This window comes from Streptomyces sp. HPF1205, assembly GCF_020400825.1.
Taxonomy (GTDB): domain Bacteria; phylum Actinomycetota; class Actinomycetes; order Streptomycetales; family Streptomycetaceae; genus Actinacidiphila.
In genome coordinates this window covers 57,672-113,918 of the sequence record NZ_JAINVH010000008.1, presented here as the reverse complement: position 1 = coordinate 113,918, position 56,247 = coordinate 57,672, and the positions used below count along the sequence as shown (strand labels likewise).

Annotated in this window: 53 protein-coding genes (1 of these 53 cut by a window edge); 14 read left to right on the top strand and 39 right to left on the bottom strand. The window is 74.7% G+C overall.

Annotated features, from left to right (window positions below; genetic code table 11):
- A protein-coding gene (locus tag K7G61_RS11680; protein ID WP_225846678.1) for an RNA helicase crosses the window boundary here: on the top strand, positions 1-1,689 show its 3' portion. It extends 825 nt beyond the left edge of the window; only the last 1,689 of its 2,514 coding nucleotides appear in the window; its start codon lies beyond the left edge, outside the window; the stop codon is at positions 1,687-1,689.
- Between the two features lie 25 nt (positions 1,690-1,714).
- Positions 1,715-2,581: an acyl-CoA thioesterase II gene (locus tag K7G61_RS11675; RefSeq protein WP_225846802.1), complete on the top strand. Its 867-nt coding sequence runs from the start codon at positions 1,715-1,717 to the stop codon at positions 2,579-2,581.
- Here the strand turns inward: K7G61_RS11675 and K7G61_RS11670 are convergent.
- The gene (locus K7G61_RS11670) at positions 2,468-3,598 is read right to left on the bottom strand and encodes a DUF6397 family protein (protein ID WP_225846677.1); all 1,131 of its coding nucleotides are present in this window, start codon (positions 3,596-3,598) and stop codon (positions 2,468-2,470) included. The two genes, K7G61_RS11675 and K7G61_RS11670, sit on opposite strands and share 114 nt — an antisense overlap.
- A gap of 292 nt (positions 3,599-3,890) precedes the next feature.
- Here K7G61_RS11670 and K7G61_RS11665 point away from each other — a divergent pair, with 292 nt between their 5' ends.
- A complete protein-coding gene (locus K7G61_RS11665) occupies positions 3,891-4,499 on the top strand; it encodes a class I SAM-dependent methyltransferase (RefSeq protein WP_225846676.1) in 609 nt (202 codons plus the stop codon).
- A gap of 187 nt (positions 4,500-4,686) precedes the next feature.
- Entirely contained in the window at positions 4,687-5,550 is an 864-nt protein-coding gene (locus tag K7G61_RS11660; RefSeq protein WP_225846801.1) for a hypothetical protein, read from the top strand.
- A gap of 70 nt (positions 5,551-5,620) precedes the next feature.
- Here K7G61_RS11660 and K7G61_RS11655 read toward each other — a convergent pair whose 3' ends face one another.
- The 7 genes from K7G61_RS11655 to K7G61_RS11625 all read right to left on the bottom strand — a co-directional run bounded on the left by K7G61_RS11655 (position 5,621) and on the right by K7G61_RS11625 (position 13,145).
- Positions 5,621-7,009, bottom strand: coding sequence for an FAD-dependent oxidoreductase (locus K7G61_RS11655; protein ID WP_225846675.1), 1,389 nt, complete (start codon positions 7,007-7,009; stop codon positions 5,621-5,623).
- Between the two features lie 144 nt (positions 7,010-7,153).
- Positions 7,154-7,732, bottom strand: coding sequence for an NADAR family protein (locus K7G61_RS11650; protein WP_225846674.1), 579 nt, complete (start codon positions 7,730-7,732; stop codon positions 7,154-7,156).
- A 6-nt stretch (positions 7,733-7,738) separates the two neighbouring features.
- Entirely contained in the window at positions 7,739-8,284 is a 546-nt protein-coding gene (locus K7G61_RS11645) for an MOSC domain-containing protein (RefSeq protein ID WP_225846673.1), read from the bottom strand.
- Between the two features lie 64 nt (positions 8,285-8,348).
- Entirely contained in the window at positions 8,349-8,531 is a 183-nt protein-coding gene (locus K7G61_RS11640; protein WP_225846672.1) for a hypothetical protein, read from the bottom strand.
- Between the two features lie 98 nt (positions 8,532-8,629).
- The gene (locus K7G61_RS11635) at positions 8,630-10,996 is read right to left on the bottom strand and encodes a Tex family protein (RefSeq protein WP_225846671.1); all 2,367 of its coding nucleotides are present in this window, start codon (positions 10,994-10,996) and stop codon (positions 8,630-8,632) included.
- 106 nt (positions 10,997-11,102) lie between these two features.
- Positions 11,103-11,618 carry a GNAT family N-acetyltransferase gene (locus K7G61_RS11630; protein WP_308190626.1) on the bottom strand — a complete coding sequence of 172 codons (516 nt, stop codon included), beginning with the start codon at positions 11,616-11,618 and terminating at the stop codon, positions 11,103-11,105.
- A gap of 81 nt (positions 11,619-11,699) precedes the next feature.
- The gene (locus K7G61_RS11625) at positions 11,700-13,145 is read right to left on the bottom strand and encodes a M1 family metallopeptidase (RefSeq protein ID WP_225846670.1); all 1,446 of its coding nucleotides are present in this window, start codon (positions 13,143-13,145) and stop codon (positions 11,700-11,702) included.
- A 28-nt stretch (positions 13,146-13,173) separates the two neighbouring features.
- Between K7G61_RS11625 and K7G61_RS11620 the strand changes: the two genes are divergently transcribed.
- Positions 13,174-13,938: a MerR family transcriptional regulator gene (locus tag K7G61_RS11620; RefSeq protein WP_374204117.1), complete on the top strand. Its 765-nt coding sequence runs from the start codon at positions 13,174-13,176 to the stop codon at positions 13,936-13,938.
- Positions 13,939-14,120: 182 nt separating this feature from the next.
- On the opposite strand, the gene K7G61_RS11615 is transcribed toward K7G61_RS11620, so the two are convergent.
- From K7G61_RS11615 to K7G61_RS11595, 5 genes are all read right to left on the bottom strand, one after another.
- Positions 14,121-16,325 carry a 3-hydroxyacyl-CoA dehydrogenase NAD-binding domain-containing protein gene (locus tag K7G61_RS11615; protein WP_225846668.1) on the bottom strand — a complete coding sequence of 735 codons (2,205 nt, stop codon included), beginning with the start codon at positions 16,323-16,325 and terminating at the stop codon, positions 14,121-14,123.
- A gap of 40 nt (positions 16,326-16,365) precedes the next feature.
- A complete protein-coding gene (locus tag K7G61_RS11610; RefSeq protein WP_225846667.1) occupies positions 16,366-17,580 on the bottom strand; it encodes an acetyl-CoA C-acetyltransferase in 1,215 nt (404 codons plus the stop codon).
- 157 nt (positions 17,581-17,737) lie between these two features.
- Positions 17,738-18,847, bottom strand: coding sequence for a CaiB/BaiF CoA-transferase family protein (locus K7G61_RS11605; RefSeq protein ID WP_225846799.1), 1,110 nt, complete (start codon positions 18,845-18,847; stop codon positions 17,738-17,740).
- A gap of 294 nt (positions 18,848-19,141) precedes the next feature.
- Complete coding sequence (locus K7G61_RS11600; protein WP_225846666.1) at positions 19,142-20,674, bottom strand: APC family permease; 1,533 nt, start codon at positions 20,672-20,674, stop codon at positions 19,142-19,144.
- Positions 20,675-20,720: 46 nt separating this feature from the next.
- Entirely contained in the window at positions 20,721-21,677 is a 957-nt protein-coding gene (locus K7G61_RS11595) for a hypothetical protein (protein ID WP_225846665.1), read from the bottom strand.
- Between the two features lie 248 nt (positions 21,678-21,925).
- Here K7G61_RS11595 and K7G61_RS11590 point away from each other — a divergent pair, with 248 nt between their 5' ends.
- Positions 21,926-23,299: a hypothetical protein gene (locus tag K7G61_RS11590; protein WP_225846664.1), complete on the top strand. Its 1,374-nt coding sequence runs from the start codon at positions 21,926-21,928 to the stop codon at positions 23,297-23,299.
- 90 nt (positions 23,300-23,389) lie between these two features.
- On the opposite strand, the gene K7G61_RS11585 is transcribed toward K7G61_RS11590, so the two are convergent.
- The 4 genes from K7G61_RS11585 to K7G61_RS11570 form a co-directional block, all read right to left on the bottom strand.
- Positions 23,390-23,833 (bottom strand): nitroreductase family deazaflavin-dependent oxidoreductase, encoded by a 444-nt coding sequence (locus tag K7G61_RS11585; RefSeq protein ID WP_225846663.1) that lies wholly within the window; start codon positions 23,831-23,833, stop codon positions 23,390-23,392.
- 86 nt (positions 23,834-23,919) lie between these two features.
- The gene (locus tag K7G61_RS11580) at positions 23,920-24,471 is read right to left on the bottom strand and encodes a hypothetical protein (RefSeq protein WP_225846662.1); all 552 of its coding nucleotides are present in this window, start codon (positions 24,469-24,471) and stop codon (positions 23,920-23,922) included.
- Complete coding sequence (gene htpX, locus K7G61_RS11575) at positions 24,471-25,373, bottom strand: zinc metalloprotease HtpX (RefSeq protein ID WP_225846661.1); 903 nt, start codon at positions 25,371-25,373, stop codon at positions 24,471-24,473. The genes K7G61_RS11580 and htpX overlap by 1 nt, the downstream gene beginning before the upstream one ends.
- 369 nt (positions 25,374-25,742) lie before the next feature.
- Entirely contained in the window at positions 25,743-26,906 is a 1,164-nt protein-coding gene (locus tag K7G61_RS11570) for a citrate synthase/methylcitrate synthase (RefSeq protein WP_225846660.1), read from the bottom strand.
- A 119-nt stretch (positions 26,907-27,025) separates the two neighbouring features.
- Between K7G61_RS11570 and K7G61_RS11565 the strand changes: the two genes are divergently transcribed.
- Complete coding sequence (locus K7G61_RS11565) at positions 27,026-28,345, top strand: citrate/2-methylcitrate synthase (protein ID WP_225846659.1); 1,320 nt, start codon at positions 27,026-27,028, stop codon at positions 28,343-28,345.
- 63 nt (positions 28,346-28,408) lie between these two features.
- Here K7G61_RS11565 and K7G61_RS11560 read toward each other — a convergent pair whose 3' ends face one another.
- A complete protein-coding gene (locus K7G61_RS11560) occupies positions 28,409-28,654 on the bottom strand; it encodes a hypothetical protein (RefSeq protein WP_225846658.1) in 246 nt (81 codons plus the stop codon).
- Positions 28,655-28,837: 183 nt separating this feature from the next.
- Between K7G61_RS11560 and trxA the strand changes: the two genes are divergently transcribed.
- Positions 28,838-29,209 (top strand): thioredoxin, encoded by a 372-nt coding sequence (gene trxA / locus K7G61_RS11555; RefSeq protein ID WP_225846657.1) that lies wholly within the window; start codon positions 28,838-28,840, stop codon positions 29,207-29,209.
- A 238-nt stretch (positions 29,210-29,447) separates the two neighbouring features.
- A complete protein-coding gene (locus tag K7G61_RS11550) occupies positions 29,448-31,139 on the top strand; it encodes a bifunctional 3'-5' exonuclease/DNA polymerase (protein WP_225846656.1) in 1,692 nt (563 codons plus the stop codon).
- A gap of 126 nt (positions 31,140-31,265) precedes the next feature.
- Here K7G61_RS11550 and K7G61_RS11545 read toward each other — a convergent pair whose 3' ends face one another.
- From K7G61_RS11545 to K7G61_RS11505, 9 genes are all read right to left on the bottom strand, one after another.
- The gene (locus tag K7G61_RS11545) at positions 31,266-31,481 is read right to left on the bottom strand and encodes a hypothetical protein (protein ID WP_225846655.1); all 216 of its coding nucleotides are present in this window, start codon (positions 31,479-31,481) and stop codon (positions 31,266-31,268) included.
- Positions 31,478-31,912 carry a hypothetical protein gene (locus K7G61_RS11540; protein WP_225846654.1) on the bottom strand — a complete coding sequence of 145 codons (435 nt, stop codon included), beginning with the start codon at positions 31,910-31,912 and terminating at the stop codon, positions 31,478-31,480. Before K7G61_RS11540 ends, K7G61_RS11545 begins: the two co-directional genes overlap by 4 nt.
- Positions 31,913-32,382: 470 nt before the next feature.
- Positions 32,383-33,867, bottom strand: coding sequence for a sensor histidine kinase KdpD (locus K7G61_RS11535; RefSeq protein ID WP_225846653.1), 1,485 nt, complete (start codon positions 33,865-33,867; stop codon positions 32,383-32,385).
- Between the two features lie 250 nt (positions 33,868-34,117).
- Entirely contained in the window at positions 34,118-34,330 is a 213-nt protein-coding gene (locus K7G61_RS11530) for a hypothetical protein (RefSeq protein WP_225846652.1), read from the bottom strand.
- Positions 34,331-34,672: 342 nt separating this feature from the next.
- Complete coding sequence (locus K7G61_RS11525) at positions 34,673-35,398, bottom strand: response regulator transcription factor (protein ID WP_225846651.1); 726 nt, start codon at positions 35,396-35,398, stop codon at positions 34,673-34,675.
- A gap of 106 nt (positions 35,399-35,504) precedes the next feature.
- Positions 35,505-36,485 carry a lysylphosphatidylglycerol synthase domain-containing protein gene (locus K7G61_RS11520; protein ID WP_225846650.1) on the bottom strand — a complete coding sequence of 327 codons (981 nt, stop codon included), beginning with the start codon at positions 36,483-36,485 and terminating at the stop codon, positions 35,505-35,507.
- Between the two features lie 666 nt (positions 36,486-37,151).
- Positions 37,152-38,168 carry a LacI family DNA-binding transcriptional regulator gene (locus K7G61_RS11515; RefSeq protein WP_225846649.1) on the bottom strand — a complete coding sequence of 339 codons (1,017 nt, stop codon included), beginning with the start codon at positions 38,166-38,168 and terminating at the stop codon, positions 37,152-37,154.
- A gap of 180 nt (positions 38,169-38,348) precedes the next feature.
- The gene (locus K7G61_RS11510) at positions 38,349-39,089 is read right to left on the bottom strand and encodes a trans-aconitate 2-methyltransferase (protein ID WP_225846648.1); all 741 of its coding nucleotides are present in this window, start codon (positions 39,087-39,089) and stop codon (positions 38,349-38,351) included.
- 135 nt (positions 39,090-39,224) lie between these two features.
- On the bottom strand, positions 39,225-40,337 hold the full coding sequence (locus K7G61_RS11505; RefSeq protein WP_225846647.1) for an enoyl-CoA hydratase/isomerase family protein: 1,113 nt from the start codon (positions 40,335-40,337) through the stop codon (positions 39,225-39,227).
- A gap of 175 nt (positions 40,338-40,512) precedes the next feature.
- Here K7G61_RS11505 and K7G61_RS11500 point away from each other — a divergent pair, with 175 nt between their 5' ends.
- Complete coding sequence (locus K7G61_RS11500; RefSeq protein ID WP_225846646.1) at positions 40,513-41,994, top strand: glycine hydroxymethyltransferase; 1,482 nt, start codon at positions 40,513-40,515, stop codon at positions 41,992-41,994.
- 127 nt (positions 41,995-42,121) lie between these two features.
- Here K7G61_RS11500 and K7G61_RS11495 read toward each other — a convergent pair whose 3' ends face one another.
- Entirely contained in the window at positions 42,122-42,337 is a 216-nt protein-coding gene (locus K7G61_RS11495; RefSeq protein ID WP_263984256.1) for a DUF4190 domain-containing protein, read from the bottom strand.
- Positions 42,338-42,497: 160 nt separating this feature from the next.
- Positions 42,498-42,650 carry a hypothetical protein gene (locus K7G61_RS11490; protein ID WP_225846644.1) on the bottom strand — a complete coding sequence of 51 codons (153 nt, stop codon included), beginning with the start codon at positions 42,648-42,650 and terminating at the stop codon, positions 42,498-42,500.
- A gap of 102 nt (positions 42,651-42,752) precedes the next feature.
- On the opposite strand from K7G61_RS11490, the gene K7G61_RS11485 reads away from it, so the two are divergent.
- The 4 genes from K7G61_RS11485 (at position 42,753) to K7G61_RS11470 (ending at position 45,951) form a co-directional block, all read left to right on the top strand.
- Positions 42,753-43,388 (top strand): TetR family transcriptional regulator, encoded by a 636-nt coding sequence (locus tag K7G61_RS11485; protein ID WP_225846643.1) that lies wholly within the window; start codon positions 42,753-42,755, stop codon positions 43,386-43,388.
- 256 nt (positions 43,389-43,644) lie between these two features.
- Positions 43,645-44,814 (top strand): AraC family transcriptional regulator ligand-binding domain-containing protein, encoded by a 1,170-nt coding sequence (locus tag K7G61_RS11480; protein ID WP_225846642.1) that lies wholly within the window; start codon positions 43,645-43,647, stop codon positions 44,812-44,814.
- Complete coding sequence (locus K7G61_RS11475) at positions 44,811-44,969, top strand: hypothetical protein (protein WP_225846641.1); 159 nt, start codon at positions 44,811-44,813, stop codon at positions 44,967-44,969. The genes K7G61_RS11480 and K7G61_RS11475 overlap by 4 nt, the downstream gene beginning before the upstream one ends.
- A 172-nt stretch (positions 44,970-45,141) precedes the next feature.
- Positions 45,142-45,951 carry a DUF6227 family protein gene (locus K7G61_RS11470; RefSeq protein WP_225846640.1) on the top strand — a complete coding sequence of 270 codons (810 nt, stop codon included), beginning with the start codon at positions 45,142-45,144 and terminating at the stop codon, positions 45,949-45,951.
- Between the two features lie 30 nt (positions 45,952-45,981).
- On the opposite strand, the gene K7G61_RS11465 is transcribed toward K7G61_RS11470, so the two are convergent.
- The 10 genes from K7G61_RS11465 to K7G61_RS11420 form a co-directional block, all read right to left on the bottom strand.
- Entirely contained in the window at positions 45,982-46,920 is a 939-nt protein-coding gene (locus K7G61_RS11465; protein WP_225846639.1) for a carbohydrate kinase family protein, read from the bottom strand.
- A complete protein-coding gene (locus K7G61_RS11460) occupies positions 46,917-47,675 on the bottom strand; it encodes a hypothetical protein (protein ID WP_225846638.1) in 759 nt (252 codons plus the stop codon). The genes K7G61_RS11465 and K7G61_RS11460 overlap by 4 nt, the downstream gene beginning before the upstream one ends.
- A gap of 38 nt (positions 47,676-47,713) precedes the next feature.
- Complete coding sequence (locus tag K7G61_RS11455) at positions 47,714-48,058, bottom strand: hypothetical protein (RefSeq protein WP_225846637.1); 345 nt, start codon at positions 48,056-48,058, stop codon at positions 47,714-47,716.
- Position 48,059: 1 nt separating this feature from the next.
- The gene (locus tag K7G61_RS11450) at positions 48,060-48,707 is read right to left on the bottom strand and encodes an RNA polymerase sigma factor (protein ID WP_374204119.1); all 648 of its coding nucleotides are present in this window, start codon (positions 48,705-48,707) and stop codon (positions 48,060-48,062) included.
- A gap of 369 nt (positions 48,708-49,076) precedes the next feature.
- Positions 49,077-50,276 (bottom strand): glycoside hydrolase family 6 protein, encoded by a 1,200-nt coding sequence (locus K7G61_RS11445; RefSeq protein WP_225846635.1) that lies wholly within the window; start codon positions 50,274-50,276, stop codon positions 49,077-49,079.
- A gap of 572 nt (positions 50,277-50,848) precedes the next feature.
- Positions 50,849-51,568, bottom strand: a complete 720-nt coding sequence (locus K7G61_RS11440) for a 4'-phosphopantetheinyl transferase superfamily protein (protein WP_225846634.1) — start codon at positions 51,566-51,568, stop codon at positions 50,849-50,851.
- Positions 51,565-52,428 (bottom strand): metallophosphoesterase, encoded by an 864-nt coding sequence (locus K7G61_RS11435; RefSeq protein ID WP_225846633.1) that lies wholly within the window; start codon positions 52,426-52,428, stop codon positions 51,565-51,567. The genes K7G61_RS11440 and K7G61_RS11435 overlap by 4 nt, the downstream gene beginning before the upstream one ends.
- Positions 52,429-52,614: 186 nt before the next feature.
- A complete protein-coding gene (locus tag K7G61_RS11430; RefSeq protein WP_225846632.1) occupies positions 52,615-53,802 on the bottom strand; it encodes an acetyl-CoA C-acyltransferase in 1,188 nt (395 codons plus the stop codon).
- Positions 53,803-54,046: 244 nt separating this feature from the next.
- Positions 54,047-54,457 carry an RNA-binding S4 domain-containing protein gene (locus tag K7G61_RS11425; RefSeq protein ID WP_225846631.1) on the bottom strand — a complete coding sequence of 137 codons (411 nt, stop codon included), beginning with the start codon at positions 54,455-54,457 and terminating at the stop codon, positions 54,047-54,049.
- A 46-nt stretch (positions 54,458-54,503) separates the two neighbouring features.
- Positions 54,504-55,775: a phosphodiester glycosidase family protein gene (locus K7G61_RS11420; protein ID WP_225846630.1), complete on the bottom strand. Its 1,272-nt coding sequence runs from the start codon at positions 55,773-55,775 to the stop codon at positions 54,504-54,506.
- Positions 55,776-56,247 lie beyond the last annotated feature (472 nt).

Below are 56,247 nucleotides of genomic sequence, written 5' to 3'. Positions count from 1 at the left end.
GGCCGCAACCTGTCCCGCTTCGTGCGGCACGGCATCGGAGTGCACCACGCCGGGATGCTCCCCAAGTACCGGCGGCTGGTGGAGAAGCTCGCCCAGGCCGGACTGCTCAAGGTCATCTGCGGGACCGACACCTTGGGCGTGGGGGTCAACGTACCCATCCGCACGGTGCTGTTCACCGCGTTGACCAAGTACGACGGGCAGCGGGTGCGGGTGCTGCGGGCCCGCGAGTTCCACCAGATCGCCGGCCGCGCGGGCCGGGCCGGGTTCGACACCGCGGGCCTGGTGGTGGCCCAGGCGCCCGAGCACGTCATCGAGAACGAGAAGGCCCTGGCCAAGGCGGGCGACGACCCGAAGAAGCGCCGCAAGGTGGTCCGCAAGAAGGCGCCCGAGGGTTTCGTCAGCTGGTCCCAGAACACCTTCGAGAAGCTGATCGCCTCCGAGCCGGAGCCGCTGACCTCCCGCTTCCGGGTCACGCACGCGATGCTGCTGTCGGTCATCGCCCGTCCGGGGAACGCCTTCGACGCCATGCGGCGGCTGCTGGAGGACAACCACGAGGACCGGCGGTCCCAGTTGCGGCACATCCGCCGGGCCATCGCCATCTACCGTTCGCTGCTGTCCGGCGGCGTGGTGGAGCGGCTCGACGAGCCGGACGCCGAGGGCAGGATCGTCCGGCTCACCGTCGACCTCCAGCAGGACTTCGCACTCAACCAGCCGCTGTCCACTTTCGCCCTGGCCTCCTTCGAACTCCTCGACCCCGACTCCCCTTCCTACGCCCTCGACATGGTGTCGGTGGTGGAATCCACCCTGGACGACCCGCGCCAGATCCTCGCCGCCCAGGAGAACAAGGCGCGCGGGGAGGCGGTGGCGGCGATGAAGGCCGAGGGCGTCGAGTACGAGGAGCGCATGGAGCGGCTCCAGGACGTGACCTACGCCAAGCCGCTGGAGGAACTGCTGCTGCACGCCTACGGCCTCTACCGCAGGAGCCACCCGTGGGTCGGCGACCATCCGCTGTCGCCGAAGTCGATCGTGCGCGACATGTACGAGCGGGCGATGACCTTCTCCGAGTTCGTCTCCTTCTACGAGCTCGCCCGCACCGAGGGCATCGTGCTGCGCTACCTCGCGAGCGCCTACAAGGCCCTGGAACACACCGTGCCGGACGACCTGAAGTCCGAGGACCTGCAGGACCTCATCGCGTGGCTCGGCGAACTCGTGCGGCAGGTGGACTCCAGCCTGCTCGACGAATGGGAGCAGCTGGCCAACCCCGAGGAGGAGAGCGCCGAGGAGGCCGCCGAGCGGGCCGACCAGGTCAAGCCCGTCACGGCCAACTCCCGCGCCTTCCGTGTGCTGGTGCGCAACGCCATGTTCCGCCGCGTCGAACTGGCCGCGCTGGAGAAGTACGACCAGCTCGGTGAGCTCGACGCCGACGCCGGCTGGGACGCGGACAGGTGGGCGGACGCGATGGACGCCTACTGGGAGGAGTACGACGACCTGGGCACCGGCCCTGACGCGCGCGGCCCGAAGCTGCTGCTCATCGAGGAGGTGCCGCAGCACGGCCTGTGGCGGGTCCGGCAGACCTTCGCCGATCCGGAGGGCGACCACGGCTGGGGCATCTCGGCCGAGGTCGACCTGGCCGCCTCCGACGAGGAGGCCCGCGCGGTCATCCGGCTCACCGACGTGGGCGAGCTGTGACATGGGCGAGGACAAGGGCGAGTCGCTGAGCAATCCCGCCGAGCGTCTGGTGGACCTGCTGGATCTGGAGCGGATCGAGGAGGACATCTTCCGCGGGCGCAGCCCCGACGAGCGGCTGCAGCGGGTCTTCGGCGGCCAGGTGGCCGGGCAGGCACTGGTCGCCGCGGGCCGCACCACGGACGGCACTCGGCCGGTGCACTCCCTGCACGCGTACTTCCTGCGGCCGGGCCGGCCGGGCGTGCCCATCGTGTACCAGGTCGAGCGGGTCCGCGACGGCCGTTCCTTCACCACCCGGCGGGTGGTGGCCATCCAGCAGGGTCGGACGATCTTCAACTTGACTGCCTCCTTCCATCGGTCGGAGCCCGGTTTCGAGCACCAGTTGCCCATGCCCGGGGTGCCGGAGCCGGAGAGTCTGCCGCGGCTGGCCGACGAACTCCGGGCGCACCTCGGAGTGCTGCCGGAGGCCCTTGAGCGGATGGCCCGCCGGCAGCCGTTCGACATCCGGTACGTGGAGCGGCTGCGCTGGACGCCCGGGGAGATCGAGGGCGCGGAGCCGCGCAGCGCGGTGTGGATGCGCGCGACGGGCGATCTGGGCGACGACCCGCTCGTGCACACCTGCGCCCTGACGTACGCGAGCGACATGATGCTGCTCGACGCGGTCCGGGTGCCGGTCGAACCCTTGTGGGGCCCCCGGGGGTTCGACATGGCCTCGCTGGACCACGCCATGTGGTTCCACCGGCCGTTCCGCACCGACGAATGGTTCCTCTACCAGCAGGAGTCACCCATCGCGACCGGCGCCCGAGGGTTGGCGCGCGGCCAGATCTTCGACCGCAGCGGGCGTCTTCTGGTGTCCGTGATGCAGGAGGGGCTGTTCCGCAGGATCGGCGGCTGATCGCCTGCCCCGCAGCAGTCCGAGCAGCCCCCGCCGCCCGCCCGCCGCGGCCCGCGGTGGGCAAGCAACGGGCGCCGGGCGCGCCGCACACGCGGGCGGAGCCTGCCCCGAAAGGCCGGCGGCGCCGACCCGAGGGCCCGGTACCGGCACCGGCAGGGGAACGGGCACGGGAGGGGATGGCTGGACGGTCTCCGGCGCCACCAGGTGGAGGACCGGCCGGCTCTCCCGGGCCCGGCCCAGCGCGTCCGCCAGGGCGGCAAGCGCCGTGGCGATCTCCTCCGGGTGGTCGGCGGTGGTGAGCCGCCTGACCAGTTCCGGTGCGGCGAATCCCACCCGGCCGGGTGGCAGGGCCTCGCGCAGCCGACGCAGCCTGCCGCGTTCGTACGGGTCGGGTACCGCCTCGTGGACCCTTTCCGGCCCCAGGAGGGCGGCCCAGACCGCGGCTTCGTCCCAGGCGTCGTAGGCGTCGCGGACCAGTTGGGCGACCCGCCGGTCCCGCCAGCCGCGCCCCCTGAGGTCCTCGCCCCCTTCGACGGCCTCCCGCAGGGCGCCCGGCAGCGGCCCGGTCATCAGCGCGGGGTTGGCCTCGGCGAACTCCCGCAGCTCCCTGGCCGGGTACATCCACACCAGCGCCCGGTACCGGTTGACGTACCAGCGGACCGGGCGGACGAAGCCCGTCCTGGCCAGCTTGGTGAAGCGGTCGCGACCGACCCCCATCGCCTTGGCGCCTTCGCCGCTGCTCACCAACTGGATCCGGGCGAGCAGCGCTTGCCGGCCGCCGTCCGCCGCGCGCAGCCGCTCCAGCTCCCGGGCACGTACCTTCCACAGTCCGCTGCCGCAGGCGACCGTCGGCACTTCGCCGACCTGGACGGCGAGGTGGAAATCCTCTTCGTCCAGACCGAGTTCGTCGCGCGCTCTGCCGAGCGTCACCAACTCGCCGTCCGCACTGCCGTGGTCGAGCGCCTGTCCCGCGCCCGGTGTCCACAGGGCCTGCCGGCTCTCCTTCGTCGTTTTCACTGTCCTCGACTCCCCCACACTCGTTCGATCACTGACAGTCATGAATCTAGCGCTTGGAGTGATGACGCCGCCGCGAGCCTGTGGATAACTCCGTCGGGACCGTGGGGATCCGCACCGAAGACCGGACCCCGCGGCGGTGGGGGGCGCGGCGGACCGGGGCGGAGGACGCCGGCCGGGCGAGGAGGAGGGGTCCGGCCTCGGCGCGGCGCGTGCATGACGACGCCCCGGCCAGGCAGATGACTGCCCCGGTGGTGTCGTACCGGTCCGGCCGGTGGGCATGCCACCATGACCCATGGCCGGTGACGGGCACGAACGATGGCAGGTCAGGGAGTTCTTCGCGGCCAAGGCGGCCGGATGGGAGGACCGGTATCCCGGCGACGATCCCGCCTACGCGGCGGCCGTCGCCGAACTGGCACCGCCACCCGGCGGCCGGGCGCTCGACGCGGGGTGCGGTACGGCGCGGGCCCTGCCGTTGCTGCGGGCGGCGGTCGGTCCGGACGGGACGGTGGTCGGCGTCGACCTGACCCCCGAGATGCTGCGCGAGGCGGTCAGGCTGGGCCGCGACCCCGCGGGCGCCCTGGTCGAGGCGGACAGCGGGCGGCTGCCGCTGCGCGACGGCGCGTTCGACGCCGTGTTCGCCGCCGGTTTGGTGCACCATCTGCCCGACCCCCTGGCGGGGCTGCGGGAGTTGGCCAGGGTGACCGTGCCCGGCGGGCGGCTGGCGCTGTTCCAGCCCGTCGGCCGGGCCGCCCTCGCCGCTCGCAGGGGCCATGAGCTGCGGCCCGACGACATCAGGGCCCGGCCGCGGATCGCTCGCGCGCTGGACCGGGCCGGCTGGGAACCGGCGCTGCTGGACGACGGCGAGGAGCGCTACCTCGTCCTCGCCGTCAGGAGGCGCTGAAGCGGCCTCGGCACGCCGACCCGGCGGTGCGGCATCGGATCACCTTGCGGATTTATGGATTCCGCACCCTCTCGACGCGACGGTTACCGGCTGGTTAAGGTGCGCGGACGACACAAGAGGGAGGCGACGGGTGGCCGCGGGCGAGATTCCCGATGACGACGACGCGCTGTTCGTGCTGACGGCGGCGATGCTGACGCCGGCCCAGTTCCCCGGTGTGCTGGGCGACGACTATCCGGCGGCGTGCGAGCAGCTCGGCCTGGAACCGCTGGAGGCCGGCTACGGGCTGGTGTTCGGCCAGGACGGCACCGGCGCCCGGTGGACGGTCGCCACCACGGACGCGGCCATGGTGGCGTGTGCCCTCGCCGCCTGGGACTGCGGCCTGGAGTACGACCTGTCGCCCGACGAGAGCAGCATGGCGGCCTCGCTGCCCGGATGGCCGCTGCCGGTGGCCGTCGCCGTTCCCGGCATCCCCGACCCGTACGACCCCGACGAGGAGACCGGCGGCCGCGCTCCCCTGTCACCGCCGGACACCTCGGCGTGGGGGCCGCCGCAGCGTCGGCTGGGTGCCGACGAGATAGCCGTGCACTGGTGGGAGTGGCGCGACCAGTTCCCCGGCGCCGGTACCGTCGCCGAGGACGCCGAGGACGCCGAGCCGCGGACGGCGAGCGCTGCCGAGGCGCAGACGGCGGACGGTCCCGGTTCCGGCACCGCGGCCGGTCCTGAGGACGCCGCCGAGACCGCCCGCCCCAGTGGCGGGCCGGCGGCACCGGCCGTCTCGCACCCAGGGGTGCGCCGCGTCCTGGCCGCGGCCGAGGAGTACGTCCGCAACCCCCCGCCACCGGGCCGGGTGCGGACCGCCCATGGCGCCGTGCGCGCGGACGGCCCGGGCTGGAGCCTGGTCGGCCGGACCGACGACATGGCGTTCGTCCTGCTCGACGACGCCCCGGGGGACGTCCTGCCGGTGGGCCGCGGCCCCGCCCTGCCGCCGCTGCTCGAAGCGCTCGGCAAGCTGGCCGCGGCCCCGCAGCCCGCGGCCGCCCCTCCGGTCTGACAGCGGCCCGGCGCCCCCACGGGCCCCCACCCGCGTCCCGGGCCGAGCCGCCGTGACGTGCCCGCCGCGTCTAAGGCGCCTGCTCCCGGGCGAGGTCCTTCGCCACCGCCTCCGCCGCTTTGCGTGCCGCGATCAGCACGGGATCCCAGACGGGGGAGAACGGCGGTGCGTAGCCGAGGTCGAGATCGACCATGCGGTCCACGGTCAATCCGGCGGTGAGCGCGACGGCGCCGATGTCGACGCGCTTGGCCGCGCCCTCGCGGCCGACGATCTGCAGTCCCAGCAGGCGTCCGGTGCCGCGCTCGGCGAGGACCTTGACGGTCATGGCAGCGGCGTCCGGGTAGTAGCCCGCCCTGCTGGTCGACTCGATGACGGCGCTGACGTACTGCAAGCCCGCCGCCCGGGCCTGGGACTCCTTGAGGCCGGTCCTGGCGATCTCCACGTCGCACACCTTGCTGACGGCGGTCCCCACCACCCCCGGGAACGTCGCGTACCCGCCGCCGATGTTCGTGCCGATGATCCGGCCGTGCTTGTTGGCGTGGGTGCCCAGCGGGATGTGCTGGAGGGTCCCGGAGACGAGGTTCCACACCTCGACGCAGTCGCCGCCGGCCCAGATCCGTTCGGTGCCGCGCACCCGCATCGACCTGTCGGTCAGCAGCCCGCCGTACGCGCCCGTCGGGAGCCCCGCGGCGGCGGCGAGCTCGGTGCCCGGCCGGACGCCGAGCCCGAGCACCACGAGATCGGCCGGGTAGGTGGCGTCGTCGGTGGAGACCGCCCGTACCCGGCCGTCGCCGCCGAGCAGCACTTCGCGCACGGCGGCGCCCGAGGCGACCTTCACGCCGAGCCCTTCCAGGGCCTTGCGGACCAGTCGTCCCATGTCCGGGTCGAGGGTGCTCATGGGCTCGTCGTCGCGGTCCACCAGCGTCACGTCGAGCCCGTGCAGCAGCATGGCCTCGGCCATCTCCACGCCGATGTAGCCGCCGCCGACGACCACGGCCCGCCGTACGCCGCCGCGGTCCAGGCCGCGCAGCACCGCCTCGCCGTCGTCGAGGGTCTGCACGCCGTACACACCGGGCGCGCCGATGCCGGGGATCGGCGGGCGGACCGGTACGGCGCCGGTGGCGAGCACCAGGTGGTCGTACGAGGTCCACGCCTCGTGCCCCTCGGCGTCACGGGCGAGTACCCGGCCCGCCGCCGGGTCCACGGCGGTCACCTCAGTGCCGAGCCTTACGTCGATGCCCCGCGCCCGGTGCTCGTCGGCCGTGCGGGCGATGAGCGCGTCGGGCCCGCTGGTGGCGCCGCCGACCCAGTACGGAATGCCGCAGGCGGAGTAGGAGGTGTGGCGGCCGCGCTCGAAGGCGACGATCTCGAGGTCGTCGGCGTTCCTGCGCCGCCTCGCCTGGGACGCCGCCGACATGCCCGCGGCGTCACCGCCGATGACCACCAGACGTTCCGCCATGCCGTGCGCCCTTCCCGAGTCCGGCGGGGCCGTGCGTGCCCCAGGAACCAGCCTAAGGTCGCCGGTCCCCCGTCAGCCGCACGCCCTTGAGGGCCGCGCCGGGGCGCTCGAAGGGGACGGTGCCCCTGAGCGGCCCGGCGCCCGTCATGCGGCGGCCAGCCGGCTCCTGGCCTCCATCAGGGCGAAGCCCAGCAGGTTGAGGCCGCGCCACGCCGCGGGGTCGTCGGCGCCGGGGTCGCCGGCGGCCAGGCCGATGCCCCAGACCCGGTCGACGGGACTGGCCTCCACCAGGACACGGCCGCCGGTGCCCAGCAGGAAGCGCCGAAGGTCCGGGTGCCGGCCGAACTTGTGGACAGCGCCCTCGGTGACGATCTCGAACCGGGCGCGCGCCCAGATGTCCTCGTCGAACCCGCGCACGGTGCGGCCGGCGGACTTGGCATCACCGGGGTGGACCGCGGCGAGCACCCGCCGCTCGGCCTCCTGGTCGCCGAACAGGCGGGCCTTGCCGGCCATCATCCAGTGCTCTGCGGTGGCGTAGCGGATGCCGTCCACCGAGAAGGGGGCCGGCCACCACTGGCTCAGGCAGCCCGGGCCGACGCCGCCGTCGCGCCGGGGCCGGTGGCCCCAGAAGTGCAGGTACCTCACCCGCGCGCCGCCCTCGGCGGACACGAGCAGGTCCGCCACGCTGCGCGCCGCGGACGGCGCCGGCCCGGTCTCGGTCATGGCAGGTCAGACCCTGTCCAGCGGGCGGTGCGGCGGGGCCGGGAGCTCGGCGAGGACGGCATCGCCCGGGCGCACCTCCCCGCCCTCCAGGACGATGCCCATGATGCCGCCCTTGCGGACGATGTCCCCCGCCTCGTCACGGCCCACGACGTGCTTGAGCAGACCCGTGCGGAACCTGTCGATCTGCAGGCAGGGGTTGCGAAGCCCGGTGATCTCCACGAGTGCTTCCGCGCCGAGGCGCAACCGGGTGCCCACGGGCAGGCCCAGCAGGTCCAGGCCGCGGGTCGTGACGTTTTCCCCCAGGTCGCCGGGGGCCACCTCGTATCCAACCGTGCGCAGCTCGTCGAAGAGCTCGGCGTGCATGAGGTGGACCTGGCGCAGATTGGGCTGCGTGGGGTCCTGCGCGACACGGGAGAGGTGCTGGACCGTGACGCCCAAGTGGGCGTCGCCCTCGACGCCCAGGCCGGCGAGCAGCCTGATCCCGTCCTGATTGATCTTGCTGAACCGGTGTGTGGCGTCGCGGCTCACAGCGACGACCGTACCGCCGTTCATGAAGGCAGTTCCCTTCGATCGGATGCCCTGACCGCACCGGCACCCTATCCGGGGCCCCGCCTGCTCAGCGACCTATTTGCCGCCGGCTCACGCGGCGCAGCCTGCGCCGCTGCGAGGGGTCGAGCGCGAGGTAGGCGGCGACCGGGATGCCGACGATGATCAGGAAGAAGACCCACAGGGGGATCCAGTGCAGCAGGATCAGGCCCGCCACCACGCCGCCGATGGCGATCTTCGTTCGATTCGACATGCCCCGCCTCCGTCCAGGGCGGCCAGCGCCGCGCCCTCACCGTTCACTACCCAGTGGAACGCGCCGCGGACCACCCCGGTTCCCTCCCGGCGGCGCGGCTACCTGCCTCCCGTCAGCCCCGCGCGGCGCAGCGCGTCGGCCATCGCCCCGCCCGGGGCGGACTGGGCGGGTGCGCCGCCGCGGCGACCCCCGCCCTGGCCGCGGGCGCCGCCCTGCCGAGGCGGGCCGCCACGTCGCTCGCCGCCGGATCCGGCGCTCCCGCGCCGGTCGCCCCGCGGGGCGGCCACCTCGTCGTCCAGGCGCAGGGTCAGGGAGATCCGCTTGCGCGGCAGGTCCACGTCGAGAACCTTGACCCGGACGATGTCGCCGGGCTTGACCACCTCGCGGGGGTCCGAGACGTACGAGGTGGACAGGGCGGAGACGTGCACCAGGCCGTCCTGGTGCACGCCGACGTCCACGAAGGCGCCGAAGGCCGCCACATTGGTGACGACGCCCTCCAGCAGCATCCCGGGCCGCAGATCTTTCATCTCCTCGACGCCTTCCTTGAAGGTCGCGGTCTTGAAGGCGGGGCGCGGGTCGCGGCCGGGCTTGTCCAGCTCGGCGAGGATGTCGGTGACCGTGGGCAGGCCGAAGGAGTCGCTGACGAAGTCCTGCGGCCTCAGGCTGCGCAGCACAGCGGTGTTGCCGATCAGCTCCGCGACGCCGGTGCCGGCCTTCTGGCTGATCGCGCGCACGACCGGGTACGCCTCGGGGTGCACGCTGGAGGCGTCCAGGGGGTCGTCGCCGCCCTGGATGCGCAGGAAGCCGGCGCACTGCTCGTACGCTTTCGGGCCGAGGCGGGCGACGTCCTTGAGGTCCTTGCGGGTCCGGAAGGGGCCGTTGGCGTCGCGGTGGGCGACGATGTTGCCGGCGAGCCCCTCGGTGATGCCGGAGACGCGGCGCAGCAGCGGCACGGAAGCGGTGTTGACGTCGACGCCCACGCCGTTCACGCAGTCCTCGACCACGGCGTCCAGTGAGCGGGACAGCTTCGCCTCGGACAGGTCGTGCTGGTACTGGCCCACACCGATGGAGCGCGGATCGATCTTGACCAGTTCGGCCAGCGGGTCCTGCAGCCGGCGCGCGATGGAGACGGCGCCACGCAGGGACACGTCGAGGTCGGGGAGCTCGGCCGCCGCATAGGCGGAGGCCGAGTAGACCGAGGCGCCGGCCTCGGAGACGACCGCCTTGGTGAGCTTCAGCTCCGGGTTCAGCCGGATGAGGTCGGCGGCGAGTTTGTCCGTCTCACGGGACGCGGTGCCGTTCCCGATCGCGATCAGGTCGACGTGGTGGGCGCGGGCGAGGCGGGCGAGGGTGGCCAGGGACTCGTCCCAGCGGTTGCGGGGGACGTGCGGGTAGATCGTCTCGGTGGCCACCACCTTGCCGGTGCCGTCGACGACGGCGACTTTGACGCCGGTGCGCAGCCCCGGGTCGAGCCCCATGGTGGCGCGGGTCCCCGCGGGCGCGGCGAGCAGCAGGTCGCGCAGGTTGGCCGCGAACACCCGGACCGCCTCGTCCTCGGCCTCCTGGCGCAACTGCACCCTCAGGTCGATGCCGAGCCGTACCAGGAACCGGGTGCGCCACGCCCAGCGCACGGTGTCGGCCAGCCATTTGTCGGCCGGGCGTCCGCGGTCGGCGATGCCGAAGCGCTGCGCGATGCGGCGCTCGAAGCCGCTGGGGCCGTCGCCGGGCTCCTCGGGTTCCAGCGTGAGGTCGAGGACCTCCTCCTTCTCCCCGCGCAGCATGGCCAGCACCCGGTGCGAGGGCAGCTTGGTGAAGGGCTCGGCGAAGTCGAAGTAGTCGGCGAACTTGGCGCCCGCTTCCTCCTTGCCCTCGCGCACCTTCGACACGAGCCGGCCGCTCTTCCACATCCGGGCGCGCAGCTCGCCGACCAGGTCGGCGTCCTCCGAGAACCGCTCGGTGAGGATGGCGCGGGCGCCTTCCAGGGCGGCGGCCGCGTCCTCGACGCCCTTGTCGGCCGCGACATAGGCGGCGGCCTCGGTCTGCGGGTCCCGTCCCGGATCGGCGAGCAGGGCGTCGGCCAGCGGCTCCAGCCCGGCCTCGCGCGCGACCTGCGCCTTGGTGCGCCGCTTGGGCTTGTACGGGAGGTAGATGTCCTCCAGCCGCGCCTTGGAGTCGGCCGCCATGATGCGCTCGCGAAGCGCGTCGTCGAGCTTGCCCTGCGACTCGATGGACTCCAGGACGGCCCCGCGCCGCTCGTCCAGCTCGCGCAGGTAGCGCAGCCGCTCCTCCAGGGTGCGGAGCTGACCGTCGTCCAGGGTGCCGGTGGCCTCCTTGCGGTAGCGCGCGATGAAGGGCACGGTCGCGCCGCCGTCGAGCAGCTCCACGGCCGCCCGCACCTGTCCCTCGCGTACGCCGAGCTCCCCGGCGATCCTGGCCTCGACCGATTGCACGACCGGTGTCGTCACGATGCTGAACCCGCTTCCTTCGCTGGACTCCTGAACGCATTATCCAGGTGGGTCCGGCGCGTTCCGGCCAGGCGTGGCCCCGTACGTGCGTCCGGTGCGGCGAGGCTCATGGCGCCGGGCGGACCAGTTTCTTCTCGAACCAGTGGTCGGCGTACTTGCTGTCGTTGTAGGCCGGGATCTCGGTGTAGCCGTGTTTGGCGTACAGGGCGCGGGCCTCGACCAGGTCCTTGCGGGTGTCCAGGCGGATGGCCGCGGCGCCGAAGGTGTCGCGGGCGAGCCGTTCGGCCGCCGCGATGAGCAGTCCGGCGGCGCCCTGGCCGCGGGCCTCGGGCGCCACGTACATCCTGGTCAGCTCGACGGTGGAGGCGTCGAGGACGCGGACGCCCGCGCAGCCGGCCGGTTCTCCGGCTCGGCGGGCGACCAGGAACTGCCCGGTGGGCGGCGTCAGGTCGTCGCTGGGCTCCTCGGCGAGGACGGCCGAGACCTCCGCCTCGTCGGTCGGGCGCCCGTGGTACCGGACTATCAGCTCGCTGTAGTAGCGGCGCAGCAGTGCCGCGGACTCGGGTGCGGAGACGGGGTGCGGCAGCGCGGTCCACACGCCGGGCATCGGTGTCGTCGTCACGGCGTCATCCTTGCAGCCGGTCGCGGCGCCCTCCTCCGGTTTTCCGGCGCGCTTCACCCGCCGCATAGGTGCTGCGGCAGGTCACAGGTGGGCCGGTTTGGCCTTGCCGTACAGCCACGTGCGCAGGAGCGGGGTCAGATCGTGCGTGGTCAGCCGCTGGGCGAACGCGGTGAAGTCCGCGGTGTCCGCGGTGCCGCCCGCATGGGCCGCGGGCCAGGTGCGCAACAAGGTGGAGAAGGCGCGGTCGCCCATGGCGCGGCGCAGTTCGTACAGGACCAGGGCGCCGCGGGAGTACACAGGCGCGGCGAACAGTTCGGCCGCCGAGGGCGGCGCGGCCGGCGGGAAGGCCCACGTGGCCTCGGCGGCGAAGGCGTCGGCGGCGCTGCGGTCGACGGAGGTGCCGCCCTCGTGCTGCGTCCACAGCCACTCGGCGTAGGTGGCGAAGCCCTCGTTGAGCCAGATGTCCTGCCAGGAGGCGGGGGTGACCCAGTCCCCGAACCACTGGTGGGACAGCTCGTGCACAAGGGTGTCGAGCTGTACGGCGGGCGGACCGGAGTCGCCGGGGAAGGACGGCCGGTTCTGCGTCTCCAGGGCGTAGCCGCCCAGGCCGCGCGGCAGGTGGTCCACGACGACGCCCGAGGAGGCGAACGGGTAGGGCCCGAAAAGCGTGCTCTCCCAGTCGAGGATCTCCGGCAGCCGCTTGACGGCGGCCGCTGTCCGCGGGTCGTCGGAGCGCGGATCCACGGCCTCGTACAGCGGCACTCCGCTCCTCGTGCGGCCTCGGGTGACGTCGTAGTGCCCGATGCCGACCGTCGCCAGGTAGGTGGCCATGGGGGCGGTGACGCGCCAGTGGAAGGCGGTACGGCCGCCGGCGGTGGTGGTGCCGGCCAGTTCGCCGTTGGAGACCACGGACAGTCCGGCGGGCACGGACACCGTGATGTCGTACGCGGCCTTGTCCGAGGGGTGGTCGTTGCCCGGGAACCACGCCATGGAACCGACCGGCTCGCCCAGCGCCAGGGCGCCGTCGTCGGTACGGAACCAGCCCTCGTGGGAACCGTCCGCGTCCGTGAGCAGCTGGGGTACGCCCGCGTACGTCACGGTGGCCTGGAAGCGGTCGCCGCGGGTGAGCTGCCGGGCCGGCTGCACCGTCAGCTCCGTGCCGAACCTGCGGAACTTGGCCGGTCTGCCGTCCACCGTGACCGCCCCGACCGTCAGGCCGGACAGGTCCAGGTCGAACCGGCTCACGGACTGCGTGGCGGTGGCGCTGACCACGGCGGTGCCGCTGAGCCGGCCGCCGACGGGGTCGTAGGACAGGTCGAGACCGTAGTGGGACACGTCGTAGCCGCCGTTGCCCGCCTCGGGCAGCAGCCGGTCCCCCACGCCGGGCGCGCCGTCGGGGGCGCCCGAGGCGACCGCGCCGCCGCTGGAGCACGACAGGCAGCAGGCGAGCAGCAGCACCGGCATGGCCGCCCGGGCCAGCGCGGGCACGGACAGCGGCAGCGGCGAGCGGGGCGGACGAAGGCGCACCAGGTCAGCGTAGAGGCAGCCGGCCGCGATGCCCGGCCGGACCTTCTCACAGCGCTGGTGGCACAGCGATACTGTTGCGGTGCCCCAGACCGGTCTCACCATCGACGAGCTGGCCGCCCGCGCCGGGGTGACGGTACGCACCGTCCGCTTCTACAGCGCCCGCGGCCTGCTGCCGCCGCCCGCCATCGGCCCGCGCCGGATCGGCCGGTACGGACCCGAGCACCTGTCCCGGCTCTCCCTGATCGGCGAGTTGCAGCACCAGGGGCTCACCCTGGCCGCGATCGAGCGCTATCTGCAGCAGCTCCCCGACGACATCAGCGCGCACGACCTCGCGATCCACCGCGCCCTGGTGGCGTCCTGGCTGCCGGAGGGAGTGGAGGACATCGACCGGGAGAAGCTGGAGCGCAGGGCGGGCCGCCCGCTGACGGACGCCGACATCGACCGGCTGGCCGCGGCGGACGTCCTTGAGCGCACCGCCGACCCGGACGCCTTCCGGGTGGATCCCGGCACCCTCCACCTCGGGATCCGGCTGCTGGACATGCCGATCCCGGTGGACGCCCTCCTGGCGGCCCGTGAGGTGATGCTGGAGCACGCCAGAGCCGCCGCGCGGGAGATCAGCCGCATCTTCTTGGACGAGGTGTGGGAGCCGGACCGCCCGGCGCAGATGCGCGCGCTGTCCGCGCAGATGCAGCCCCTGGTCGTGCAGGCGCTGGTGACCACCTTCCAGCGGTCGCTCAAGGACGAGGTGCGGGCCTGGCCCGTCGAAGGACCGGGCCCGCAACCTTCCGCCTGACGGGACCTCACCCCTCCGCCTGACGGAACCTCACCCTTCCCCCTGACGGAACCTCGCCCCTTCCACCTGACGGAACCCGCACTATTGCGCCTGACAGGACCCGCGGCCTTGCGCGTGCCGCGACCCGCAACCTTCCGCCTGGGCGACCGGACCCGCGACCTTGCGCCCGAGCGGGCGCTGCCTCAGTCCGCGAACCGCTCCCCCTTCTCGGCCTTCTCCACCAGCAGCGGCGGCGGCGCGAACCGCTCCCCGTACGCCGCCGCGAGCTGCCTGGCCCGCTCGACGAATCCGGCGGGGCCGCCCTCGTAGCCGTTGATGTACTGCAGCACGCCGCCGGTCCACGCCGGGAAGCCGATGCCCAGCAGCGAACCGACGTTGGCGTCGGCGACGGAAGTGAGGACGCCCTCCTCCAGCAGCCGCACCGCGTCCAGGGACTCGGCGAACAGCATCCGCTCCTGCATGTCGCGCAGCGGGACGTCGACCGCCGGCTTTCCGCCGCGGTCCCCGGGGGCGCGGTCGGCGGGCGCGCCGAAGTGCTCGGCCAGACCCGGCCACAGGCGGGTGCGGCGGCCGTCCTCGTACTCGTAGAAGCCGGCCCCGCCGCTGCGGCCGGGGCGGCCGAACTCGTCGATCATGCGGTCGATGACCTGCTCGGCCGGGTGCGGCCGCCAGACGCCGCCGGACGCCTCGACGGCCTCACGGGCTTCGAGGCGGATCCTGCGCGGCAGGGTGAGGGTGAGTTCGTCGACCAGGGCGAGCACCTTGGCGGGGTAACCGGCCTGGGCGGCGGCCTGTTCGACGGAGGCGGCGCTGATGCCCTCGCCGACCATCGCCACCCCCTCCTCGATGAAGCGGCCGATGACCCGTGAGGTGAAGAAGCCGCGCGAGTCGTTGACGACGACGGGGGTCTTGCGGATCTGCCGGACCAGGTCGAAGGCGCGGGCCAGCGCCTCGTCGCCGGTGCGCTCGCCGCGGACGATCTCCACCAGCGGCATCTTGTCGACCGGCGAGAAGAAGTGCAGGCCGACGAAGTCCTGGCCGCGCCGGACGCCCTCGGCGAGCATGCTGATGGGCAGGGTGGAGGTGTTGGAGCACAGCAGGGCGTCGGGCGCCACCACGTCCTCGATCTCCTGGAACACCTTGTGCTTCAGAGCGGGGTCCTCGAAGACCGCCTCAATGACGGCGTCGCAGCCCGTGAGCCCGGCCGGGTCGGCGGTTGGGGTGATCCGGGCCAGCAGCGCGTCGCGCTTCTCGGGGGTGGTGCGGCCCTTGGCGAGCGCCTTGTCGAGCAGTCGGGCGGAGTACGCCTTGCCGCGCTCGGCCGCCTCCAGGGAGACGTCCTTGAGGACGACGTCGATCCCGGCCCGCGCGCAGGCGTAGGCGATGCCCGCGCCCATCATGCCCGCGCCGAGCACGGCGACCCTGGTGACCTGGCGCGCGGGCACCCCGGTGGGGCGGCGGGCCCCGGAGTTGACGGCCCGCATGTCGAAGAAGAAGCCCTGGATCATGTTCTTCGAGGTGCGGCCGCAGACCAGCTCGGTGAAGTAGCGGGCCTCGATGACGGTGGCGTTGTCGATGTCCACCTGGGAGCCCTCGACGGCCGCGGCCAGGATGTTGCGCGGCGCCGGGTAGGGGGCGCCGGCGAGCTGCTTGCGCAGGTTGGCCGGGAAGGCGGGCAGGTTGGCGGCGAAGGACGGGCTCTTGGGGGTGCCGCCGGGAATCCGGTGACCGGGGACGTCCCAGGGCTGCCGCGCCTGCGGGTTGGCCTCGATGAAGGCCCTGGCGGCGGCGAGCATCGCGTCGCGGCCGGGGGCCACCTCGTGGATCAGCCCCGCCTCCAGGGCGCGCCGGGCGTCGTACTGCCGCCCTTGCAGGAGGACCTTCAGCAGGGCGTCGGAGATGCCCAGCAGCCTTACCGTGCGGACGACACCGCCGCCCCCTGGCAGCAGGCCGAGGGTGACCTCGGGCAGGCCGATCTTCACCTCGGGCGCGTCGAGCGCGATGCGGTGGTGGCAGGCGAGGGCGATCTCGTAGCCGCCTCCCAGGGCGGCGCCGTTGATGGCCGCGACGACCGGCTTGCCGAGGGTCTCCAGGCGGCGCAGGCGGCGCTTGACGCGCATCGAGCCGGCGAAGACACGCTCGGCGTCGCCGGGAGTGGCGCGGATGAGCTCGCGCAGGTCGCCGCCGGCGAAGAAAGTCTTCTTGGCGGAGGTGACGATCACCCCGCGCACGGAGTCGAGTTCGGCCTCCAGACGGTCGAGGGTGGCGTCGAGGGAGTCGGCGAACGCGGCGTTCATGGTGTTGGCCGACTGGCCGGGGTCGTCCAGGACGAGGGTGACGATGCCGTCGGCGTCCTGCTCCCAGCGGATGGTGGTGGACTCGCTCATGGTGGTCGGCTCCGTTGGATCCGTTGAAGGGGGCGGGACGTCAGAGGCGTTCGACGACGGTGGCGACGCCCATGCCGCCGCCGACGCACAGAGTGACCAGTCCGTACCGCTGGTCGCGGCGCTCCAGTTCGTCCACCAAGGTGCCAAGCAGCATGGCGCCGGTCGCGCCCAGGGGGTGGCCGAGCGCGATGGCGCCGCCGTTGACGTTGACCTTGTCGATGCCGACGCCCAGGTCGGCGGCGAAGCGCAGCACGACGGCGGCGAACGCCTCGTTCATCTCGATCAGGTCGAGGTCGTCCACCGTGAGGCCGGCCTTGGCCAGTGCCTTGCGGGACGCGGGGGCGGGGCCGGTGAGCATGATGGTCGGCTCGGAGCCCGAGACGGCCGCGGAGACGATCCGCGCCCTGGGGGTCAGGCCGTAGCGCTCGCCGACCTCGCGGTTGCCGATGACGACCAATGCGGCGCCGTCCACGATGCCGGAGGAGTTGCCGGCGTGGTGGACGTGGTCGATCTTCTCCACCCAGTGGTATTTCTGCAGCGCGACGGCGTCGAAGCCGCCCAGTTCGCCGATGTCGGCGAAGGACGGCTTGAGGGCGGCGAGCGACTCGGCCGTGGTGCCCGGGCGCATGTGCTCGTCGCGGTCGAGGACGACCAGCCCGTTGCGGTCGGTGACCGGCACCACGGACCGGCCGAACCGGCTCTCCTTCCAGGCCTCCGCGGCTCGCTCCTGGGAGAGCGCCGCATAGGAGTCGACGTCGTGACGCGTCCAGCCGCCGAGGGTGGCGATCAGGTCGGCGCCGACGCCCTGCGGGACGAAGCCGGTCTCGTACGACGTCATGGGGTCCATCGCCCAGGCGCCGCCGTCGGAGCCCATGGCGACGCGCGACATGGATTCCACTCCGCCCGCGAGGACGAGGTCCTCCCACCCCGAGCGCACCTTGGCGGCGGCGAGGTTGACGGCTTCCAGCCCCGAGGCGCAGAAGCGGTTCTCCTGCACTCCCGCCACGGTGTCGGGCAGACCCGCGGCAATGGCGGCGATCCGCGCGATGTCGGAGCCCTGGTCGCCGATCGGGCTGACGACCCCGAGCACGATGTCGTCGATCGCCGCGGGGTCGAGGCCGGGGTGACGGCGCCTGACCTCGTGGATGAGGCCGACGACCAGGTCGATGGGCTTGGTGGCGTGCAGTGATCCGTTCGCCTTGCCGCGCCCGCGCGGGGTGCGTACGGCGTCGTAGACGTAGGCGTCGGTGCTCAACGTCGTGCCTTTCGGTGAGGGTGCGGGGCGGGGCCGGGGTCGGTTCGCGGTACGGGACGGGCGCGGGGCAGGCGGCCGGTGCGCGGCAGGCGGCGGCCGGACGGTGCGGGCCGTACGGCGGCGCTCCCCGTCGGCCGGTGCGGTGCGCCGGTCGCCCTCACGTGGCCGCCGGACTGCCCGGCGGGGTCAGCGCCCAGTCGCGGGCCACTTCGGCGCCGTGCTCGCCGGGACGGGCGGGTGGGCGGCGTACGGCCGTCGGAGTGGCGGAGAACCGCGGTGCCGGGGCCGGCTGGACGATCCCTCCTTCCCGGACGAAGGTGCCGCGCTCCGCGAGGTGCGGGTGCGCGGGAGCCTCTTCCAGCGAGAGTACGGGCGCCACACAGGCGTCGGTACCGCTGAACACGCCGGTCCACTCCTTACGGGTGCGGGTCCTGAACCGGGCGCCGATCGCGGCCCGCAGCTCCGGCCAGCGCGCGGGCGCGGCCCGCAGCGCGGCCTCCTCGGCGTCCAGGCCCAGCAGCCGGGTGAACTCGTCGTAGAAGCGCTGCTCCAGCGCCCCGACCGCCATCCAGCCGCCGTCGGCGGTCTCGTAGACGTCGTAGAAGGGCGCGCCGCCGTCCAGGAGGTTGGCGGCGCGGCGGTCCTGCCAGGCGCCGGCCGCCCGCATGGCGTGGATCATCGTGGCCAGGTGGGCGGCGCCGTCGACGATGGCGGCGTCCACGACCTGGCCCTCGCCGTGGGCGCGGGCGTGGTGCAGGGCGGCCAGCAGTCCGGTGACCAGGTAGAGGGAGCCGCCGGCGTAGTCGCCGAGCAGGTTGGCGGGGGCCGCGGGCGGTCCGGCCGCCGGGCCGGTCATGCCCAGCGCGCCGGTGACGGCGATGTAGCCGATGTCGTGGCCCGCGCTCGCGGCCAGGGGGCCGTGCTGGCCCCAACCGGTCATCCGCCCGTACACGAGGCGGGGATTGCGCGCCAGGCAGGCTTCGGGGCCGACACCTAGGCGCTCGGCGACACCCGGCCGGTAGCCCTCGATGAGGATGTCCGCCCGGGCGGCCAGGTCCAGCACCGCCTCGGCGCCGTCCTCGGCCTTGAGGTCGACCAGGACCGACCGCTTGTTGCGGTTGGTCAGGTCGCAGGCCGGGTCGACGCCCAGGCCGGGGCCGCCCGGCCGGTCGACCCGCACGACATCGGCGCCGAGGTCCGCCAGCAGCATGGCGGCGAACGGACCGGGGCCGATGCCTGCCAGTTCCACGACGCGCACATCTGCCAGCGGGCCGGTCCCCGGGGGCGCCGGCGACCGGTTTGACAGTTCTGATGTCACATCAAGGATGCTAGGAACGTGTTCCAGTCTTGGCAAGGGCTGACTGAGCGCTCGCTCAGTCCGTTCGGGTGAGCGCGGCGGCGCTTGCCGTGGCACGCCCGGTCGGGCGCGGCAGTGCCTGCCCGCACCGCGACCGGCGCCGGGTCCGGCGGGTTCCGGCGGGTCCGGCGCCGGCTCGCGGGTCGAAGAACCCGCGCCCGGCGCGCGGACCGGGCCGGGCCGCGTCCGCCGTCCCGGCCTTGGTCACGCCGGCTCTTCGGAGGCGGCCGCGGCGGCCTTCTGCAGCTGGAACGCCTCGTTGCCCTGGCCGATCCGGGCGTGCGCCTGCGGCCGCTTCACCCGCAGCACCAGGCCGTACACCAGACCGATGACGGCGGCGAGGGCGATGACGCCGGGCAGGATCCAGCGCAGCCCGTGCCCGGGGTCGGCGCCGAGCAGCACCGCGAAGTCCTTGACCGCGTAGAAGGCGATGGCCAGGAGCGCCAGCGCGGCGATCCCGGAGGTGACCAGCCGCCACGCCTGGCCGCCTGCGGCGCCGCGCTTGATGAAGAACGCGACGACGGCGATCGAGGCGACCGCCATGAGCACCACCACGCCGAGCGCGCCGACGTTGCCGGCCCAGGTGAACAGCCGCATCATCGGCGTGAAGGACGGGTCGCCGCCGGGCTTGTCGTCGGTGACGGCGAAGGCGGCGACGACGACAAGGGCGACGGTCGACTGGATGAGCGAGCCGGCGACGGGGGCGCCGCCGGAGCGGGTGGTGCGGCTGACGGCGGACGGCAGCAGGCCGTCGCGGCCCATGGCGAAGGCGTAGCGCGCCACCACGTTGTGGAAGCTGAGCATCGAGGCGAAGATGCCGGTGATGAAGAAGACGTTGAGGATGTCGGTGAACGTGCCGCCGATCCGCGACTGGTTGAGGTCGAAGATCATGGTGGGGCTGTGCCGGGCGGCGTCCACGACGTGCGAGGGGCCGGTCGCGACGGTGACCGCCCAGGCGCTGAACGCGAAGAACAGGGTGGCGAATCCGACCGCCATGAACATCACCCGGGCCACGACGCGCTGCGGCCGGCTGGTCTCCTCGGCGTAGACCGGGGCCTGTTCGAAGCCGGTGAAGGCGGCGATGCAGAAGCACAGGGCGGTGCCGAAGCCCGAGCCGCTCAGGGTGCTGGGGCTGAAGGCGTGCAGGGACACGCCCTGCGGGCCGGCGTCGGACAGGAAGCTGATGTCGAAGACGACGATGAGCACGGTCTCGATCAGCAGCAGCAGGCCCAGCACCTTGGCGTTGACGTCGATCTTCAGGGCTCCGAAGATGCCGGTGACCAGCACTCCGCCCAGGGCGGGCCACCACCAGTCGACGTTGTGGTGCCAGTGCTCGGCTATCTGGCTGGAGATCTCGAAGCCGAAGATGCCGTAGATCCCGCACTGCAGGATGCTGTACGAGAACAGCGCCACGTACGAGGCGGCCGCGCCCGCGGTGCCGCCCAGGCCCCGCGCGATGTAGGCGTAGAAGGCGCCGGCGTTGTGGACGTGGCGGCTCATCTCGGCGTAGCCGAAGCTGAACAGGATGAGGACGGCGCCCAGGATCAGGAAGATGAGCGGCACGCCGACGACGCCCACGGCGGCGAAGGTCGTGGGCACCACCCCGGCGACCACCATCAGAGGCGCGGTCGCGGCCAGGACGGACAGCAGCAGGCCGGGGGTGCCGATCCGGTCCGCCCGCAGTGCTCTTTGCTGGCCCTTGAAGGTACTTATCTCCGAGGTGCTGCCCGTCAGCATGGCTGCGGTTCCTTCCATGGAAGTGCGAATGTGCTGTGCTTGGGACTTACGAGGAACCAAAGCCGAGCGCGTAGTTGCGCGCGGCGCGGAACGACTTCTTCGGATCGCGGCCGACGTACGACCAGGGGGCCCGGGTCGCCAGGGAGCCGATCCGGTTGAACAGCGCGGCCGCGGCCACGGAGTCGCCCGAGTGGAACTTGGCGAACGCCAGGTGGTTCAGGTCCAGCGGCAGGCGCGGGTGGTGCCCGCCCTCCCAGTCCAGCCACCAGTCGAAGGCCACCCGCAGGCAGGTGCGCGCCCGCGGGCTGGTCCAGTACGGCAGCCCGGCCGGCGTGGACGGCAGGGCGCCGGCCGAGGCCAGCACCCGGTACCGCTCGATCAGCGCCACCAGTGGCAGCACGGCCAGCGGCGATCCCGCCCCGGCCTCGTCCGCGGCCCACTCGGCGAACTCGTACACCTCGTGGAACGGGTCGTCGCCGTCGGTCTTCTGACGCTCGGCCAGCACCTGGGTCATCAGGTAGTGCGCGTGGTGGTGGCCGCGGTGCCGTCCTCGTACCTGGTCGAAGGCGCGCACCTGGTCGTCGTCGGTGCCGGTGCGGCGGGCCAGGATGAGCATGCCGAGCCAGGGGGTGGGGTCACGCGGCGTCATCCGGGCGGCGCGCAGGCAGGACTCGCGCGCGGACTCGGCGCTCTGCTTGCCCGCCGCCGCCCTGAACACCGCGGCGCACGCCTGCAGCGCGGCGGCGTCCGGGCTCTCCGGCTCGGCCAGCAGCCATTCGTCGGCCCACGCTGCGGCCGACTTGCCCTCGCCGAGGACGACCAGGCGGTGGCCGCGGCTGTCCCAGTCGTCGCCGGTACGGGCCAGCAGCGCGCGGACCTCGCCCCAGCGGCCCTGGGACAGGGCAGCACGGGCCGCGATCAGCTCCTCGTCGCCGAGAGCGGGATCGAAAGCCAGTTCGTCCTTGCCGCGAGAGAAGCGGAAGGGTGGCGGCGGTGGTGTCATCCGCGGGCAGCCCTCCACGGCGCGCGTTACGTCCGGTGATCGCGAACAGCCAACCGGTAGGCGGTCATGGACGACAAGGCCGCACCTGTTGTCTCGCTGTAGTCCCGTATCGTGGAAGGGGTTTGGACCGCCCGCGGGCAATTGATAAGGACCGTTCGGCTGGCGCGGACGGCCGCCGCCTGGTATTCGAAAGCTTGATCGCGGCAGCAACATGGCGCCGCCGGGAGTACGGCAGTTGGGAACCGGGTATGGGCGGCGGTGGAAACGTGGCGGGAGAGCGCGCCGACGCGTCCCCGCATCCCCTGGCGTACGTCCGCCGCAGGCACGGCTGGAGCTACCAGGATCTGGCCAAGGTGATCGCGGAGCACGCCCGTGCGCTGGGCGTGCCGATGGCCGCGCGGCGGGAGAAGGTGTGGCGCTGGGAGCACTGGGGGGTGGTGCCCGAGGCCGACAGCCAGCGGGCTCTGGCCCGGGCGCTGGGCATCCACCCGCGGGAATTGGAGCTGCGGCCGTGGCCGCGCTGGCTGCCCGCGCACGGCGGCATGCCGGACGGCCTGCCCTGGACGCCGGACGGCAGCCTCACCGCCCTCGCCGCTCTTGTCGAGGACGGCACGGACGACCCTCGCGGCTATCCGCTCGCGGACGAGCGCACCCTGCGCGACGCCATCGCCGACTGGGAGGCGGCCGAGGCCGAGGGAGCGGTGGAACCGCCCGAGGGAGCGGATCCCGGAGAGCGGCCCCAGGACGGCGAACCGGCCTGCGGACGGCCGGACAGCTGGGCGGACGGTGGGGTCCTGGAGTGGCTGGAGGCCGGCGTCCTGGGCCTGCGGCGGCTGGACGACCGCCTGGGCGGCGCGGCCGTACGGCACCGCACGCAGGCCGATCTGCGGCTGGTGTCGGGCCTGTTGCGGCGGGAGCCGGGCGGACGGGACACACGGGCGAGGCTGTTGCGGGTGGCCGCCGACCTGGCGCAGCTCGGCGGGTGGGCGGCCACCGACTCCGGCCGCCTGGCGGCGGCCCAGCGCCACTACCTGACCGGGCTGCGGCTGGCCCACACCGCGGGCGACCGGCCGATGGCCGTGTCCTTGTGGGGCGGGCTCGCCCTGCAGGAGGTGATCGCCGGCCGGCCGCAGGACGCGGTCGCGGCCGCCGAGGCGGCGGTACGGGCGGCCGGGTCGGCTTCCCCCGCGGTACGCGCGCTGGCCGCCGTCCGGCTGGCCAGGGCGCACGCCGCGCTCGGGGCGGAGGCGGCCTTCCGGCGGGCGGCGGCCGAGGCCGAACGACGACTGGACGCCGCGCGGACGGATCCCGGGCCGCCCTGGCTGTACTGGCTGGACACGGCCGAACTCGACGCCCAGCGCGGCCTGTCCCTGCTCGACCTCCGTCTCCCCGGTGAGGCCGGGCCGCTGCTGGAGCGGGCCCTGGCGGCGCAGGACCCGGCGTTCCTGCGCGACCGCAGCCTGTACGCGGCGCGGGCGGCCCAGGCCCGGGCTCTGAACGGCGACGTGGAGGGCGCCCGGGCGCTCGGCAGGGAGGCGGCGGCGCTGTCCCGGTGCTGCGGGTCGCCGCGCCTGGCGGCCGCCCTGGACGCCCTCAAGGCGGTGCTGGACGCGCGCCGCTGAGGTCCGGTCGGACGTACGGGAGGTTCCGGCGGGTGGCGGGCGCGGCCCGGGGCGCCGCTCGCGCCCGCTCCCGGACGGTCCTGCCGGGCGTCACGCCCGGCGCAGCCGGACCACCGGGATGTCCCGCTCGGTCTTCTTCTGGTAGTCCTCGTAGGGGGCGTAGACCGACACCATGATCGGCCAGACCCGCGCCTTCTCCTGCGGTGAGAGCACCTCGGCGCGGGCGGCGAACCGCTCCCCGAGCACCCGTAGGTGGACCTCCGGATTCTCCCGCAGGCTGAGGAACCACGCGGGGTGCTTGTCCGCCCCGCCCTTGGAGGCGACGATCAGGTAGTCCTCGCCGTCCTCGCCGTAGATGAGGACGGTACGGTGCCACTCGCCGCTGCGCCGGCCCTTGTAGTCCAGCAGCAGGCACGGCGAACCGTTCAGGTCGGTCGCCTCGGTGCCGCCGGACTCCTCGTAGCGGCGGGCCTGGTCGGCGACCCACTGCTCGGGGCTCATCCGCACCGAGGCGGGATCGTAGGCGCTGGTCATGCGGATGCCTCCTGGGAGGTGGGAAGATCGCTCCGGATCCTCGGCTGTGCCCCCACCTTAGGCCGGACTTACCGCGGCGGCCGGTCTCACAGCCCCGGCGCGCCCCACACCGGGAACCAGCGGCTCAGGTCCTTCTCCACCCGCAGGTCATTGGCCACCAGTGCTTTGACCTGCAGTTCCAGCGCGCTGTCCCGCTTCTCGCCGGGCAGCGGCGCGAAGGGGTAGAACGAACCCCTCTTGTAGAGGTACACGAGCGCGAGGGACTGCCCGCGCGAATCCTTGAAGCCGACCAGCGAGCACAGCAGCTGGGGCCCGAACCCGTGGTCCTCCAGGGTGGAGTTGACCGCGTGCAGGTCGGTCACGAGGTCGGTGGTCTCGCTGGGCGCATGACGGGAGAGCAGCCACGTGTAGCCGTAGGAGTCCTGGCTGGACTCCACCGCGAGGAGCGTGTGGAGGTCCCGCTGGATCTCGGCGAAGGCGCCGCCCTCGACGGCGGCGAAGCACACCGAGCCCAGCCCGGTGGGCCGCAGGTCGCTCGCCGCCTCCAGGGTGAGGGCGGCCGAGGAGAGGCCGAACAGCTGGTCGAGGTCGGGGCGGACCGGTTTGCTGCGGCCCAGCAGCACGTCGAGCAGACCCATCAGCGGCGGTCCAGTTCACGGGTGAGGGCGGCGAGCTGCTCCAGCCGCCGTTCGAGGGTGGGGTGGGTCGACAGCAGGTTGCCCATGCTCGGGCCCGCGCTGAGAGCGGGGGCGAAGTAGAAGGCGTTGAAGGGCTGGGACTTGCGCAGGTCCTCGGTGGGGATGGCGGCCATCTCGCCGCTGACCTTGGTGAGCGCCGAGGCCAGCGCGGAGGGGCGGCCGGTGAGCAGGGCGGCGCTGCGGTCCGCGGACAGCTCGCGGTAGCGCGACAGCATCCGGGTGAGCAGGAAGCTGATCGCGTAGACGACCGCGCTGACCAAGGGGACGAGGACGGCGATCAGCGCGGTGTTCTGGTCCCGGCCGCCGCGGCGGAAGCCGCCCCACAGGCCGATGCGCGTGATGACGCCGGCCAGGATGCCGAGGAAGGACGCGACGGTCATCACGGCGACGTCCTTGTGGGCGACGTGGGACAGCTCGTGGGCGATGACGCCCTCCAGCTCGTCCGGCTCCAGGCGGCGCAGCAGTCCGGTGGTGGCGCACACCACGGTGTTCTTCTGGTTGCGGCCGGTGGCGAAGGCGTTGGGCACGTCGGAGTCGGCGATGGCGACCTTGGGCTTGGGCAGGTCGCCGAGGGCGCAGACGCGGTCCACCACTCCGTGCAGCTCCGGCGCCTCCTCGGGGGTGACCTCGCGGGCGCCCATGCTGAAGGCGGCGATCTTGTCGCTGAACCAGAACTGGGCGACGAACAGCAGGCCGGCGATCACCACGATGATCGGCCAGGAGCCGCGCAGCAGTGCCAGCAGCGCGCCCACGAAGACGACGTAGAGAAGTCCGATCAGGAACATCGTGACGACCATGCGGGTCGTCAGTCCCCGGTCGGGCGCGAAGCGGTTCCTGGGCATGTGGCCCCTCCCGAGACGTGCGGGGCGCGGGGCGGCGCGGCGCCGGCCCGTCGGGCTCCGGTTGTTCGATTGTTCGTTCGCTGCTCGGCGGCCCGCGGTGGTGACTTTGCACGGCTGTGAGGCGGTGCGGCGGTAATGCGGTTCGGCCGCCGGGCACCGCGGATTCACCGGTCGTGAGTCACTTACTGCGGGTCACTGCTGGAATTGTGCCTCCGACACCCCTCCAACGACCAGGACGACCCGGCCGGTTCCGTGCGTCGCCTCACACCGGGGACCGGCTTCCCGGCCGTCCGGCCCGCCCGCGGGTCCTCACGGGCGGCGGTGGCCCAACCGGCGGAAAGGTTCCGCCGGCCGGGGCCCGCGCTCCTGTCACGCGGCCGGCACCGGCCGGGCCGGAGGCGGACCCACGTACCGCGCGGCCGGACGGATGATCTTGCCGTCCTCGGCCTGCTCCAGGACGTTGGCGCTCCAGCCGACCACCCGGGCCGCCGCGAAGGTGGGGGTGAACATCTGCCGGGGCAGCCCGCACAGCTCCATCACCACGCCGGCGTAGAACTCCACGTTGACGTGCAGGTCGCGGCCGGGCTTCAGCTCGGCCAGCAGCGCCTCGGCCCGCTCCTCGACCTGGACCGCGAAGTCCACCAGGTCGCCGCCCAGGGTGCGGGCGATGCCCTTCAGCATCCGGGAGCGCGGGTCCTCGGTGCGGTAGACAGGGTGGCCGAAGCCCATGATGCGGTCGCCGGCCAGGATGCGTTCGCGCAGCCAGCCGTCGATGCGGTCAGGGGTGCCGATCGCGTCCAGGGTGTCCAGGGCGCGGCTGGGCGCGCCGCCGTGCAGCGGCCCGGACAGCGCGCCTATGGCGCCGACCAGGCATGCGGCCAGGTCGGCGCCCGTGGAGGCGATGACCCGGGCGGTGAACGTCGAGGCGTTGAAGCCGTGGTCGACCGTCGAGATCAGGTAGCGCTCGACGGCCCGGACCCGCTCGGGCTCGGGCTCGCGGCCGGTGAGCATCCACAGGTAATTGGCCGCGTGCGGCAGATCGTCCCGCGGCTCCACCGGCTCCAGCCCCTGTCCGAGCCGGTGGAGCGCCGTCAGCAGCGTCGGTACGAGGGCGCAGGCGGCCAGCGCGTCGGCCCGGCGGCGCTCGGCGTCGATGTCGTACAGCGGCGAGAACCCGGCGCAGGCCCCGGCCAGCGACAGCGCGGTGCGCAGCCCGGCGAGCGGGCCGGAGGGAGCCGTCGCCCGGGCGACGGCCGGCAGCGCGGCGCGCACTTGGGCGGGCAGGTGGCGCAGGGCGGCGGTACGGGCGGTGAACGCGGCGCGCTCGGCGGCGTCCGGCAGCGCTCCGTGGAACATCAGGTGCCAGACGTCCTCGAAGGTGCGGCTTTCGGCGAGTTCGACCGCGGAGAACTCCCGGTAGTGGTAGAAGCCCTCGACTCCGCGCACGTCGCCGAGGGATGTCTCGGTGACGACCACGCCCTTCAGACCGCGGGGTACGTCGATCGGGGCGGTGCGCCCGGTGGTGCTCGGCATCGTCTTCCTCCTTGATAGTTGACTTGACTGTCCATGATTGATTCTCTTCGTGTCAACATTGATTACAGGTTGATTGACTCAAGCTGGAGAGGCACGCGAATCCGGATACGGTGACCCCCATGACGGAGCACTCCCCCGACCCGGCGGACCAGGACGGCCGGATCGGCACCCGTGAGGCGGCGCGGCGCCTCGGCGTGAAGCCCGAGACGCTGTACGCCTACGTCAGCCGCGGTCTGCTCAGCAGCCGGCGCGCGCGGGGCGGCCGGGGCAGCACCTTCGACCCGGCCGAGATCGCGCGGCTGGCCCGGCGCGGGCGCCCGGCGTCCGCGGGGGACAGGGACGCCGAGGACACGGGGCGGGCCGGCGGCGCCGCGGAGCGCGGCGGCGCCGGCGGGTGGGGCGGCGGGGTCAGGACCTCGATCACGCTGATCGACGGCGACCGCTACTACTTCCGCGGGGTCGACGCGACCGCGCTCGCCGAGGCGTACTCCTTCGAGGAGGTCGCCGAGTGGCTGTGGACGGGGGTGCCGCGGCGCGGTACGCGCTTCACCGCTCCCCCGCAGGCGCTGGCGGCCGCCCGGCGGGTCGCCGCCGCCCTGCCGGCGGGAAGCGGCCCGATGGACCGCATCCGGGTAGCCGTGATCGCGGCGGCGAGCGTGGACCCGCTGCGCTTCGACCTGTCCCGGGACGCGGTGCTCGGCTCTGCCCGCGCCCTGATCCCGACGCTGGTGGACGCGCTGCCGCCGGCCGGCGGCCGGGCTCCGGGCGGCGCGGGACCGCTGGCCGTGCGACTGTGGGACCGGCTCACCACCGCGCCGCGGGACGAGGCCGCGCTGCGGGCGCTGGACGCGGCGCTGGCACTGCTCATCGACCACGATCTCGCCGCCTCGACGCTGGCCGCCCGGGTCGCCGCCTCCGCCCGCGCCCACCCGTACGCCGTCGTGTCCGCCGCGCTCGGCGCCCTGGACGGCCCGCTGCACGGCCAGGCCAGCGCGCTCGCCCACCGCATGCTCGCCGACGTCCTCGAACGCGGCGCCGCACCGGTCGTCGCGGACCACCTGCGCGCCGGCCGGCCCATCCCGGGCCTGGGCCACCGGCTCTACGAGGACGAGGATCCCCGCGCCCGCGTCCTGTTCGGCCTCCTCGACCGGGTCCCCGCCGCGGCGCGGGCACTGGCCGCCGCCCGGGACCTGGTGGCGACAGCGGCGCGGCACTCCGCCCTGCGTCCCAACGTCGACCTGTCGCTGGGCGTGCTGACGCTGTCCTCCGCGATGCCCCCGGAGGCCGGCGAGACGGTCTTCGCGGTCTCCCGCACCGCGGGCTGGATCGCCCACGCCTTGGAGGAGTACGGCGAACAGCCGCTGAGGATGCGGCCCAGCGGCGCCTACGACGGCCCGCGCCCCGCGCAGCCCCTGCCGCTGGCTCCGCCACCGGCGTGACGGCGCCGGGTGACCGGTCCGGGCCGGCCGGCGAGCCGCGCCTCACCGGCCGGCCCGGCCCCCTCACACGCCGGTGAGGCGCGGGACACGGCCGACGAGTTCCGCCCACTCGGTGTCGGTCTGACCGGGCACTGTCCGGCCGGCCGAGCGCCACTGGTCGGCCAGGGCCGCGTAGAGCGGCGCGTCCGGGCACTGGAGAATCGTTTCGCCGCGGGCCGGGCCCCACTCCCGGCTGTCCGCCGCGTCTCCCGCGCTCCCGCCGGCCGCCCCGGCGCCGTCGACAGGGTTCCGCCGCATCGCTGCTGCCATGTGGCGTTCAACGAGCCCGGCCCGCGGAACGCCACCGCATTACCGCACCACACCACTCGTACGAGTGAACGACGAAGGCCCGGCCCGGCGGCGGACGGGCCCGGCTGTACGGCAAATGCTCCCGGCCGCGGGGCGAACGCGGCCGGCAGGAATTTCCCGGGGACGGGGCTCGTTGAGCCGGGCATGAGCACTGTGGAGCTGACCAAGGAGAACTTCGACGAGGTCGTTTCTTCGAACGACTTCGTCCTCATCGACTTCTGGGCGGACTGGTGCGGGCCGTGCAAGATGTTCGCGCCCGTTTACGACAAGGCGTCGGACAAGCACGGCGACCTCGTCTTCGCCAAGGTCGACACGGAGGCACAGCCGGAGCTCGCTGCGGCCTTCCAGATCCAGTCGATCCCGACCCTGATGATCGTCCGCGACAAGGTGGCGATCTTCGCCCAGCCCGGCGCCCTGCCCGCGCCGGCTCTGGAGGACGTGATCGCCCAGGCGCGGGCCGTCGACATGGACGAGGTCCGCAAGTCGGTGGAGCAGGCCCAGCAGCAGGGGAAGTGACCCGTCGGGACCCCGCCGGCGCCCTCCGGCTCCGCGGGGTCCCGCTGCCGCGGGTCCACCGCCGGTCCGCGCCCCGCGGATCGGCGGTCGACGCCTGCGCCTGAGCGGACGCGGGCCACGCGCCGCAGCGGACCGCGCGGCACGGGACGGCCGGCGGGACGGATGGCCGACGGCACGGGCGGGACGGTGGCGTACCGCTCCGGGCGGCGTTGTCAGTGCCCGGCCGTACGCTCGCGTGGTGGGTACAGCCGTCGCCGCTGGGCGTGTCGCCGTCGTACCGGATCCGGTGGGGTCCGGCGGCCGGTTGCGCCTGCTCTCGGAGGACGGTGGGCCGGCGGGCCCGTCCCTGGTGTACCCCGACCTGGCTGCCGAGGTGAGCCGCCGGGAGGCGGCCGGAAGCCCGCGCTGGGTGTGGGCGGCCGCCGACGAGGCGTACCCCTGGCTGCTCGATCGCGGCGCGCCGCGCCTCGCCCGCTGCCATGACGTGAAGCTGGTCGAGGGGCTGCTACTCGGTCACGAGGGCAGGCATCGCAGGCCGCGTTCGCTCGGCGCCGCCTGGGCGCGGCTGGAAGGGCGCCCCGAGCCGGAGGATCCGCCGGAGTCCGGGGCGGACGACCAGCCGGTGCTGTTCGCCGCCGACAGGCACCGCCTGCCGCCGGACGCGGATCCGCTGACGGCGCTGGTCGCCGTGCACGCCGCCCAGCAGCGGCGGATCGCCGGCAGCGGGCATCCCGAGCGCATGCGGCTGCTGTGCGCCGCCGAGTCGGCGGGCGCGCTGGCCGCGGTGGAGATGGGCCGCGACGGCCTGCCGTGGAGCGCGCGGGTGCACGACGACCTGCTCACCGGCCTGCTCGGCCCCCGTCCGGCCGGCGGAGCGCGGCCCGCGGTCCTCGGCGACCTCGCGCTGCGCATCCAGGACGCCCTCGGCGCCCCGGTCAACCCGGACTCGCCCGCCCAGGTGCTGCCCGCCTTCGCCCGGGCGGGCGTCCACCTGGCCTCGACCCGCTCCCACGAACTGCGGGGCGTCGAACACCCGGCCGCGGCGCTGCTGCTGCGCTACAAGGAGCTCTCCCGCATCCATGCGGCGCACGGCTGGGCGTGGCGGGAGGCCTGGGTCCGCGACGGCCGGTTCCGCCCGGAGTACGTGGTCGGCGGGGTGGTGTCCGGGCGCTGGGCGACCCGCGGCGGCGGGGCGCTGCAGATCCCCCGGCTGCTGCGGTCCGCGGTGGTCGCCGACCCCGGACACCGCCTGGTCGTCGCCGACGCGGGCCAGTTGGAGCCGCGGGTGCTGGCCGCCATGTCCGGCGACGTGGGCCTGGCCCGGGCCGCGGGCGAGGGCGACCTGTACGCGGCGCTCGCCCGCGACGCCTTCGCCGGGGACCGGCCGCGGGCGAAGATCGGGCTGCTCGCGGCGATGTACGGGCAGACCAGCGGCGAGGCCGGGCAGTTGCTGGCCGTGATGCGCCGCCGTTTCCCGGCGGCGCTGGCCCTGGTGGAGTCCGCGGCCCGGACCGGGGAGGCGGGCGGCGTCGTGCGCTCCCGGCTCGGGCGCACTTCCCCGGCTCCGTCCGCCGACCGTTTCCGCGACGACACGGCCGACCCCGACGACGGGGCCTCCCCCGACCGCAGGGCGGCCCGCTCCTGGGGCCGCTTCACCCGTAACTTCGTCATCCAGGCCAGCGCCGCCGACTGGGCGCTGGCCATGCTCGCGGCGCTGCGCCGGCGGCTGGCCGGAATCGGGCCCGAGCCCCGGCTGGTGTTCTTCCAGCACGACGAGGTCATCGTCCACACGCCCGCCGAACTCGCCGGCCTGGTGGCCGACGCCGTCACGGCGGCGGGCGACGAGGCCCGCCGACTGGTGTTCGGTCCGGTCCGCGTCCTCTTCCCGCTGCAGACCCACGTGGTGGAGTGCTACGCGGACGCGAAGTAGCGGACCGCCGCGGCACCGGACCGGGCGCGACGGCGCCGGGGTGCGCCCAGGCGCCGCCGGCATGTCCGGGCGGTCGCGGGACAGGGCCGGGCGGGCACGGGCAATGGCCGGCGTGCCCGGCCGCCCTCACCTGTCGCCGGTCGCGTCCGCGTCCGCCTTCGCCGCCGCCGAGTCGGCGTCGTCCACCAGTTTCTGCATGTGGGCGAGCTCCGAGGCGGTCGGCGCGGACGGAGTGCCGCCCGCCGGACCGGCCGACGAGCCGTGCGAGCCGCATCCGGCCAGCAAGGCGGCGGCCAGTGCGGCGGCCGGCAGCACCGCGAACGCCTTGGCGCGCCGCGTCACTTGGCGTTCCCCGCGGCGGGGGTGCTCTCGCCGTGGGCGTTGCACCATGCGCGGACCGCGTCGAGGTCGGTGCTGCGCTGGTTGAGCATCGGCACCAGCGACTTGCGGAAGGTCAGCCGGTCCTTGAGGTAGGTCTCGACCGCCGTGTCGCCCTTGGCCTGCGCGTTGTCCACGCGCTGTTGCAGCCGGGCGATCGAGCCCTTCACCGTCGCCGGGCCGTTCAGCCTGCGCAGGGCCCGGTCGATCCGCGCGTCGATGCGCGGGACGCGCTTGCACAGCGCCTTCGCGCCGTCGCCGGTCGGGACCTTCGCCTGGGCCGTCGCCGAGGGCGTGCCGGCGCCGGGGGTCGAGTCGGCCGCCGCGGTACCGGCGGCGCCGAGCAGTGCGATGGCGGCCGCCGCGGCGACGGCCGTGGTCCGGGTGGTGGGCATGGGGTTCTCCTCCGTCGGAAGATCGTGCGGTCCGGCTCACCGCCGGTTCGTGACGGACCGTAGGAGCCCTCTTTGTGGAAACCTTGTGGCCGTTGGGAGCCGGGTACGGCGGGCTTTCGGTGCCGCGGGCGCGGGCCGGACAGCCGCGGGACACGGCCGTTGACGAGCCGGTCGGTCCGGCGGGGGCGGGATGTGGCGCCGTCGGGGCGGGCGCGAGGAACCGACCCGGCTCGTGCCCGGGGGTGCCTGAGGCTCCCGCCGGGCCCGGCGTTCCGGTTCAGCGCCGGCGAGGAGGGTCCGCGGGTGGTCACGGCGACCGTGCCGCCGTGGCCGCGGGACGGCCGGGACGAGGCCCGTCGGTGCCGGGCCGCTGGTGAGGCCCCTGTGCACGCGGTGGCCGGGCAAGTCGACACCGCCGTCACCTGCGGGACCTGGTGAGGCCCCTGTGCACGCGGTGGCCGGGCCGCCGCTCAGCCGGCCGCGGGCTCCGGTCCCGCGGTCAGCCAGTCGCGCCGGCCGGGAAGGGGCGCGCCTGTGGCGGTGCGCGGCAGGACCACGGTGAAGCGGGTGCCCGCGGGGCCCGGGGCGCCGCGCCCGGCGGGCGGTTCCTCGATGGAGACGGTGCCGCCGTGCAGGGCCATCTGCTGGGCGACGAGGGTCAGTCCGAGGCCGGAGCCGGGGCTGGCGGGGCTGCGGTGGAAGCGCCGGAAGACGGCCGGGCGGGCGGCGGGGGGAATGCCCGGGCCGTGGTCGTCGATGGTCAGGCGGACGGTGGCCGGGTCGTCGCCCGGGCCGAGGCGGACGTCGATCCGGGCCGTGCCGTCCGGACCGACGCCGTGTATCGCCGCGTTGGCCAGCAGGTTGTCGACCGCGGAGCGCAGTCCGGTCGGCCAGCCGTGGACGATCGCGCCGGGGGCGGCGGTCACCGTGACGCGGACGTGCGGGTGCGCGCGGCGCAGGTCGGCGACGGCGGTGTCGAGGAGTTCGCCGAGGTCCACCGGGCCGAAGGCGTCCGCCTCGACCAGGTCGCCCTGGGCCAGTGCCCGCAGCATCACCAGCAGCCCCAGCGCGCGGGCGTGCTCGGCGCGCAGATCGGCGATGATCTCCGCGCGTTCGGCGGCGTCGGGCTCGGGCGAGCCGTCCAGCACGTCGAGGTTGATGCGCATGCTCATCAGCGGGGTGCGCAGTTCGTGGGAGGCCGCGGCGGAGAAGGAGCGGGCGGTGGCGAGGGCCTCCGCGGTACGGGCGGCCTGCTCGTCGTACCGCGCGAGGACGGTCCGCAGCGTGCCGGCGAGCTCGTCGACCTCGGTGACGCGGGTCGGCGTGTGCTCCAGGCGGGCCGCGCTGACCCGCGGGTCGATGCCGCTCGCGCTGCGCTGCAGGCGCCGCAGCGGCAGGGCGAGCCGGGAGGCGGCCAGCCAGGCTGCGGCGCCCGCGACGGGCGCGGTCAGCAGCGCCACGCTGATCACTCGCCGCCGCACCTGCCTGATCTGGGCCTGCCCCGCGGTGTCGGCGGAGAAGAGCCACAGGGTGCCGCTGGTGGCCGGCCGCACCAGGGTGACGGGCACGGCCAGCACGCGCCAGCTCTGGCCGCCGGCCGCCATGGTGACGGGCCGGGCGGCCTCCGCCGGCGGCGGCAAGGGTACGGAGGCGTCGGGCTGGGGTCCGCCGGATACGGTGCCCGCGGGGCCGACGACGCGGATGCCGACGTCCAGGGCCGCGCTGAACAGCCGTCGCCGACGGGCCTGTTCGACGCTCGCGGGCCGGTCGTTGGCCATGGCCCGCAGCAGGTTGCGGGCGTCCGTGCCGACCGCCGCCGCCCGCTCCCGCAGGTGCTTGTCGGCGCCGGTGTGCACGTCATGGGCGACCAACCGGACCATGACCCAGCCGGAGGCCAGGACGAGCAGCGGTACGACCACGCCGACGGCCAGCGCGATCCGGGTGGACAGCCGCATCAGGCGTCACCTCCCGACGCGCCACCGGGCACGCAGCCTTCCGTGGTCCCCGCCATCGCGCCCGCCTCCGCCCGCCGCTTCCGGTCCTGCCGCATCGTGGCATTCCCCGGCGCACGACGGTACGCCGGGGCGGCACAGGCACAGGCACAGGCGTAGGCGGTGGGCACAGGCACAGGCGGTGGGCACAGGCACAGGCGCCCCCGCGGCTCTGGCCGCGGAGCCGCCGAGTGAGCCGCGGGGGCCGGGGCGCTCACCGCGCCGCGTTCTCGCCGTCGCCGCCGCGGTCCGGTGAGTGGCCGGCGGCGGACGTCCGCGCGTATTCCTCGCGCAGCGCGCGCACCGCCCTGATGGCGGTGATCGCCTTCTCGCACAGCGGCGGGATCTGGTCGAAGAGGTACCCCAGGATCCAGACGGCGCCTCCCAGGGCGAGGACGACCGCTCCGGCCCACCCCACGGTTTCCACGGCGATGCCCGAACCTTCCCGACGAGGGTGCCGGCGGACCGGGCATGACAGGCTCGGCCCACCCGCATCCGGAATCAGCACAGATGCATTGCGGCCGAGAGCCCTGCCGGCGACTTCTCGTTCGGTGCGGGCGAGCCGGGCTATTTGAACCGCGGACCTGAAGGCCGGGCTTCAGGGCGCGGATCCCCCAATTCCCGACTCGCTCACATGGATGGTGCCCCGCCGCCGGGTCGGCCGTCAACGGGTCTGCGGGGTACGGGAGTCGGCGGGAGCCGCACCGGATCGGCGCCGTACCGGATCCGTACGGGAGCCGTACCGCATTCGTGCGGGAACACCCCGGGATCAGCCCGCCGCCGGCCGCAGCACGAAGCCGACGCCGCGCACCGTGTGCAGGACGCGGGGGCGGCCGCCGACCTCCAGTTTGCGGCGCAGGTAGCTGACGAAGGTGTCGACGGCGTCGGTGCGGACGTCGAAGTCGTAGCCCCAGACGCGGTCCAGGAGCTGGTCGCGGGTGAGGACGTGGCCGGCGTTGCGGGCCAGGACCTCGAGGAGTTCGAACTCGCGGCGGGTCAGGTCCAGGGGCTCGCCGTCGCGGGTGGCGGTGCGGGCGGCGGGGTCGAGGACCAGCCCGCAGGCGCGTACCTGGCCGTCGGGGCGCGGCGGGCGGCGGCGCAGCAGGGCGTGCAGCCGCAGCACGAGTTCCTCCAGGGCGAAGGGTTTGACGAGGTAGTCGTCCGCGCCCGCCTGCAGCCCGGCGACGCGGTCGGCGACCTCGTCCAGGGCCGACAGGACGAGGACCGGCAGGTCGCTGCCGCCCGACCGCAGGGTGCGGCAGACCTCGATGCCGTCGACATCGGGCATGGAGATGTCGAGGACGAGCACGTCGGGCGGGGTGCGGCCGAGCAGGTCGAGCGCTGCCGCACCCCCGTCGGCCACGGCGACGTCGAAGCCCCGCAACCGCAGCGCGCGGCCGAGCGAGCGGCGGATCGCCGCGTCGTCGTCCACGACGAGCACCCTGCCGCCGGCCGGGTCCGCCCCCGCCGCCGCGTCCGCCGCTTTCCCCGCCATGTCCGCCTCCGTTCCCCGGCGGCAGCATGGTCGCACCGCCGGGGCCGCGCCGTGCGGCCGGGCCCCGGTCGCCGTGCCGGCGGCGGCGGTTCGCGGTCCCCGCCGCTTACAGCACCCTGCGCCGGACCAGCACGGCGAGCACCACGACGCCCGGGATGAGGGGGAGCCAGGTGGTCACGAGGCGGTAGCCGAGGACGGCGGAGGCGGCGGTCACGCCGGAGGCGCCCGCGGTGACGAGGGTCAGCGCGAGTGCCGCGTCGAGCGAGCCGAGCCCGGCGGGGGTGGGCAGCCAGCCGGCGGCGGTGCTCGCGAACAGGTACGCGAGCGCGACCGCGCTGACCGGCACCGCCATGTGCACCGCGCGCGAGACGGCCACGACGACGGCCGCGTGCGCGGCGGGGAAGGCGAGCGAACCGCCCCACAGCGCCGCCACCCGGGCCTTGCTCGTGTGCAGGGCCCGGACGTCGCGGGCGACCGAGGCGAGGAACTCCCGCAGCCGGTCGCGCAGCCGGCGCGCGTACCGCAGCAGCACCAGCGCCAGCGCCGGAACGGCGGCGGCCCCGGCGACGAGCAGCAGCGGGTGGCCGGGCGGTACGGGCCGGCCGGGCATCAGGCGGCTCAGCCGCAGGGCGTCGGGGAAGACGGCCAGCAGGACGAGCAGCAGCACCACGCGGCCGACGACGGCCGCGGAGGCTCGCACCGCGAGCGCCGCCACCGCGCGGGCCGGGTTGAGCCCGCGACGGACCAGGAAGCGCAGGTTGACGGCGTTGCCGCCGAGGCCCGCGGGCAGGACGTGGTTGGCCGCGGAGGCGGCGAACTGGGCGGCCAGCAGGCGTCCGGGAGGCAGCGTCTCGACGACCGCGCCCTGCTGGGCGGTGGCGGAACAGACCCAGGTCAGGCCGGCGGCGATCCCGGCGACGGCCATCCAGCCGGCGTTCGCGGCGCCCAGCCGCCCGGCGCTGGAGTCGATCAGCGGCCACTTCGTGGCGGCGAGCGCCGCCACCGCGAGCACCGGCAGCAGCATCGCCAGCGACCGCACGGCGGCGGCGCGCTGCCGGACGGCACCCTCGTTGCGGGCGATGGACACGGGTTCTCCTCGTCGCGGGGAGGGCCGACGGCGGCGCGGGAAGGGAGCGGGGCGGCGCGGGGACGGAAGGGAAGCGGGACGGCGCGGGACGGACGGGACGAGGACGGAGCAAACAGCGCCAAAAGGATCAGTCGGCCACAAGACTAGGTCGCCCGGCACCCGCGGACCTACCCACGCGGGGCCACACGGGTCAACACGTCGCGTGAACCCGACGCGACGAAACGGTGATACGGGCCGGTCCGCCCGGGTCGCGGGGCCACCGGCGGCCGGACCGGTTCACCCTGACGCGCGATCAGCCGCCGGTCCGGCTGTCCGTGTCGGCCCGTGCCCGGCCCGCGTAGGCCCGCGTCGGCCCACGTCGGCCCATGCCGGGCGCACTGACCGGCGGCCGATGGCGTGCGGTGCGACCGGCCGCCGGTTGGAGGGTGCCGCCGGCCGGTGATTCCGTGAGGCGGTAAGCCAGGCGGCGGATGAGGCGGTGAATCAGGCGGCGGGCGCCGCCCGCCGCCCGTAGGCCGCGCCCGTGCGGCCCGGGATCCGCAACCGGGCGCCGTCGGCGGGGCCGGGCTCCGCGACACACAGGCGCGGGGGCGCGGGGGCACCGGCACGCCCGAACCGCGTGACGGCGCCGGGGTCGACGGTCCGTCGGCTCTCGGGGACGGGCGGTCAGCGCGGGGCGGGGGCCGTGCTGCCGCGCGGGACCAGGACCGGCGGGTCGAGCAGGATGTCGGGAACGGCGGCCCCGTCGACCAGTTGGAGCAGGGCCGAGGCCGCGCGGTGGCCGTACTCGGGGACGCGGCGGCTGACGGCGGTCAGGGCCGGGTGGACCAGGCGGCACAGTTCGCTGTCGTCCCAGGCGACGATCGAGAGTTCACCGGGGACGGCGATCCCCATCTCCTGCGTGACGCTGAGGGCGGCCACGGCCATGACGTCGTTGTCGTACACGATCGCGGTGGGCCGGCGGGCGCCGGACAGCAGACGGCGGGTGGCGCGGGCGCCCGCCTCGCCGGAGTAGTCGGTGTGGACGCACGTCACGCCGGACAGCCCGAGTTCCTCGGCGGCGCGGTCGAAGGACTCGGTGCGCTCGCGGGTGTGCACGAAGTGGGCGGGGCCGGCCACCCGGGCGATCCGGCGGTGGCCCATCGCGGCGAGGTAGGCCAGGGTCTCGCGCACGGCGGCGGCGTCGTCGATCCACACCGACGGCACGCCGGGCGCGTGCCCCACCACGACCGCGGGCAGCCCGAGTTCGCCGAGCAGCCCGAGCCGCGGGTCGTCGTCGCGCAGGTCGACGAGCAGTACCCCGTCCACCCGCCGTTCGCCCCACCAGCGGCGGTACGCGGCCTCCTCCGCGCGCGCGTCCTCGGTCACCTGCAGCAGCAGCGCGGTGGTCGTGGCGGCCAGGCCCGTCTCCACACCCGAGATGAGCTGCATGAAGAACGGCTCGATGCCCAGCACCGTCGCGGGCCGGTCCACGACCAGGCCGATCGCCCCGGCCCGCCCGTCGGACAGCGCGCGGGCGGCGCTGCTGGGGTGCCAGCCCATCCGTGCGGCGATCTCCAGGATCCGCTCGCGCGTCTGCTGCGAGACGCCCGCCTTGCCGTTGAGCGCGTACGAGACGGCGCCCTTGGAGACGCCGGCCGCCTGGGCGATGTCGGCGATGGTGGGGCGTTTGACAGGGCTCATACGGCCTCTCGCGGCTGGAGGGGGCCCGGCCGGCGGGCCGGCGACGGGAGTGATCGGGCGGCACAGCTTAACAACGCTGAACCGGCGCCGGTAAGCCGCTGCGCGGCCCATACCGCACGGAGGGCCGAACGGGAGCTGAACCGGTTCAGCACCCACGCGTGTCCGCGAGGTGGCCCGCCGCTACCCGCGGACCGCCGAGATCTCCAGCCGTACGTAGTCCACGACCGGCTCGGCCAGCCGGGCCGCCACCGCCTCGACGAAGGGTCCGCGGTCCTCGTCGGCCATGCCGTCGAGGTGGGCGCCGAGGATGACGGTGGCCAGGAACGCCTCCAGCTGCCCGCCCGGCTCGAACCGCGCCGGGTCCGGCCGCAGCCGCACGTCGAGGTCGGTGAAGCCCGCGCCGGCCAGCCGCCGCCGGGTGTCGTCGACGCCGGCGAACTCCCAAGTGCCGGGCCGCTCCCCCAGCACGTCGGCGACCGCGGCGTTCACGGCGGCGATGTTGCCCCGCCCGCCGCACTCGGCGGCCAGCCGCGCCCCCGGCCGCATCCGCGCGGCCAGCGCGGCGAAGAGGGCGGCGTGGTCCTCGATCCAGTGGAAGGCGGCGACGCTGAAGACCGCGTCCACCTCGCCCTCGAACGGCAGCGCCCCGGTCAGGTCGGCGCGCACCACCTCGACCCGGTCCAGCCGTCCGGCCAGCCGCTCACGGAGCTGGTCGAGCATCCGGGCGGAGGCGTCGACGGCCACCACCCGGCCGTCCGGCAGCCGGTCCAGCAGGCCCTCCGTATCGCGGCCGGTCCCGCACCCGGCGTCCATCACCCGCTCGTCGCCGCGCAGCGGCAGCCGGCCGAGGGTGCGCCGCCCCCAGCCCCGGTGGGGCAGCGGCAGGGAGTCGTAGGTCTTCGCGTCCCATTCGCGGGGCATGGCGTGGCTCCTTCGCGGGTCCGGCCCGCCGGGGTACGGCGGGCTGCTGCGTCACGGCCGTCCCGGCCGCGGCCCGCCGCCTCACGGGCCGGTGATCACCGTACTCCGGCATGTCCGCATGATGACACCCGATTCTCACATGATGGACGGGAGGCGGAGGGCGGACGACGGCCGGAGGGCGCTCGGCCAGCGCGGGGCGCGGTCCTTGTCGACCAGGGCGGCCCGCACCCCCTCGTGGAAGTCGGGATGGCGGGCGACCCGCCGGGCGAGGTCGAGGTCGCGGGCCAGGCACTCCTCCAGGTCCGATCCGGCGCCCGCCCGCAGCAGGTCGAAGGTGACCGCGAGGCTCATCGGCGAGGCCCGGTCGAGCACGGCGAGCGTGTCGGCCGCCCACTCGGTGTCCGGCTCCGCGGCCAGGCGCTCCCGTACGTCGGCGAGATCGGGGACGTGCGGGCCGAAGCAGCGGTCGATGGCGGCGCGACGGCCGGCCGGTTCCGACGGCGGCGGGGTGACGGCGAACCTCTCCAGCACCCCGGCGGGGCCGCGCGCGCCCCGCTCGCCGTCCCCCGCCCCCGTACCGCCGGTCAGGGCGTCCTCCAGCGCGGCCAGGTCACGGGCGGGCACGTAGTGGGTGGCCAGCCCGTACTCCACGGCGGCCGCGCCCGGTACACGTACCCCCGTCAGGCCCAGGTACATGCCCAGCCCGCCGGGCAGGCGGGGCAGGAAGTACCCGGCGCCGACGTCGGGGAAGAAGCCGATCGCCGTCTCGGGCATCGCGAGCACCGCGCGTTCGGTCACCACCAGCGCCGAGCCGTGCACGCTGATGCCCAGCCCGCCGCCCATGGCGAACCCGTCGATCAGGGCGGTGTACGGCTTGGGGTACCGGGCGACCAGCGCGTCGAGCGCGTACTCGGCGGCGAAGTACGCGCTCACGGCCGCGTCGTCGCCGCGCATCCCGGCCTCGCGCACCGCCCGGATGTCGCCGCCCGCGCAGAACGCCTTCGGCGAGGTGCTCCGCACGAGCACCGAGCGCACGGCGGGGTCGTCGTGCCACCGCCGCAGCACCTCGGTCATCGCCGTGACCATCGGCAGGTCCAGCGCGTTCAGCGCCCGGGGCCGGTCCAGTGCGATCACCCCGGTCCCGCCGCTCACCCGGGTGACCACACCAGACGCGGACCGCTCGCCCTGTCCCGGCAACTGCCCCGCCAGGGCGGGCGCGGGCCGGGCCCACTCCTTGGGATCCTCCATGAACACCATCCAAACACCCGGGCCGCGCCCCACCGGGGCCCGGGCCGTGGGCTAAGCTCGGACAGGGCCGTGACTGGCGCGCTGGGATGGGTGCAACCATCGGGGAGCGGCTCGCGTTGCTTGCGCTGAAGTGCCGTGCGCCTGGGCCGTTCCGTCGCCGAAACCGGAGGACCCCATGGCCGCAGCCGAGCCGTCAGCCACCTCATCCGCCGCTGCGCGGACCCCGTACTCCACCGAGTCGACCGCCTTCCGCAGCGCGCTGGACGTGATCCGCGGTGTGGAGCCGCGCGTCGCGGACGCCATCGCGAGCGAGATCACCGACCAGCGCGAGATGCTCAAGCTCATCGCGAGCGAGAACTACGCCTCGCCGGCCACGCTGCTGGCGATGGGCAACTGGTTCAGCGACAAGTACGCCGAGGGCACCGTCGGCAGGCGCTTCTACGCCGGCTGCCGCAACGTGGACACCGTGGAGTCGCTGGCCGCCGAGCACGCCCGGTCCGTCTTCGGCGCCGCGCACGCCTATGTGCAGCCGCACTCGGGCATCGACGCCAACCTGGTGGCGTTCTGGTCGGTGCTCTCCCAGCGGGTGGAGGCCCCGGCGCTGGCCGAGGCCGGCGTCCGCCAGGTCAACGACCTGTCCGAGCAGGACTGGGCGCGGCTGCGGACGGCGTTCGGCAACCAGCGGATGCTGGGCATGTCGCTGGACGCCGGCGGGCACCTGACCCACGGCTTCCGCCCCAACATCTCGGGCAAGATGTTCGACCAGCGCAGCTACGGCACCGATCCGGCCACCGGGCTGCTGGACTACGACGCCCTGCGGGCCACGGCCCGCGAGTTCCGGCCGCTGATCCTGGTGGCGGGCTACTCGGCGTATCCGCGGCTGGTGAACTTCCGCCTGATGCGGGAGATCGCCGACGAGGTGGGGGCCACCTTGATGGTGGACATGGCGCACTTCGCGGGCCTGGTCGCGGGCAAGGTGCTGACCGGGGACTTCGACCCGGTGCCGCACGCCCAGATCGTCACCACCACCACGCACAAGTCGCTGCGCGGCCCGCGCGGCGGCATGGTGCTGTGCGACGACTCGCTGGCCGAGCACGTCGACCGCGGCTGCCCGATGGTGCTCGGCGGTCCGCTGCCGCACGTGATGGCGGCGAAGGCGGTGGCGCTGGCCGAGGCGGGGCGGCCGGAGTTCGGCTCGTACGCCCGGGCGATCGTGGACAACGCGCGGGCGCTGGCCGAGGGCCTGCTGCGGCGCGGCGCCACCCTGGTGACCGGCGGCACCGACAACCACCTGGTGCTCATCGACGTGTCGGGCTACGGGCTGACCGGCCGTCAGGCCGAGGCCGCGCTGCTGGAGGCCGGGATCGTCACCAACCGCAACTCGGTCCCGCAGGACCCCAACGGCGCCTGGTACACCTCGGGCATCCGGATCGGCACCCCGGCGCTGACCACGCGGGGCCTCGGCACCGCGGAGATGGACGAGATCGCCGGGCTGCTGGACACCGTGCTGACGGCGGCCTCGGCCGCGCCGGCCCCCAAGGGCGGCCTGTCCAAGGCGCACCACCTGCTGGACGCCTCCGTGGCCGAGCAGGTGGCCAAGCGGGCGGCCGACCTGCTGGCGGGCTTCCCGCTCTACCCGGGCATCGACCTGAGCTGAGGCCGGGGCGCGCGCCCCGTGCCGGGCTCGCGCCGGATGGGCGGCGATATGGCGAGGTCCCGCCTCCGTACGCGGAGGCGGGACCTCGCCATATCGGGGATCGGGGGCCGGCCGCGGCCGGCCCCGCTCAGGTGAAGGACCAGATGACGCCGTGGTCGGCGACGGTCAGCGCGATCATGACGGCCAGGTCGGCCACGCCGAGCGCGAGGCCGAGCAGGGCGCGCCCGCGGCGGGCGGTGCCCCGGCCGAGGGCGACCAGGGCCAGCACGACGGCGGCGGGGCCGAGCACGAAGTTGAGGACGAGCAGGCCGGGCAGGCCCAGCAGGAAGGACGCGACGGCCATGCCGTCGGCGTCGCGGGTCCCGCGCGCGGCCGGGCTGCCGGTCGCGAGCGGTTCGCGTGCGGTGGCTGCGGGATTCGCGACTGCGGTTTTCACGGTGTCCCTTCCTGGAACGGTCGAGGCGAGCGGACGGACGGACCGGGCGCCGCGGCGGGCCGCGGGCTCAGCCGCGGCGGCGGCCGAGGCGCTCGCGCACGGCGAAGGCGGCCAGCCACAGCACGACGGCCGCGGCGGCGACGGTGAAGACCGTGAGCGAGGTGTGGGCGGCGGCGCCCATGAGGATGCCCATGCCCAGCAGGAGAACGACGAGGCTCATGTCGGCCGCACCTCCGAGGAGTCGAATTTCGGCTTACAACTGTTTACTGACTACCCCAGTGTACGGTGGCGAAAGTCGGCGAACGGTTGTTTACTGAATGACATGAGTCACATCCCCGGGGTCCGGCAGGACCGCAAGCGGCAGACGCGGCAGGCGCTGCTGGACGCCGGGCTGCGGCTGCTGGAGCACCAGAACCTCAGCAGCCTGGGACTGCGCGAAGTCACCCGCGAGGTGGGCGTGTCACCCGCCGCCTTCTACCGGCACTTCCCCGACATGGCCGGCCTCGGGGTGGCGCTCGTCGAGGAGTCGCTGGGCAGCCTGCACGGCGTGGTGCGGTCGGTGATGGCGGACGGCACCGGCTCCGCGGACACCATCGACCGCGCGGTGGCGATCATCGCCGGGTACGTCGAGCGGCACCGCCCGCACATCCGCTTCATCGCCCGCGAGCGCTACGGCGGAGTGGCCCCGGTGCGCGCGGCCATCGCGGCCCAACTGCGCGGATTCGGCGACGAGGTGGCCGCCGGGCTGGCCGCGCGGCCCGCCTCGGCCGGGTGGACCGCCGAGGACCTGCGGGTGCTCGCCGACCTGTACGTCGACCACATGGTGTCGACCGCGGCAGCCCTGCTGGACGTGCCCGCCGACGACCCGGCGGCCCGCGAACGGCTGGTGCACGCGGCCCGCATGCGGATGCGGATCATCAGCCTCGGTCGGGCCCACTGGCTGGATCCGGACACCTGACTGCCGCGAAACGCCGGAGCCGGTACGGACCGACGGTCCGTACCGGCTCTCCCCCGCTGGCTCCACGACTCCCCCACGTGGTTGCCGCGGCACCCGCGGGCGCCGCTACAGGGATCATGTCCCGGCCGGGGCGCCGCAGGGAGGACGGAACGCGCCAGCGGGTGGACACATTGCGCCACATCCCGCGTAAGCTGCGAGAACACTCCGGCCCCACACCGGAGGCGACCATTCCCCCCACCGTCCGGAGGTGCCCGGTATGCCAGCCGCCGAGCAGTCCCGCGACCCGTCCGGGACCGCCGGCCGCGCCACCGCCCGGCGCGCCGCGCCGGCCCCGGCGCCCGCCGCCGCGGCGCGTCCGCCCGCCCCGGCCGACTGGGGCTCGCTGACCGAAAGCGTGGTGGTGCCCCGGCTCATAGCGACGGCCGTGGCCCGCGCGCCGCGCGAGGCGGAGGGGCTGGTGCGGGCGGCGGGGCTGCCCGCGGTGCTGCAGGCTCCGGAGACGGCGCGGGTGCCGTCCGCCGGCACCTACCGGCTGTGGGGCACGGTGCTGGCCAGGAGCGGGTGCGCGCGGGCCGGTCTGCTGGCCGCCGCCGGCTACCGACCCGGGCGGCTGGACCTGCTGGACTACCTGCTGAGCACGGCGCCCACCCTCGGTGAGGGGCTGGCCCGCGAGGCCGCGCACGTGCACCTGGTGAGCACCAACTCGACGCTCACGGTCGAGGAGTCGGGCGACGAGGTGACCGTCACGTACTCCGTGCTGCGCGGCGACGACGAACTGCGGGCGGTGGTGGCCGAGTTCGCGCTCGGCGTCATCACCGCGCAGCTGCGGTACGCCACCGGGACCGCGCTGTCCCCGCTGCGGGTCTCCTTCACCCACCGCGCGCCGCGCAGGACCGACGTGTACGAGGACGCCTTCGGCGCGGCGCGGCTGGAGTTCGGCGCACCCGCCGACTCGATCACGCTGCACCGCCGGGATCTCGAACGCCCGCTGCCCGCCGCCGACCCGGCGCTGGCCGCGATCATCGGGCGGGCGGCGGCCGCCGCCGCGCCCGCCCCGCCGTACACGGAGCTGCCGGTGCCGGGGCTGCGTGAGGCGATCATCGAGCAGTTGCCCGACGGGCGGCCCTCGCTCGCGGAGGCGGCCCGCCGGCTCACCGTCAGCACCCGTACCCTGCAGCGGCGGCTCGCCGAGGCGGGCACCACCTGGCGGGCCGAACTGGACGCCGTGCGCCGGGAGCAGTCCGCGGCCCTGCGGCGGGAGCGCGCCGGCGCCCAGACCCGCGCCGCCCGCCTGGGGTTCGCCGAGTCCCGCTCGCTGCGCCGCGCGATGAGCCGCTGGGACGCCCGTGACCGGCGGCCGGCCGGCGCGGACTACATCTCCGAGGTGCCCGGGACAGGGGCCGGCGAGAGGAGCGAGGCGTCATGACCGACGACGGGACGCGGCCGGCGGACCGCGCCGAGGTCACCGAGGGCGGCGACCCGGTGTGCTGGCTGAACCGGGTGTGCGAGGAGTGCGGGGCGTTCCGTGAGGACCTGTCGGCGCCGGTGTGCGCCCGCTGCGGCACGCCGTTCCCCGGCTAGGAGGCGCACGGCCGGTCGGACGCGCAGTAGTGTGCGGCCCTCGCGCCCCCGGGGGCGCGCACGTTCCCCGAGTGCACCCGGAAATCTTCTCCGGCACGGGCGCAATCGGCGACGCCGCTACTACCCTGAGTCGCCGTCAGGTCAGTGCACGTCGGAACCGGAGGGGCGCGGCATGGACGCGGAGCCCACGCGGGCGGCGGAGGTCGTCAGGTCCGGTGGCAGGCCGGCCGATCAGCTCGCCGGCCTGCTGGACCGGGCGGAGAACGGTGAACGGGCGGCCCGGCACCTCGCCGAGGTGCGGTCCGCGCTGATGCACTACTGCGGGCTCCAGTCCTGCCGGCACACCAAGGGCCCGCCGCGGCGGCTGAACCGGCGGACGTACCGGCACAGTTTCCTGCTGCCGGACGGAGACGTGCGGGTGCTGTGGGAGCTGGAGCACAACACCCACCCCGACGGGCTCGTGCGGCACGCCGTCTTCACCGACCGCGAGGACCTGGCGCTGGCCGAGTGGGACGTGGACCTCGCCTTCGGCGGCCCGGCCGTCTTCCCCGAACCCGGGGCGGTCTGGCGTCCGCCGGCCGCCGCGGCGCTGCCGCACCAGGGCACTGAGCCGGGCCTCCCGCCGGAGGACGGCGAGGAGGAGCGCCGCCGCGCCTACACCGAGGGCCACTCGGCCGAGCACGCCCGGCGGCTGCTGCGCCGCGCGGCGAACGTCAACGCCCCCGGCCCGGACGTCGGGGCCCGGCTGCGCGCCGCGATCGCCCACGACATCACGATCGTGACCCGCCGCAGCGCGCTGATCGGCGGCCGCCTGGTGTCCTGGTCGCTGTACGAGCACGCCTTCCTGCTGCTGGACGGCAGCGAGCTGAGCCTGTGGGAGATCGACCACACCCGGACGCCCAGCGGGGCGCCGGTGTGCGAGGTCTACGCGTCGCGGGACGCCGCCCTGGACACGGCGGTGCGCAGGATCGAGGCGGGCTGAGGGCGGGGCGGGCAGCGGGCAGCGCTCGCGCTACGGCGCGGCAGGCCGCGCGTACCGGGCGCGGCCGACGGCCGCCGCGAGGGCGGCGGCCGAGATGAGTTCCTCGTGCGTGCCCGGGCCGCCGCAGGCGTAGGCACCGGAGACGGATCCGGCCAGCACGCACGTCTCCAGGTCGGCGCCGCCGAACCAGGCGTGCAGGAAGGCGGTCAGGAAGGCGTCCCCCGCGCCGTTGCTGTCCACGACGGGCCGCTCCGGCACGACGGCCGGGAAGTGCCGTGGCCGCTCCTCGCCCCGCCGCAGGACGTGGCAGCCGGCTGCGCCGTCGGTGGCCACCACGAGCGAGGCCCGGCCGGCGGCCGCGATCTTGCGCATCACCTCGCCGACGCGTTCCCCGACCGCGGCGGCGCTGAGGAAGACCAGGTCGGCGCCGAACGCCCACGGATGCGCCGAGGAGTCCTCGCCGTCCCAGGCGTGCAGGTCGGTGGACACCGTACGGCCGAGGCGCGCGGCGTCCTCGAAGACGTCCTGGGCGTGGGGCGACCGCGAGACGTGCACATGGCGGGCCCGGGTGAGGAACGGCAGGTAGAAGTCACGCGGCAGCCGCAGCCCCTCGGGGTGCCGGCCGTCGTAGAAGGAGAAGCGGCGGCCGTCGCGGTCCACCAGGTTGACGCTGCGCGGGGTGCCGGCGGGCGCCGGCAGGTGGCTGAAGTCCAGCCCCGCGGCGGCATAGCGGTCCAGGATCATCCGGCCCTGCGGGTCGTCGCCGAGGAAGTCGACGAACTTGGTGGCAAGGCCCAGGGCGTGGAAGCCGAGCGCGACGCCGTTGCCGGTGTGCGCCACGTAGTCGACGATCGGCGGGACGCCGACGGAGTCGCCGTCGGGTATGGCGAGGGCGTCGACCCGGACGATGGTGTCCACCCCGGTACCGCCGACGACGAGGACGTCGTACAGCGGGGGCTGCGCGGTCATCGGCGTTCTCCGTTGCGGCTGTCGTGCGGGCCCCGGCCGCCGGTGCGGTCGCCGGGATCGCGGCGGGTGCCATTGGATTCGTGGCGCGCGCCGCTGGATTCGTGGCGCGCGCCGTCCGGCGCGTGGCGGGCCGCGTCCCGGGCGTGGGTGCCGTCCGGCGCGTTCGGGCCGGGGCGGGCCGACGGCCGGGGGGCGTCGGGCCCGCCGTACCCCTTGTCGTGCTCGCCCGCCTGCCGGGGCCACTCGGCGTCGAACTCGTCCTCGGAGGTGAGCACGCCCATCGACAGGCGCGACAGCGGTGGTACCGGAGCGCCCCGGCCGGCCTGCTGCCAGGCTATGAGGACGGTCAGCCTGATCATCTTGCGGGCCGCGTAGAACAGGAGCAGCGCGAGCGGGAGCTCGGCGAAAGCGGCGGTGAGGATCGCGCCGGTCAGCTCGCCGGTGTTCCAGTCCAGGATGATGTCGAACCAGGCGTCGCAGCACAGCAGCGTCGCGCTGATCATCGCCCAGGGGATGAAGATCTGCAGCCGCTTCCAGGCGCACAGCGCCGTCACCCCGATGACCACGATCAGGGCGCCGTCGAAGCCGACCCAGGCCAGCCGCCACTGATCGACCTCGTGGTGGTCCGGCAGGCTGGCCGAGAGGTATCCGATCCACGGGATGAGGAAGAGGAAGCTCCCCGTCACGACGGCGAGGAAGATGCGGCGCATGTGCCGCACGTGGGGGTCGCGCGGCGAGGGGACTTCGGTGACCATGCAGTCCACTGTGCCGGACGGTCGCGGGTACGGCCGCCTCACCCCGTGGTTCCATGGTCGTTCCCGGGTCCTGGGCGCGAACCGGAGGCGGCCGGGCCCCCCGGGGCGGCCGCTTCTGCCCCCGGCTTCCAGGCGGGCCGGGCCCCGGCCGTGGCCTGCGGGCGTACCGGCGGGTGCCCGCGCCGTTCACGTGCGGCGCGGAACGCGGCCAGCGCGGCCTCCTCCCGCCCCGGGTCCACCGGCCGGTCGCCCGCGAGCGCGGCCACCGCGCGCACCACCTCGGCGAAGCGCGCCTCCCCGGGGTCGTCCGGATCGGCGGGCGCGCCGTGCAGCAGCCGCTCCCCTCGTACGAGGTCCGGCCAGGACGCGGGTCGGCGGTCCACGTCACACCTCCCCGGCGGGGGCGGCCCCGGCCCCGGTACCGCCGCGGACGTCGCCGGGGAGACCCGGTTCCGCCCCGGGGCCGGCGATCCGCTCCGCGAGGCGGCGCAGGCCCCGGTAGGCGGCGGTGCGGACGGCGCCGGGGCGCTTGCCGAGCACCTCGGCGGCGGCGGGGCCGCTGAGTCCGAGGACGACCCGGAGCAGGACCGCCTCGGCCTGGTCGCGCGGGAGGGCGGCGATCAGGTCGAGGGCGCGCGCGGTGGACAGGTTCTCCAGGGCGACCCCGGCGGAGTCGGGCGCCTCCTGCTCGACGTGGGCCCCCTCCAGCGCGGTGGTACGCGGCCGGGAGCCGGCCCGGCGCAGATGGTCCAGGGCCCGGTGCCGGGCGATGGTCGCGGCCCAGCCGCGGAAGGCGGCGCCGTCGCCGTGGAAGCCGTGCAGGTCGCGGACGATGTCGTGCCAGGCGTCGGAGGTGACGTCGTCGGCGTCGTCGCCGCCGACCAGGGCGCGCACGTATCCGAGCAGCATGGGGTGCAGGGCGCGGTAGACGACGCCGAAGGCGGCCTCGTCGCCCGCGCGGGCGCGGGCCACGGCCGACCCGAGCGGACCGTCGTCCGCCCGCGGGATCCGCCGCCCCCCGGTCCTCGCCACCGCGTCCTCTTCAGCCGTACCGGCACCGCGCATCGTGCCCATGTCGCCGGGACGGCGGTCGCGGAGGATCAGCCGTCCCCACTGGTACGGCGCCAAGGCGGCGGAAGGTGTCACTGCGCCGCCTTCCGCCCGGCGGCGGTCCGTGCGGTCACCCATACCGCCCTTCGTCACGTCGAGGACCGGTCGAGGAACTGCGGCCGAACAGTCGTGGAGCGGCGGACGACTGGAGGCCGGACCGCGTGCCGCCCTCGGGCACGCGGTCCTACACCTCACAGCGCTCAGGAGCCCTGAACTGTCACTGTGGCCTCATCCTTATCGTCCTTACCATCCTGGCGGCCGGCCCGCGGACGCCCGGGCCGGCCGCCGTCCTCACGGCAGCAGCGAGGGGTTCGCCTCGTGGACCAGTTCGAGCGCCTGCTGCGGGAACCACTGGCCGGCCGCGGGGTCCTGGTAGCCGCGCTCGGGATCGGTGGGGCCGGCGGTGCCGCGCGTGCACTGGCCGTCCGACTCGCCCGGGATCTTCACCCACAGCCTGGCGTCCTGGAGCGGGTCGCCGGTGGCCAGGGTCGGGCGGGCGCCCAGACCGCGGCCCGGCGGGTTGCACCAGTCCTGCGGGTCGCTGTAGACGCCGGCGGGCGGCGTCCAGGGGCCCTGGCCGTTGCGGCTGGTGTCGGTGATGAAGTGCTTCATCGCCGAGGGCGCGGTGTGCACATGGGCGTCGAGCCACGCCTGGGCGTCGTTGACCGCCCACCACTGGTTGGGGCAGTCGGCCGCCGGGCCGCCGGAGTGGACGTAGCTGAGGCAGGACGACACGAGCTTGCCGTACCAGGCCAGTTCGCTGTCGGTGCGGTAGTTGGAGACGTTCAGGAAGAAGCCGGTGGCGTCGTCGACACCGGCCGCGACGAGCCGGGGGACGATGTCGTTGACGCTGTGCCAGGAGCTGTGGCCCGCGTCGAGGTAGACCTTGGTGCCGGCGAGCGGTTCGAGGGCGTCCACCGCGTAGTGGATCTCGTCGTAGCGCTCGGTGGTCTTGGTGCCCTGGGCGTCGTCCATGCCGCAGTCGGACGGCAGCAGGGCGAGCGAGTCCGGTTCGAGCACGATGATGGCGGGCAGCGAGCCGACGCCGGCGCGTATCGCGTCGATCCAGGCCTGGTAGTCCGCGGTGTTCGCGGCGCCGCCCGCCGAGTACTGGGCGCAGTCCCGGCCCGGGATGTTGTACAGGGCGAGCACCGGTACGGCGTGCCGGCGGGCGGCGTCGGTGACGGTCTTGTGGACCGAGGCCCGCACCTGGTCCGGGTCGGCGCCGGTGTACCAGACGGCCTGCGGGGTCAGCGTCATCGCCAGCACCCCGGCGGCGTCCTTGAACCGGTGCTGCTTGAGCAGGTCCAGGATCTGCGTGTGCGAGCCCGGGTTGGCGGGCGGGGTGTAGAGCGCCGCCGGCCGGGGCGCGGGGCCGCCCGGGTGGCCGGCCGCGTGGGCGGGCGCGACGGCGGAGACGGCGGCCAGCGCGACGGCGGCCGCCGCGACGGTCAGGGTTCTGCTGCTGCGGGCGCGGACACGTGCGGTCATACGAGTGGCTCCTCCGGTCCGTGGGGGACGGCCGCGTCCGGCCACTGACGGCTTTGGGAGCGCTCCCATGGACGCGGCAGAAGGAATTAACTCCTCACAGCCCGGCGGCGTCAATCCCCCGTACCGCTTACAAGAAGTGAAGGCCCGTCAGCCGTGCCGGTCGCGCACGCGGCGGCGAACGGGGGCGAACAGGGCGGACGGCCACCTCAGCGGCCAAGACCTGGAGGCCGGATCGCCGTGCCGGCGGGCCCCCACCGGCTCCGCGGCCGGCCTTGTCCGGCCGGCCGGTCCCGGCCGGCTTCCGCCAGGCCCGGCGGAGCACGGGTCCTGGCACCTCGCGGCGCGGGGGCCTGGGCGCGGGCCGGCGCGGGGGCCCGGGCGCGGGCGGGTGCGAAGGCCCGGACCGGCGCGGGGGCCTGGGCGCGGGCGGGTGCGAAGGCGCGGACTGGCGCGGGTCCCGGGCGCGGGCCGGTGCGAAGGCGCGGGCGCGGGCCGGCGCGGGGCCTGGCGGGCCGCCTCGTCCCCCAGGAAGGCCCTGCCGGAGCCGTGGGCCGGGCGACCGCCGCCCGCCCCTACGCCGCGGCTTCCCCGCCCGCCTCCGCGCGGTCCTCGGCCGGGACGGCTATGGCGGTCACCACCAGGCCGTCACGGGCCATCCAGCGGCCGCTGAAGACGTCGGGGCCGGTGCCCTCGGCCAGCAGCGGGCCGGGTACGAGCAGCCGGGCCGTGTAGGTGCCGCGGTCGGGGGCCCCGGCGTCGCGGGTGAAGAGGAGTTCGGCCTCCGTGAAGCCGAGCATCCGGCGGTGGAAGGGGTACCAGGCCTTGTAGACGGTCTCCTTGGCGCTGAACAGCAGCCGGTCCCAGTGGATCGCGGGGTCCGACGCGGTGAGCGCGGCCAGGGCGTCGGTCTCCGCGGTGGTGGACACGATGACGTCGAGGACGCCCTCGGGCAGCGGCCCGTGGGGTTCGGCGTCGATGCCCAGGGTGAGGACGTCCGTGGTGCGGGCGACGGCGGCGGCGCGGTAGCCGTCGCAGTGGGTGATGCTGCCGACGACGCCCTCGGGCCAGACCGGGGCACCGCGCTCGGCCTCGCGCGGAATGGGGCCGGGTTCGGCGCCGAGCGCGGCGAGGGCGGCGCGGGCGCAGGCGCGCCCGGCGGCGTATTCCGCGCGCCTCTTGGCGACGGCCTTGGCCACGTGGACAGCCTCCTCGGGGTAGAGGGGGGCGTCGTCGAGTTCGTCGCCGTAGGCGGCGCGGGAGCGTACGGCGGCCGGCAGGAGATGCTCGATCACCGGGGGACTCCCTGGCGTCCGGCGAGGATGCGCCGCGGGCCGGCCGGACCGGCGGCGCGGGCGCCCCATTCACGCGGATAGCCGAGGGAGACCTCGGTGAAGCGCACGTCGTCCTTGTAGGTGACGCGGGGGATGTGCAGGTGGCCGTAGACGACCTCGGCGGCGCGGAAGCGCAGGTGCCAGTCCTCGGTGAGCTCGGTGCCGCACCACAGGGCGAAGGAGGGGTAGCGCAGGACGGCGGTCGGGTCGCGCTGCAGCGGCCAGTGGTTGGCGAGGACCGTCGGCAGGGCGGGGTCGAGCGCTTCGAGGCGGCGGGCGGTGTCGGCGACGCGCGCCCGGCACCAGTCGTCGATACCGGGCAGCGGGTCGGGGTGCAGGAACATCTCGTCGGTGCAGACGACGCCCAGTTCGCGGGAGTGGGCGAGGGCCTGCTCCTTGGTGGCGGCGCCCGGGGTGCCGGCCCGCCAGGTGTAGTCGTACAGCAGGAACAGGGGGCACACGGCCACCGGGCCGCCGGCGCCCTCCCACAGCGGGTACGGGTCCTCGGGGGTGATCACGCCGAGGCCGCGCAGCCGCTCGACGAGGTGGCGGTAGCGCTCCTCGCCGCGCAGCGTGAGGGGGTCGTCGGGCGGCGTCCACAGTTCGTGGTTGCCGGGCATCCAGATGACCGTGCCGAAGTGCCGTTTGAGGGTGCCGAGGGCCCACAGGATGTCGGTGGAGCGCTCACCGACGTCCCCGGCCACGATCAGCCAGTCCTCGTCCGTGCCCGGCCGCAGCTCTTCCACGATCGCGCGGTTCGCGGGATATCCGACGTGCAGGTCACTGATCGCGAGGAGCTGGGCCCCGCCCGGGGTGGTCAACGTGCCACCCCGCCACGTGTCGGTAGACGCACGTGGATCATTCTCCCAGACGGTCGGCCGGGGGCCAAGTCCCTCCGGTTCCGGACGTGTTGACGCGGCGGCCGACCGCTTCCGGGCCGGGGCCCTGCGGGCAGGGTTTCCGGGCGGGTGCTTTCGGGTGAGTGCTTCCGCGGCGGCGCACGGGCGTCAGTCGCGGTCGACGAGCACCGCGCTGCCCTGGCCGACGCCCACGCACATCGTGGCCAGGCCCCGCCGCGCCCCGGTGCGGCGCATGCGGTGCAGGAGGGTGGTGAGGATGCGCGCCCCGGAACAGCCGAGGGGGTGACCGAGGGCGATGGCGCCGCCGTCGGGGTTGACCAGGGCGGGGTCGACGCCGAGCTCCCGGACGCAGGCCAGGGCCTGGGCGGCGAACGCCTCGTTGAACTCGGCCTCCTCGATCGAGTCGACGCCGCGGCCGAGGCGGGCGAGGACGCGGCGGGTGGCGGGCACGGGGCCCATGCCCATGACGTCGGGGTGGACGCCGGCGCTGGCGCCGGCGGCGTACCGGCCCAGGGACTGGACCCCGAGTTCGTCCAGGACGTCCTCGGCCACCAGCAGGAGGGCAGCGGCGCCGTCGTTCATGGGCGAGGCGTTGCCGGCGGTGACGGTGCCGCCGGCCCGGAAGACCGGTTTCAGGGCGGCGAGCCGTTCGAGCGTGGTGTCCTCGCGGATGCACTCGTCCTGGGTGACGACGACACCGTCGGGGCGGGTGACGGGGAGGATCTCGGCGTCGAACAGGCCCTTCTCGCGGGCGGCGGCCGCGTTGCGGTGGCTGCGCAGGGCGAAGGCGTCCTGGTCCTCGCGGCTGATCCCGTGGCGCCGCGCGACCTCTTCGGCGGTCTCGCCCATGGACAGCACGCCGTGCAGGTCGCGCATGCGCGGGTTGGTCAGCCGCCAGCCGAGCCGGGTGTCGTGGGTCTCCATGGCGCGCGGCAGGGCTTCGTCGGGCCGCGCCAGGACGAAGGGCGCCCGGCTCATGGACTCCGAGCCGCCGGCCACCACGATGTCGGCCTCGCCCGCCGCGATGGCGCGTGCGGCGCTGGTGACGGCCTCCATTCCGGAGGCGCACAGCCGGTTGACGGTCACGCCGGGAACACTGTCCGGCAGACCGGCGAGCAGGACCGCCATGCGGGCGACGTTGCGGTTGTCCTCCCCCGCCTGGTTGGCGGCGCCCCAGTACACGTCGTCGATCCGCGCCGGGTCCAGCGACGGCACGTCGGCGAACAGTCCCCGCAGCAGGTCGGCGGCCAGGTCGTCGGGTCGCACCGGGGCGAGCGCTCCCCGCAGTTTCCCGATGGGCGTGCGGCGTGCGGCGGCGAAGTGGACGGATCGCATCGCGGGCTCCTCGGGTGACGTCCGTTGCTGCGCTTCGGGTGCGGTGGGAGGCGGCGCGCGTGGTCCGCCCCGCGTAAACTAGCACCGCAAGTTTACGGAGGCGAGGGCGCGCCACCGCGAAGGCCGGCCGGTCGCTCGGACGTGGGCCCGTCGCTCGGACGCGGGCCCGTACTCGGGCGCGGGCGGCGGCGCCGGGTCCGGCCCACGGGACCGGCCCGGCGCGGCCGAGTGGGGCGATCCCCGGTCAGCCGCCGGCGCGGCGGTTCGGGCCGAGCAGGCGCAGCCGTTCCAGTTCGCGGCGGTCGCGCTTGGTGGGGCGGCCCGCGCCGCGGTCCCGTACGCCCATCGCGAGGACGTCCTCGCGCGGCGGCGGGGGCGGGCTGTTGTCCACGTAAGCCTCCGCGGCGACGGGAGCGCCGACCCGCTTGTTCAGCAGGCGCGAGACGATCACCACGCGCTCGCGGCCCGCGTGGAACAGGCGCACCTCGTCGCCCACCTTGACCGCCTGGGCGGGCTTGACCCGCTCGCCGTTCACCCGCACGTGGCCGGCCTTCGCCGCGGCCGCGGCGAGTGAGCGGGTCTTGGTCAGCCGTACGCACCAGATCCAGCTGTCGACCCTGACGCTGCCCCGGGGTTCGCCGTGATCTCCCGTCATACCGACGAGGGTATTCCCTGCGTCCACCTTTTTCCGCGCCCGGCCCTCAGCGGGCGTAGACCGCCACGAAGTCGCGGGTGGCCAGGGTGTAGTAGCGGTCCGGGGGGTCCTCGAAGTCGAGGATGTTGGTGGGTACGGGGTCGGCCGGGTCGCGGCCGGGCACGTAGGACATGAACGAGGGCCATGCGCGGTTCATGTCCAGCGGCATCGCGCGGACCGCTCCGGCGCGCTGCATGAGGCGGGCGAGGGTCTCGGCGGACAGGGCCTGGCCGACGACCATGACGACGTCGCCCCGGGCGGTGACGCCGACGCCGGAGCGGGGCACGAACATGCGGCTCTGGTCGCTGACGCCCCACTTGGAGTCGTCGCCGATGTCGGGCACGACCCGGCCGCCGTCGACCATGAGCTCCAGGCACTGGCGGACGCCGACCACGTCTGGCGTCATGGACACATCGCGGCCCCAGACGCCGATGCGCAGCGAGCCGTCCCGGTGGAAGACCTCCGAGGCGGCGCCGTCGCGCAGCTCCCCGTCGAGCTTGCCGTCGAGGTAGAAGCCGCCGCGCGAGCCGCCGTCGGTGATCCGGAAGCCGCCGTTCCAGGTGGCGAGCAGGCCGGTGCGCTGCCCCTCGGGAATGGTCGGCGGCACGTCGAAGGTGCCGCCGGGCTCGCGGAAGCCGGGGTGGAGCCGGAAGCGGGAGTGCTTCTGGCTGATCCAGGCGACGGCAGCCTCGTACGAGGTGTGCTCGGCGTCGGGCCGCACGTACGTGCCCTGGACCACGGGCAGGCCGTGGGCGGTGGCGAGGGTCCGGTACACGCCCTCACCGGGGAGCGCGGGCTCGACCAGGGGGCGCATGGGAGCGCGCACCGGCACGTCCTGGGGAAGGCCGGCCTGGGCGGCCACGGGTCCCGCGGGGGTGGTGGCCCGCATCCGGGCGAGCGCGGCGGCGGGCAGGGTGCCGCCGACCTTCGGCGGGTGCATCTCGTACTGCCAGTCCTCCAGCTTGTCGACCACGAATCCCAGTTCGTGGTCGCGCGCCCACTCGGCGAGGCGGGCCGCGGTGCTGTCCTTGCCCGGGTAGGTCAGGGCCTTGCCGACGGACCAGCCGAGCAAGCCGGTGAACAGGGCGAACAGGCCGAGGGCGGCCCGTATCGCGACCTTGCGGCGGCGGCGCGCGGCGGGGGTGAGGTCGCGCCCGCGCGGCCGCGGCAGGAGCCTCCTCCCGCGGCGCCGGCCGCGACGGACGCCCCGGCGCGGGCCCGGCCGGCCGGGCGCGCGGGGATCCGCGGGCCGTTCGGCGAACTGTTCGCCCTGGGTCATGGCGCTCCTCGGCACTCGACCGAACTGTCATATTTTCAGCTCTATGACCGCTTTCCGGTGCCGTGAATCGCGGCCTCCCCGGAACCACCCGCCCGCCGCACGCCCGGGACCCCGCCCGGGACCCGCGTCCGGCTCCCGGCGCGGCGGCCCCGGCCCGCGGGCCGAAGGTTTCCGGCCGCCGGATGTGACATCGACGGGCGACGGATCCGGCCGCGGCGAAAGGATCCGGCCTGCCCGGGGACGTGGGGAACGTCACATCGGTGCGGAAAAGGCGCAGTTGGCCAGGCGGCCGGCGCGCGGGCGGCGGCCGCCCGCGGTCGCCGCGCCCGTCGTGAAGGCCGCGAAGAATGGCCTGTTCGCGACTGGTGTCACGGAACGTCTGAGAGGATTCCCCTGCGGCGAGCGCGCGCCGGGCCCATTCCGGCAGCCGGTTCCCGGCGCCGGTTCTTCCACTCCTTGATGACGGAGGGAC

Bases quoted from the DNA above. Each gene is read 5' to 3' on its own strand.
- K7G61_RS11665 (WP_225846676.1), top strand. From the start codon at position 3,891: ATGGCCGGTGACGGGCACGAACGATGGCAGGTCAGGGAGTTCTTCGCG.
- K7G61_RS11660 (WP_225846801.1), top strand. From the start codon at position 4,687: ATGCTGACGCCGGCCCAGTTCCCCGGTGTGCTGGGCGACGACTATCCG.
- K7G61_RS11655 (WP_225846675.1), bottom strand. From the start codon at position 7,009: ATGGCGGAACGTCTGGTGGTCATCGGCGGTGACGCCGCGGGCATGTCG.
- K7G61_RS11650 (WP_225846674.1), bottom strand. From the start codon at position 7,732: ATGACCGAGACCGGGCCGGCGCCGTCCGCGGCGCGCAGCGTGGCGGAC.
- K7G61_RS11645 (WP_225846673.1), bottom strand. From the start codon at position 8,284: ATGAACGGCGGTACGGTCGTCGCTGTGAGCCGCGACGCCACACACCGG.
- K7G61_RS11640 (WP_225846672.1), bottom strand. From the start codon at position 8,531: ATGTCGAATCGAACGAAGATCGCCATCGGCGGCGTGGTGGCGGGCCTG.
- K7G61_RS11620 (WP_374204117.1), top strand. From the start codon at position 13,174: ATGCCCGGCCGGACCTTCTCACAGCGCTGGTGGCACAGCGATACTGTT.
- K7G61_RS11615 (WP_225846668.1), bottom strand. From the start codon at position 16,325: ATGAGCGAGTCCACCACCATCCGCTGGGAGCAGGACGCCGACGGCATC.
- K7G61_RS11600 (WP_225846666.1), bottom strand. From the start codon at position 20,674: ATGCTGACGGGCAGCACCTCGGAGATAAGTACCTTCAAGGGCCAGCAA.
- K7G61_RS11595 (WP_225846665.1), bottom strand. From the start codon at position 21,677: ATGACACCACCGCCGCCACCCTTCCGCTTCTCTCGCGGCAAGGACGAA.
- K7G61_RS11590 (WP_225846664.1), top strand. From the start codon at position 21,926: ATGGGCGGCGGTGGAAACGTGGCGGGAGAGCGCGCCGACGCGTCCCCG.
- K7G61_RS11585 (WP_225846663.1), bottom strand. From the start codon at position 23,833: ATGACCAGCGCCTACGATCCCGCCTCGGTGCGGATGAGCCCCGAGCAG.
- K7G61_RS11580 (WP_225846662.1), bottom strand. From the start codon at position 24,471: ATGGGTCTGCTCGACGTGCTGCTGGGCCGCAGCAAACCGGTCCGCCCC.
- htpX (WP_225846661.1), bottom strand. From the start codon at position 25,373: ATGCCCAGGAACCGCTTCGCGCCCGACCGGGGACTGACGACCCGCATG.
- K7G61_RS11570 (WP_225846660.1), bottom strand. From the start codon at position 26,906: ATGCCGAGCACCACCGGGCGCACCGCCCCGATCGACGTACCCCGCGGT.
- K7G61_RS11565 (WP_225846659.1), top strand. From the start codon at position 27,026: ATGACGGAGCACTCCCCCGACCCGGCGGACCAGGACGGCCGGATCGGC.
- K7G61_RS11560 (WP_225846658.1), bottom strand. From the start codon at position 28,654: ATGGCAGCAGCGATGCGGCGGAACCCTGTCGACGGCGCCGGGGCGGCC.
- trxA (WP_225846657.1), top strand. From the start codon at position 28,838: ATGAGCACTGTGGAGCTGACCAAGGAGAACTTCGACGAGGTCGTTTCT.
- K7G61_RS11540 (WP_225846654.1), bottom strand. From the start codon at position 31,912: ATGCCCACCACCCGGACCACGGCCGTCGCCGCGGCGGCCGCCATCGCA.
- K7G61_RS11535 (WP_225846653.1), bottom strand. From the start codon at position 33,867: ATGCGGCTGTCCACCCGGATCGCGCTGGCCGTCGGCGTGGTCGTACCG.
- K7G61_RS11525 (WP_225846651.1), bottom strand. From the start codon at position 35,398: ATGGCGGGGAAAGCGGCGGACGCGGCGGCGGGGGCGGACCCGGCCGGC.
- K7G61_RS11515 (WP_225846649.1), bottom strand. From the start codon at position 38,168: ATGAGCCCTGTCAAACGCCCCACCATCGCCGACATCGCCCAGGCGGCC.
- K7G61_RS11510 (WP_225846648.1), bottom strand. From the start codon at position 39,089: ATGCCCCGCGAATGGGACGCGAAGACCTACGACTCCCTGCCGCTGCCC.
- K7G61_RS11505 (WP_225846647.1), bottom strand. From the start codon at position 40,337: ATGGAGGATCCCAAGGAGTGGGCCCGGCCCGCGCCCGCCCTGGCGGGG.
- K7G61_RS11500 (WP_225846646.1), top strand. From the start codon at position 40,513: ATGGCCGCAGCCGAGCCGTCAGCCACCTCATCCGCCGCTGCGCGGACC.
- K7G61_RS11495 (WP_263984256.1), bottom strand. From the start codon at position 42,337: ATGGCCGTCGCGTCCTTCCTGCTGGGCCTGCCCGGCCTGCTCGTCCTC.
- K7G61_RS11490 (WP_225846644.1), bottom strand. From the start codon at position 42,650: ATGAGCCTCGTCGTTCTCCTGCTGGGCATGGGCATCCTCATGGGCGCC.
- K7G61_RS11485 (WP_225846643.1), top strand. From the start codon at position 42,753: ATGAGTCACATCCCCGGGGTCCGGCAGGACCGCAAGCGGCAGACGCGG.
- K7G61_RS11480 (WP_225846642.1), top strand. From the start codon at position 43,645: ATGCCAGCCGCCGAGCAGTCCCGCGACCCGTCCGGGACCGCCGGCCGC.
- K7G61_RS11475 (WP_225846641.1), top strand. From the start codon at position 44,811: ATGACCGACGACGGGACGCGGCCGGCGGACCGCGCCGAGGTCACCGAG.
- K7G61_RS11470 (WP_225846640.1), top strand. From the start codon at position 45,142: ATGGACGCGGAGCCCACGCGGGCGGCGGAGGTCGTCAGGTCCGGTGGC.
- K7G61_RS11465 (WP_225846639.1), bottom strand. From the start codon at position 46,920: ATGACCGCGCAGCCCCCGCTGTACGACGTCCTCGTCGTCGGCGGTACC.
- K7G61_RS11460 (WP_225846638.1), bottom strand. From the start codon at position 47,675: ATGGTCACCGAAGTCCCCTCGCCGCGCGACCCCCACGTGCGGCACATG.
- K7G61_RS11445 (WP_225846635.1), bottom strand. From the start codon at position 50,276: ATGACCGCACGTGTCCGCGCCCGCAGCAGCAGAACCCTGACCGTCGCG.
- K7G61_RS11430 (WP_225846632.1), bottom strand. From the start codon at position 53,802: ATGCGATCCGTCCACTTCGCCGCCGCACGCCGCACGCCCATCGGGAAA.
- K7G61_RS11425 (WP_225846631.1), bottom strand. From the start codon at position 54,457: ATGACGGGAGATCACGGCGAACCCCGGGGCAGCGTCAGGGTCGACAGC.
- K7G61_RS11420 (WP_225846630.1), bottom strand. From the start codon at position 55,775: ATGACCCAGGGCGAACAGTTCGCCGAACGGCCCGCGGATCCCCGCGCG.